General features: G+C 41.7%; 33 protein-coding genes and 1 pseudogene. 21 read left to right on the plus strand and 13 right to left on the minus strand.

The features are described from left to right. Positions 1–188 precede the first annotated feature (188 nt). Positions 189–569: a BlaI/MecI/CopY family transcriptional regulator gene (locus tag M2132_RS07955; protein ID WP_280672827.1), complete on the minus strand. Its 381-nt coding sequence runs from the start codon at positions 567–569 to the stop codon at positions 189–191. A 189-nt stretch (positions 570–758) separates the two neighbouring features. Here M2132_RS07955 and M2132_RS07960 point away from each other — a divergent pair, with 189 nt between their 5' ends. The 5 genes from M2132_RS07960 (at position 759) to M2132_RS07980 (ending at position 3967) form a co-directional block, all read left to right on the plus strand. Then, the gene (locus M2132_RS07960; protein WP_280672828.1) at positions 759–1469 is read left to right on the plus strand and encodes a histidine phosphatase family protein; all 711 of its coding nucleotides are present in this window, start codon (positions 759–761) and stop codon (positions 1467–1469) included. A gap of 31 nt (positions 1470–1500) precedes the next feature. Beyond that, positions 1501–2190 carry an AIM24 family protein gene (locus M2132_RS07965; protein ID WP_280672829.1) on the plus strand — a complete coding sequence of 230 codons (690 nt, stop codon included), beginning with the start codon at positions 1501–1503 and terminating at the stop codon, positions 2188–2190. A gap of 156 nt (positions 2191–2346) precedes the next feature. Next, positions 2347–2892, plus strand: coding sequence for a hypothetical protein (locus tag M2132_RS07970; protein WP_280672830.1), 546 nt, complete (start codon positions 2347–2349; stop codon positions 2890–2892). Between the two features lie 101 nt (positions 2893–2993). Continuing rightward, positions 2994–3296, plus strand: coding sequence for a Dabb family protein (locus M2132_RS07975; RefSeq protein ID WP_280672831.1), 303 nt, complete (start codon positions 2994–2996; stop codon positions 3294–3296). Next, on the plus strand, positions 3293–3967 hold the full coding sequence (locus M2132_RS07980; protein WP_280672832.1) for a DNA alkylation repair protein: 675 nt from the start codon (positions 3293–3295) through the stop codon (positions 3965–3967). The genes M2132_RS07975 and M2132_RS07980 overlap by 4 nt, the downstream gene beginning before the upstream one ends. Positions 3968–4172: 205 nt before the next feature. Here the strand turns inward: M2132_RS07980 and M2132_RS07985 are convergent, their stop codons facing one another. Both M2132_RS07985 and M2132_RS07990 read right to left on the minus strand, forming a co-directional pair. Next, positions 4173–9617 carry a DUF6383 domain-containing protein gene (locus tag M2132_RS07985; RefSeq protein WP_280672833.1) on the minus strand — a complete coding sequence of 1815 codons (5445 nt, stop codon included), beginning with the start codon at positions 9615–9617 and terminating at the stop codon, positions 4173–4175. Positions 9618–9672: 55 nt separating this feature from the next. Continuing rightward, the gene (locus M2132_RS07990) at positions 9673–14895 is read right to left on the minus strand and encodes a T9SS-dependent choice-of-anchor J family protein (protein WP_280672834.1); all 5223 of its coding nucleotides are present in this window, start codon (positions 14893–14895) and stop codon (positions 9673–9675) included. A gap of 568 nt (positions 14896–15463) precedes the next feature. On the opposite strand from M2132_RS07990, the gene M2132_RS07995 reads away from it, so the two are divergent. Further along, complete coding sequence (locus M2132_RS07995; protein WP_280672835.1) at positions 15464–17191, plus strand: tetratricopeptide repeat protein; 1728 nt, start codon at positions 15464–15466, stop codon at positions 17189–17191. Positions 17192–17204: 13 nt separating this feature from the next. Here the strand turns inward: M2132_RS07995 and M2132_RS08000 are convergent, their stop codons facing one another. Then, positions 17205–18353 (minus strand): hypothetical protein, encoded by a 1149-nt coding sequence (locus M2132_RS08000; RefSeq protein WP_280672836.1) that lies wholly within the window; start codon positions 18351–18353, stop codon positions 17205–17207. Positions 18354–18495: 142 nt separating this feature from the next. Here M2132_RS08000 and M2132_RS08005 point away from each other — a divergent pair, with 142 nt between their 5' ends. Continuing rightward, positions 18496–19149, plus strand: a complete 654-nt coding sequence (locus M2132_RS08005; RefSeq protein ID WP_280672837.1) for a rhomboid family intramembrane serine protease — start codon at positions 18496–18498, stop codon at positions 19147–19149. Positions 19150–19152: 3 nt separating this feature from the next. Here M2132_RS08005 and M2132_RS08010 read toward each other — a convergent pair whose 3' ends face one another. Beyond that, the gene (locus tag M2132_RS08010) at positions 19153–19749 is read right to left on the minus strand and encodes a YigZ family protein (RefSeq protein WP_280672838.1); all 597 of its coding nucleotides are present in this window, start codon (positions 19747–19749) and stop codon (positions 19153–19155) included. Positions 19750–19939: 190 nt separating this feature from the next. Between M2132_RS08010 and M2132_RS08015 the strand changes: the two genes are divergently transcribed. Then, entirely contained in the window at positions 19940–21688 is a 1749-nt protein-coding gene (locus tag M2132_RS08015; protein ID WP_280672839.1) for a phospho-sugar mutase, read from the plus strand. 49 nt (positions 21689–21737) lie between these two features. Here M2132_RS08015 and queG read toward each other — a convergent pair whose 3' ends face one another. From queG to M2132_RS08040, 5 genes are all read right to left on the minus strand, one after another. Then, the gene (gene queG, locus M2132_RS08020; RefSeq protein WP_280672840.1) at positions 21738–22691 is read right to left on the minus strand and encodes a tRNA epoxyqueuosine(34) reductase QueG; all 954 of its coding nucleotides are present in this window, start codon (positions 22689–22691) and stop codon (positions 21738–21740) included. Between the two features lie 7 nt (positions 22692–22698). Then, positions 22699–23610, minus strand: coding sequence for a glycosyltransferase (locus tag M2132_RS08025; protein WP_280672841.1), 912 nt, complete (start codon positions 23608–23610; stop codon positions 22699–22701). A gap of 12 nt (positions 23611–23622) precedes the next feature. Continuing rightward, positions 23623–26142, minus strand: a complete 2520-nt coding sequence (locus tag M2132_RS08030; RefSeq protein WP_280672842.1) for a YfhO family protein — start codon at positions 26140–26142, stop codon at positions 23623–23625. Between the two features lie 166 nt (positions 26143–26308). Continuing rightward, complete coding sequence (metG, locus tag M2132_RS08035) at positions 26309–28348, minus strand: methionine--tRNA ligase (protein ID WP_280672843.1); 2040 nt, start codon at positions 28346–28348, stop codon at positions 26309–26311. 163 nt (positions 28349–28511) lie between these two features. Then, the gene (locus M2132_RS08040; protein ID WP_280672844.1) at positions 28512–29018 is read right to left on the minus strand and encodes a DUF4252 domain-containing protein; all 507 of its coding nucleotides are present in this window, start codon (positions 29016–29018) and stop codon (positions 28512–28514) included. A gap of 177 nt (positions 29019–29195) precedes the next feature. Between M2132_RS08040 and M2132_RS08045 the strand changes: the two genes are divergently transcribed. The 9 genes and pseudogenes from M2132_RS08045 to M2132_RS08085 form a co-directional block, all read left to right on the plus strand. Next, positions 29196–29987: an RNA methyltransferase gene (locus M2132_RS08045; protein WP_280672845.1), complete on the plus strand. Its 792-nt coding sequence runs from the start codon at positions 29196–29198 to the stop codon at positions 29985–29987. 230 nt (positions 29988–30217) lie between these two features. Continuing rightward, on the plus strand, positions 30218–32200 hold the full coding sequence (locus M2132_RS08050) for a peptidylprolyl isomerase (RefSeq protein WP_280672846.1): 1983 nt from the start codon (positions 30218–30220) through the stop codon (positions 32198–32200). Between the two features lie 4 nt (positions 32201–32204). Beyond that, positions 32205–33080: a peptidylprolyl isomerase gene (locus M2132_RS08055; RefSeq protein WP_280672847.1), complete on the plus strand. Its 876-nt coding sequence runs from the start codon at positions 32205–32207 to the stop codon at positions 33078–33080. 120 nt (positions 33081–33200) lie between these two features. After that, positions 33201–34577: a peptidylprolyl isomerase gene (locus tag M2132_RS08060; protein WP_280672848.1), complete on the plus strand. Its 1377-nt coding sequence runs from the start codon at positions 33201–33203 to the stop codon at positions 34575–34577. Positions 34578–34625: 48 nt separating this feature from the next. Next, positions 34626–36278: an OstA-like protein gene (locus tag M2132_RS08065; protein WP_280672849.1), complete on the plus strand. Its 1653-nt coding sequence runs from the start codon at positions 34626–34628 to the stop codon at positions 36276–36278. A 20-nt stretch (positions 36279–36298) separates the two neighbouring features. After that, positions 36299–38131: a DNA mismatch repair endonuclease MutL gene (gene mutL, locus M2132_RS08070; protein ID WP_280672850.1), complete on the plus strand. Its 1833-nt coding sequence runs from the start codon at positions 36299–36301 to the stop codon at positions 38129–38131. Positions 38132–38166: 35 nt separating this feature from the next. Then, positions 38167–39309 (plus strand): carboxynorspermidine decarboxylase, encoded by a 1143-nt coding sequence (gene nspC, locus M2132_RS08075; RefSeq protein ID WP_280672851.1) that lies wholly within the window; start codon positions 38167–38169, stop codon positions 39307–39309. A gap of 272 nt (positions 39310–39581) precedes the next feature. Continuing rightward, on the plus strand, positions 39582–43388 hold the full coding sequence (locus tag M2132_RS08080) for a T9SS type A sorting domain-containing protein (protein ID WP_280672852.1): 3807 nt from the start codon (positions 39582–39584) through the stop codon (positions 43386–43388). A gap of 97 nt (positions 43389–43485) precedes the next feature. Beyond that, positions 43486–43617: pseudogene (locus tag M2132_RS08085) on the plus strand (transposase); the annotation flags it as partial. Positions 43618–43797: 180 nt separating this feature from the next. Here the strand turns inward: M2132_RS08085 and M2132_RS08090 are convergent. Genes M2132_RS08090 through M2132_RS08100 form a run of 3 tightly spaced genes read right to left on the minus strand, consistent with a single transcriptional unit; the run spans position 43798 to position 47909 of the window. After that, a complete protein-coding gene (locus tag M2132_RS08090; protein WP_280672853.1) occupies positions 43798–45858 on the minus strand; it encodes an acetate--CoA ligase family protein in 2061 nt (686 codons plus the stop codon). A gap of 35 nt (positions 45859–45893) precedes the next feature. Beyond that, complete coding sequence (gene buk, locus M2132_RS08095; RefSeq protein ID WP_280672854.1) at positions 45894–46955, minus strand: butyrate kinase; 1062 nt, start codon at positions 46953–46955, stop codon at positions 45894–45896. Between the two features lie 42 nt (positions 46956–46997). After that, on the minus strand, positions 46998–47909 hold the full coding sequence (locus tag M2132_RS08100; protein WP_280672855.1) for a phosphate acyltransferase: 912 nt from the start codon (positions 47907–47909) through the stop codon (positions 46998–47000). Between the two features lie 378 nt (positions 47910–48287). Here M2132_RS08100 and ffh point away from each other — a divergent pair, with 378 nt between their 5' ends. From ffh to hemW, 4 genes are all read left to right on the plus strand, one after another. Beyond that, positions 48288–49622, plus strand: coding sequence for a signal recognition particle protein (gene ffh, locus M2132_RS08105; RefSeq protein WP_280672856.1), 1335 nt, complete (start codon positions 48288–48290; stop codon positions 49620–49622). 128 nt (positions 49623–49750) lie between these two features. Further along, positions 49751–51577: a YgiQ family radical SAM protein gene (locus M2132_RS08110; RefSeq protein WP_280672857.1), complete on the plus strand. Its 1827-nt coding sequence runs from the start codon at positions 49751–49753 to the stop codon at positions 51575–51577. A 165-nt stretch (positions 51578–51742) separates the two neighbouring features. Next, positions 51743–53551, plus strand: coding sequence for a long-chain fatty acid--CoA ligase (locus M2132_RS08115; RefSeq protein ID WP_280672858.1), 1809 nt, complete (start codon positions 51743–51745; stop codon positions 53549–53551). A gap of 26 nt (positions 53552–53577) precedes the next feature. Beyond that, the gene (gene hemW, locus M2132_RS08120; RefSeq protein WP_280672859.1) at positions 53578–54705 is read left to right on the plus strand and encodes a radical SAM family heme chaperone HemW; all 1128 of its coding nucleotides are present in this window, start codon (positions 53578–53580) and stop codon (positions 54703–54705) included. Positions 54706–54845 lie beyond the last annotated feature (140 nt).

Consider the following 54845-nt stretch of genomic DNA (forward strand, 5'->3'; position numbering starts at 1 on the left):
AGTAAGGTCCACTGCCGGACTACTCATACATACGATGGGCAAAATTGCCATCGCTTTTATTTATCTAATTTTTTAAATACTGATTCGCATTATTATATAGTTTATTAACTGCTGTTTTTGGATTGGTTAACCCTAACAAAAGGTATTGATAATCTTTGCGGTTACTGGCAGTTGAACGAATAACATAATCATCCGCCAAATATTCGAGATTCCGTCCCTTTTTCAATCATACTAATTATTTCTTCCAGATCTTTTTTCGAAACTTTTTTTTCTTTTGCAAAAAACGATACAAGTTCTTTGTACGAGTTCTCGAAATAACTCTTTACCACGCCCGACATAAAGGTCTTTTTGTACTCGTCTTCCTCCACTTTAGGGCTATATACATAAACATTACCATACTTTTTGGCATTCAGAAAACCTTTTTGTTCCAGATTTTTTACCACCGATGCTATTGTTGTGTAAGGCGGTTTGGGGTCGGGCATTAGTTTTTGTATATCTTTTACTACGCACTCTTTCAGTTGCCAAACATATTGCATCACATTTTCTTCTTGATAACTTAGTTTTTCCATATTACAAATATGCTTATATCGCAAATCTACGAAAATATCGTAGGTGTAAAAACTTTTTCTCCCTTTTTTTCAAGAAAATCTTGTATATACAATTATTTATAATAATTTTGAAAAAAATCTTGCTAATCAATACCCTTTTTTTGTACAAACTGAATATTTGCTAAGGATTTATAGATTTTTCGCTTACGCATGGACAACACAAAACTGACTTTCTACATCACACGCCACGGAAAAACATTGTTGAACACACTCGACCGGGTTCAAGGTTGGTGCGATTCTTTTTTGGCTCCCGAAGGTATTGAAACATCCCGCTGGTTGGGCAAAGGTCTTTCCACAGCTGATATCAGAAGCGTTTATTGCAGCGACTTGCGCCGTACAAGGCAAACAGCCGAAACGATACTTGAAGCCATGGAAAAAGGGGATATTCCTGTTATAGAAATGCAGGGCTTTCGCGAGGCATGCTTCGGTAGTTATGAGTCAGACCACAATTCCCGTCTGTGGATGGATGTGTCTCTGTATAACCATTATACATCACCATCTGAATTAACACAAGGTATCCGCAACAAAGAACTGACCTATCGCGAAGTACTGGATACCATTGCCAAGATAGATAAGGCTAACATTGCTGAAAATTACGACACGGTGTGTCATCGTTCCTTAAAAGCTCTGAACGAAGTAGTGGAACGAGAAAAACTGAAAGGAACCGGGGATATACTGATAGTATCGCACGGTATGACAATCCTTGTTATGATGTGGGCTTTAGGCGCGCACGAGCTGATAACCGACCATCTGCAAAATGCTTCGGTATGCAAAGTCGTTTATCAAAACGAAAAGTTTACAGTAGAATCGGTAGGCGATATGAGCTATCTGGAAAGAGGGAAGACATTTACACAATTATAATTTTTATTAATCAATCTTTTAATTACTAATTATGAATAAATATTCGCTAAAAGCTTTTCTCGAAGAAAGTGCGCAAGACGAAAGAAAACATGATTTCTTTGAACTTGAAAAACAAGAAATGTTGGAAGTAAACCTTAGCAACCAGACCGTAAATATGAAAAAAGGGGCGATGGTTGCTTATGTTGGTGATGTGAAGTTTTCGCGCCAAGGGATACTAAGCCAAGGAATTGGCAATTTGCTGAAAAAAGCTGTTAGCGGCGAAGGTTCGTCTCTTATGACGGCAACCGGAACAGGCCGTGTTTATGTTGCCGACGACAAAAAGAAGATACGCATACTCTATCTCGAAAACGAATCTATTAACGTTAATGGCAACGATATTCTTGCATTCGAATCTACAATAGAGCAAAACATCAAGATGATGAAATCGGTGGCAGGCGTTGTAGGTGGCGGTTTGTTTCAGGTAAACCTAAAAGGAACAGGACATGTGGCTATCACAACCCATGGCGAACCTTTGGCCTTGTTAGTAAAACCGGGCGAACCTGTATATTCTGACCCAAATGCAACCGTGGCATGGTCCGGAAGCCTTACACCAAGCATCAAAACAGATGTATCTATCAAAACTTTGATAGGCCGCGGCAGTGGCGAAAGTATCCAAATGAAGTTTGAAGGAACAGGCTGGGTGCTTATTCAACCTTGCGAAGAAGTATATACTATGCAATAAATAATCCACAGTGATATATGAGGAAGAGAACTGCCCATGACGAGCAGTTCTCTTTTGTTTTATTTGATATTTGCCGAAAAAAAAATTACTTTTGGAGAGTACGAATGTCAAAGGCAGTCTTTTAAGACCAATATCCATAAAAACACGTTGAAGCATATGCTTAAAAAAACATCTATTCTTGTTATCCTTTTTTGTGCCATAGCTTTAGCCGGATGTAAGAAAAACCCGAAAGAACAGATTCAGGGACAAGTGCCCAACGTTGTAGAACAAGACTCTTTGATGCCTCGTTACAGTTCTTATTGCAATGGCAGATACGGTTTTTGTATAAATTACCCGACGGCTATATTTTTCCCTCAAGGTGAATCGGATAGTGGAGACGGACAGATTTTTCTGTCGGAAGATAAATGCAACGAGCTGCGTGTATATCGCGATTCGCGAACAATTGTCAACAACGGAGGCTTTTCCCTTCAAGAAGCATACAACGAAGATATCAACGAAAACTTAACCGGCAGAAAAGTAAAAGATAACAGACTTAGCGACGAATCTTACTTTGTTACGGGTATAGATTCTAACGGAAATCTGTTTTATCAGAAATCAATTCTTTCTGGCAACGAGTTTGTTACAGCCATCCTTTCTTATCAGCCGGGAACCGAACAACAGTACGAAGATCTGATAGTACCAATATTCAGCTCACTGAAATAAAATTACTCCATAACAAAACCGGAAGCCTCGCATTCTTTTTTATGCAATGCAGGCTTCCTTTTTGTATCTTTGCCCCTCAAAACTATAAAATAAGAAACGTTATGGTGAAACACATCGTATTTTGGAAACTGAAGGAAGAGGCACACGGCAATAGTGCTGAAACCAACGCAAAGTTGATAAAGGAAAAACTTGAAGCCCTGAGCGGACAGATTGAAGGGCTCGTGAAAATTGAAGTAGGTATAAATTTTCTTGAATCGGCGGGAAATTACGACTTGGCTCTTTATTCGGAAGTAGCATCGCATGAGGCTCTCGATTATTACCAAAACCATCCGCTTCATCAGGCTGTACTGCCCTTCATCCGCGAAGCCGTAGCCAGCCGTATAGCAGTCGATTACGAATCATGATGACATCACAGGAAATAGACGGCACTCTGCAGGATATACGCCGTCAGTGCCGTTTGGCTATGAATGGAATTGCTTCGTCGAGCATGCGCCAGCATGGCTTAGAGTATAAGCTGAATTTTGGTGTACCTGTACAGAAAATTAAAGATATATCGACAAAATACATTCCCGATGCGGGACTTGCCGAAAGGTTGTGGGCAGAAAACACCCGTGAACTGAAAATTCTGGCAACCTTGCTTTTTCCCATTGGTATGTTTACCCGGGATATTGCCGATAGGTGGTTGGCAGATATAAAAAATCAAGAGATAAGGGAACAGATTTGCCGCAATTTGTATTGCGATCTGCCTTATGCCTCTGCGCTTGTTGGCGAGTGGGGAAACAGTGATTTAACCAATTACCGTACTACTGCTTATTGGTTGTTGGCGTCGTTGTTGATTGCCGATGCTTCTTTTCTGTTCAATTTTAAAGAGTTGAAAAATCTGATAACTGATGCTTCCGATACCGACATGTCTTTGCGAAACGCCGCTCTGTTAGCCTTGAAAAGGCTCGGGCGAAGCAATAAAGATATAGCCTCCTATATTCTGCAAATGACAGAGAACTTGAAAGAATCGGGCAATCCTCTTGAGAGGGAAGTTTACGATAGTCTCTCGTTCGAATTTGAATTTTACAGATAACTTTTACTTAAACAACTAAAAGAAAGACTACCCCGAAAGTAGAACTTCTATTGCGTGCTTAGAAATCCGTTACCTGAAAAATAGGGTAACGATGCCAAAAATAACTCGGGTCAAATACCAGAACGTAAATTCTGATATCTGACCCGAGAGTTTTTGATTAAAAATGAAACGCTATAATGTAGTTGGTTTCATTGACCGTGAAAATTTATTTTACAACTTTATGGCTTGCTTCTCCAAGACGAACCACATAAACTCCATTCGGAACATTTACGTTAAGACGCTCGTTTTCGCTGCCAATAACAGACTGATATAGCGGTTGTCCTTTCACATCGTAAACAGATACAGGTGTTCCTGCAACGGCTCCCGATATGCAAATATTTCCGTCTTTAGCGAAATAAACTTCAACATTGTTTGCTGTTGTACCTTCTATTCCCATTTTTTGCTCTTCCGAAACATTCAGACGTAAATAAAGTGTATGGTCTTTGTCTAACCAAGTCCATTCGGCATTCTTAGTTGTATAATAAGCCGCTATCGACGATATTTCGTTGCTTGTTTTTGCCAGGTAAAGTTCTTCGCCATTAGTTTGTGCCAATGATACGAAATACTTTTCGCCGGCAAGCAATTGAATGTCGTTTCTATCTATTTGTGCCACATAAGTAGCTGCTGTTGCAGGAGTGGTTGTAGTGGCATCGACGGTAGTCAACAGTGTCATATCATCGCCTTCCATTTTGTACACATTCAGTTTAACCGATGTAGCAGTTGTATTTTCTGTCAATCGGAATGCTACCGACCATAGCCATGAGTCTACCGATACTGGGAATACTTGCCCAACCTCGAAGCCCATGCTCGAAGAATATACTCCGCCTGTTACATCACCATTATCCCAAGCATACACGCTATCTGTAAGTACTGTACCTTCGTAGAATCCGGTATTTACTGTTTTAGTATAACCTTCGTCCGAAGTTACTGTTGCAGAATAATAACGTTTGTTGTTTAATAAGCTGAATGCATTATCGGTTGTTGCATAGAATGGAGTTTCCGCTTCCAGAGTGGTTGCGCCAAACTGTTTAGAATAAAGCGATACGTCGTTTGCATCGTATGCGTTTACGGTTATCGAAACATTATTCAAGTTGGTTGTACCTCCGTTTGTTACCGCAACTTTGGCTACGGGCGAAACATCTTTCACTGCAAATTCAGGAACCTGAGTATAAGTTATATCAGGCAACTCGGTAAACTGAACATCCAATACCTGCGAATAGTACTTGAAGTTGTCGATATGCAAGGTATGCTTGTTTTCAGAAATATGTCGCCAAATAACTCTCACTGTTTTTCCCTTATAAGGATTCAGGCTTATGAAACGGTGATTCCAGTCCTTACTTTCTTCTACAACAGAAAGAATGAGGTCTGAATTTTCGACAAGTATTTCAGAAACCGTAGCCAAAGGCGTATTTTCTGTAAATCCGGCTTCCAGTTCCGACAGAATATCGTCTTCTATAACCCTCATTTCATAGCTTTCCAAGAACAGTTCGTGCAACGAACGTGCATCCCACGATACTTCGTAGCTTCCGGTTTCGGGTACAACCAAAGCCGGTGTAAACAACCAGTCGTCGGCGGGAGTTATATTGTCGGGAGTATTGTTTATAAACGTTGATGAGGCCGAAAGAACCTTGTTGCCTTCCATATCGGCAATGCTCTCGTAATTCCAGAACCAGCCTTTCGGATTGCCCGTATAGTGGAACGACAGGGCTTTACCATCCAAGTCGAATGTTTTCCAGGAGCCTATCGAAGCCTGTATCTCAAAATCGTTTCCGTGTATCAACGATTCTCCGTTTTGGCCGGTGAATGGTTGTGTATAATTAACATACACCGGAATCTCTATGGTTTCAACATCTTCGTTCGAGATAACCACAGTATCGGCATATTCGCCCGATTGGTCTTCCGGAACAGTGAATGTCAATTCGAATGGAACAATAGTTCCGCCTGTTACATCGGCTGGAGTAAGCGTCTGTTTTGTCAGCGTAAATACTGATTCGCTTCCACCCTTCAAAGTAATACTTGCATCCGATTTGAGGATACCCGCGACTTTCACAGGAATATTTACCGGAAGTATTTCAGTATCGACAGAGTCGACAGTTCCTACCTGCCTCAAGTAAGGCATACCTGTTATAGACAACGAATCTATGTATAAAGAAGAATTGTATGTGCTTGTACCAAAGTGTGTTTGTATACGAACGTATTTGCTGTCGGCATCGGCCACTTTTTTGTTATAAAGCTCAAAAGAGGTACTATATGATGGTAAAGTAACGTTGTCTATTTCTATCCAGTTTTCACCATCGGCCGAAACCAATACATCAAAACCACCGGTAGCCGTATTGCGATAATAGAATTCTATCTCATTAACACCACCCGATTTTGGAGGAGAAGTTATACTTCCGATTTTTGTTTTGGTGAAATTAAGCGTAAGACCACAAGTTCCTTCTTTCTTAGCCATCATATCTCTCCTGGCAGCAGTCATTACCCATCCATCAAGATTTGTGTTTCCTTCCATTGGAAGCCATCCTTCTTTTTCAAAATCTTGGAACAAATTATCTTGCATCACAACACCGGCCAAAGGCACATACAAAGGTTTCATTAAGCCGTCTCCGTCAATAAGGATAGTGTCGGGATAAAATTTCAGATCGTCGTTTTCGTTAAGAATAAAATCAACCGCAATAGTTTCTGTCTGGATAGTACCATCTGTTTCTATAAGGGTTTTACCTATGTTGAACTTTGTTCCGTCAAGCAAAGACATAGTAACATCCTGCTCTACATTCTCGAAATCCAACTGGAACGATTTACTCTTCGATTCGTTCGGATAAGTATCTATTGTTACTACTTCAGGTATTGTTACAACAGGTATTTTTTTGCCCGAAGCTGTGATAGCAACCTCGTCCATATACAGAGTCACATAATTCGAATGTTTAGGCAAACGTATTTCCACGTATTTCGCATCGGCATCGTCTACAACTTTTTCGTACAAAGCATAAGTTTGCGACGCAGAAGTGCTAAACGAATCTACTTCTTTCGGTTCTTCCGACAGATCTTTGTATGTAAACACTTTTACGTCTATAGCCGATCCGGACCGGTATTGGAAAGAAATGATGCCAACTCCATCCGATTTGGGAACAGACAATAGGTAAGCGCCATTCATGTTGCTTGCCGAAAGCGAAAGCCCTTTTGTTCCATCATAAAGCATACTTGAAGATGTATTTGCTGTTCCGGAGGTTTTCCAACCGCTTATGTTATTTACATTGTTTTCGAATACCCAAGCTCCATTAAAGTCCTGATGAGCATTGCTTCGTAATACATAACCTTCGAGCGGAATATGACGTTTGTACGACAAATCCTTGCCCGAAATAATAAGCGTATCGAGTATATAGCCGTTTGCCTGAGGATTGAATGTTAGTGGCAGGCTATAAGTTTTATTATTAATTGATGCAGCCGGAATAGACGAAATGTCTTTCAGAGAGAATGCTGTTCCCGAAGCTAAGCTTACATTTACGTCTGTGGTAATGTTAGCTCCTTTCAGGTCGATATTCTTTGTCGATTCTTCGTTCTTTTTCGCTTCAAAAACAGGAACTGCCAACTGCTCTACATCAGCTACGCCTGTTCCGTTTTTCATAATCGTAACATTATCTATATAAAAAGTAATATAACTTATATTTGATGTAACTAAAAAACGAACATATTTGGCTGTTGCATCATTTATATTCAATTTGTGTGAAATATAAGTGGAAGAGGAAACAGATATTGTCTCTTTGTCTGTCCACGTGTTTCCGTCTTCCGAGATAGCAACAATAATATCGGCTGTTCCGGATGCCACCTTACCATAGAACTCTATACTACCTATTCCACCCGATTTAGGGGGAGATACAAGAGTACCGTTTTGAGACAAGGAAACCGCTGCCGCACTCTTCAAGGCTGTGTTGGTGCCTGTGGCGCGCGAACCGTTTTTGACAACCCAACCTCCATCTGTTATATAATTTCCAGGATACGATAATCCCCACATCGCGTCAAAGCCTGAAAATATCATGTCGGACAGGTAGTACACCGTAATAGGAACTCTTTGTACAAAAGGTAGGTTACCACCAGATATAACAAGCGTATCCTGAGCAAAGTTACTACCTTCCTGAGGAGTGTATGTCATCGGTATTTGTATTGTTCCTACTGCTTCTATTGCGGGAATAGTGGTTTTTTCTAACCCAAATTGATTTTGTGCTACCGACAGGTTAACATCGTATGCCAATATATTCTCGAACGAAACAGGTACATTGAACGCGTATGGCACAGAAGTGGTTTCGAAACGTGTTGTACCAACCGAAGCTGTTGCCATAGGTCTATTGTTTTCTGTAACAACAAATAGGTCTATAATAAGGGTATGTGACGATGTATTGTTTGTTGTAACCAACTTCACATAGTTAGCATAAGGATCGTTTATCATTTTCCGATAGAGTTGGAAGTCTTCGCTGGTTGCCGTAAAGGTATCTACTTCTATCCAGCTTACTCCGTCGGGTGAGGTATAAATAACACATTCCACTTGGTTGGTAGTTGTTTCGGCTCTATATACAAAAGATATTTCGCCTATACCACCCGCCTTTTTAGGAGATATTACTGATGTGTAGAAACGGAGCGACCCCGAACCTTCGTAGATGGAATTTGTTGAAGAAACCCGGCTACCGTTCGTGATATTCCAACCCATATAATTGAAGGTAGAGGGATAAGTGGGTATTGAGCTGTCGTTAAAATTTTCACCCATGGTGCGCTCTAAAGCGACAGCCTTGATAGGGAACATCATTTCAGGCATGCCGCTACCGGATATTACCAAAGTATCGTGAGCCAGATATTTGCTTCGGGGGATAAACGTAACAGGCAGGTTATACCCTTGATTAGCTTGTGTGCCTGTTACTGTCACTTTGTCCGAAGACAGTGAGAAATATGAATTGGCGGCTTTCAACGAAACTGTCAGGTCGCCCGATACATTTGTACCATTTATGGTTATATGCTTACTATTTGTAACATTAATTTCTCCCTCAGCTCCGTTGAAAGAAATGTTCACATTGGCAGCACTACCTCCGGATACAGCATCCGTGATTACAAACTCGTCGATGTTGATATACGCATCGGTCGAAAGCTGTTTTGCTTCTATCCTTACATGTTTTGCATCGGTTCGGTTTATAACCTTAGAAAAACGGTTGTATGTGGTTGCGTCCGCAGCATTGACCAACACGGTTTCTACTGTTGTGAAGGTAATGTTATCGGCCGAAACCTGAACTTCTAACTCGTAGTTAGCTATACTTGTGGTAGTTCTGTAACTTTTGTACCAGAACGAAACAAGACCCACTCCACCTGTTTTGGCAGGAGATGTCAGGTTTGCTAACAAAGAACCTTCGGTACTCCTTGTGTATAAGGTTACCGCTGCTGTGCCTTCAAAAACATTGGCAGCGTACGTCTCTCTGGCCAGACTCTGATAAGACCAGCCATCGGTCGTGGATGTTGTGTAGCTACTCGAAGCAAAATTATCATTGAAGTTTTGCTTCAGAGCCTCTGCTTTCAAGCTAATGCTTGAAAACAGTGCTAACAACATCAGTGTCATTACTCTGAAATTTTTCATGTTCATACAATTTAACTGAATAAATAAATTTGGTTATTAGATTTAAGACTTATACTTATTTCTGTATTATCACTTTATAGTATTTTGTTTTATCGCCTGTTTTCAGCAACAACAAATAGAATCCGTCAGGAAGGTTTTGTACGTTTATTTTAGAAACACCTACCGCTGAGCCCTGTCTGTTATATACTTCTTTTCCTTCGGCCGAAATCAGCGACAACGAATTATATGTTCCTTTTACATAAAGCTCATCTTTTACCGGATTAGGATAAACCAAAGTAACGCCTTGGTCTTCGTCCATTCCCATAGTGCTGAGCGTTATTCTATTAGATGCTTTCTCTCCGCTTGTTTCATAAATTGCGGTTACGAAATAGTTTCTGGACTCTGACAACGGTTCTGCGTCAACATAGTTGAGTGCCCGAAGCGGAGTATCATTTATCTTCACATCGTTTCGGTAGATGTTATATCCCAGCAGTTTATCGGTTGTTGCATTTGGAGTGAACATTGGCGGTTTATTAGTGGCAGGTTGTAGCTTTTGCCTGTGTTTAGGCATTGGCATCGTTACATTGTCTTTCGCTATTCTGCTGGAAACAGGCGTGGAACGGTACGAATCACCGTCTATTGTACCTCTAAGCTCAACAATAGCAGCGATATTCCAATTGAAGTTATACGCACCACCTTGTGTTGCGAATAGCGAATACCAATTTCTGCCGTCTGTCGAAACCAAATCGCTCTTTCCGGGTGTGGATGGTCCTGCATCGTACGAGAATGGGTACGTTCCTTCGGCAGGATTAGTTGCGTAACCGATTATATATTCCGCTTCGGGTTTAATCATCACCGGAGTATCGAACATGTAGGTTGTGTACTTACCCGATTCTACCTGCATCTCGTCTCCAACTCTTACCAAAGTTCCGTTTTCGAACAAGAAAGGTACAGCATAAGGCACTGGTTCGGCTATATGGAACTGAACTCCGGCAATAGTATATCCCTGGTATGCGTCCAACTCCGAGTTATTCCATTTGATACCTATCAATTGCTCTACATCTTCTTCACTACCTGTACTGCTATACGGTATTCCGTTGTCGTATCTCAATTGGTCTTGCCCTGCCCACAAGGGAGGTGTCCATGTTAATGCGGCGATATTGTCCGAACTGACTTCCCCAGTCAAATCGCGGGGCGGTGTTGCCTCGTGACTATTATTAATAACTAACAAGCCGGTTTGAGCTTTCGATGATGTTCCGTTAGCAAACAGAGCTTCAATTTCGTAAGTATATGTTCCGTCTTCGAGGTTATAATCCATATAGATGTTCGAGTTCAATAAAGCATCATTTACCTTCGTTCCGTTCCGGTAGATATTGTACCCCTTCAAATCGGAATAATATTCAGGATATCCTATATAAATATTATCCAGCATCAGCATGAAGTTGTTCTGGCTTACACAATTTATTGCCACATATTTGGCGTTTGCCGGTATTCGGTATTCGTATCGCCACCAAATATCACCTATGTTAATTGGTACTTCTCCGTTTACAAAAACAAAATCTTCGGGGGCATTGCCAGTCATCGAGTAGCCTATATTTACTTTTTCAGCACCATAGGTAGGTAGGTGCGTTTTGGCCATAAAAGATAGTTCGAAGTCTCTGTCTAAAGACAATTCCGGACTTATCAACCAATCGTTGTTTGCCAGCTTATCTACATTCGACGAGAAACATGCCAGCACTTGATTCTTACCATCGTGAGTCGCTATTGAAGATGCCGGAGCACACTGCTTGGGATTGAATACGATATAGGCCATCTTGTAACCCTGATTAAGGAAAGCCAAGTTGCCGAACATATATGTCCATGAATTATCACCATCAACAAGTTTCCAGTCTCCGATATTATCTATGGCAAAGGCTTTGTAGGTTTCAAAATCGTCAAATATACCATCGCCATATTGTGGTGTTTTCCAGCTCAGTTGTGTATGACGTTGGTTTATAACCTCGGCTTGTAGGTTGTCTACTTTTTGCACGATAGAGGGGTTTTCAACAAAGATTGTCGCTTCGTTCGAATCGTACGACTCGCAGCCAAACTCATAAACAGTTCTTACGGTATATTTTTGCTCTCCCATGCCGGGTGTTGCATCCGTATAGTTTTTTGTTGTTATCAGGTCTTTGTTTATCAAAACACCGTTTCTGTATAACTTATATCCTTTCACTTGCGTTGCTTCCGATGCCAGAGCCCAAGACAGATTTACCTGATAGGATGGGGTTACGGTTGCGTTCAGTCCGCTTGGAGAGAAGCAGTTTTCCTCGCCATCGTTATCAACAATCAGTTTCACCGGTATCTGAACATCCGCTCCATAATAATCGGACTTGATAACAAGAGTACCTTCTCTTTCATCACCATCGTTCAAATTGCCGGTATTTAGTTCAAACACCATATTGTCCGATGAGCCGGGATCCATTTTTCCGTCTTTTTCTTGTAGGGTTATCCAATTTTCGTAAGGGAACATGTTGTATAAGAAATACATCGTTTTTTCTTTCTTCATCGGAGACGAAAAACTCATAGCTCCCCCTATCGTAAAATAGCCCGGTATCAAAGATGTTGTACCAAAGAAGCCCGCAGGCGCGGAAGTTAAAGAACCATCATATCCGGGAACATCCATCGGAGAGTGCGACGTATTGGTAAGTTCGCCTGTTTTTAACGATAACTGTAATAAACTTACAACATCAGTAGATCCTCCGTGGTCGGGCAGCGTTTTTTGGCAGAATAACCAAAGATACGGACCATCCTTGCTGAATGTGTCAAGAACTACCCCTCTGGTCACTGTGCCTACTATGCCATTATAAGTATCTTGTACTTTACCTGCTCTGTTTATTCTATATACAACGTGTTCCGATCCTATATAAAAACCGTCATTCACAGGGTCGTACGTAGCATAAAGTACACGTTCTATCTCGTTATTGTCGGTAACAATTGCATTGGCCTCATCCACCTTTTGGGTTTCAAAATTAATTGGTATCAGTTTAGAAGGAGTTCCGTCGTATAATACAGAGGTTATCTGATACAGTTTGTTGCCATCGCTCACCAATCCTGCAACATTAGCATAAGGTGTGCTGATTGTATAAGCTTCAACCAAAAGCCCATCGGTTGTGTATTTGTTCAATACAAAAGAAGATGGATTATAACTCACAGCGCCAATAGAGTAAATATGGTTCTGATGAAGCGTTATATATGCTTCTGTTGATTTTCCGGTATTGAATGTTTTGGTTGGTTCCCAAGATGGGGCAACAGCTATATTGTTCATACCTATTTCTTTTCCTGTTCCTGTATTGGCATATTCTACAATGGCAGACCATTCTATGGTTTTGTGGCCGGTATTAGACAATGGCAACTCCAGTTGTCGCGTTTTATTCTGGCTCATCAATACCTGTATAGGAGTTGTATCTGTTTCTACGCTCGACTTGGGAACCGTTATCAAGGCGTTGGTATTATCCGCATTTATAACATATTCATCTATCGCAAAATATGGGATATCATCTTTCATGACGATAAGCTTGTAAGTTCCTTTTTCGACACCTGAAAAAGAGAATGTTCCATCAGGCAAGGTCGTTGCTTGGTAAACAGTTCCAGGATCGTCTGCTTTTTCCAACCTCACAGTGGCTCCATCAAAAGGATCGTTAACCATTTTTACTGATCCTCCGTAAACCGCATACTCGGCATTCCATACCCTGATATTATCTAAATACCAATTGTAAGCTCTGCCGCCACCTATACCCGACGCGCGGAAGCGTACCTGAAACTCCTTGCCCTGAACGAGTGATGTTATATCATATTCTTTTGTCTGCCATGCTGAAACAGCCGACGATAAATCGGCCGCAACCGCTTTCCACGCACCATCAACATAAACCTCGGCCGATAGTCTTTCGTTTACAAGACCATTCGGGTTACATGCGATGTCGTAACGCAGTTTCACTGTGCCCGATGCCGGAGCTTTCAGTAGTTTTGATACAAGATATTGATTGTAACTGCCACTTGTATAGGTATATGTTATATAAGGTGTATCTCCGCCCACGCTGGCTGCATCCTCCAAAATAGTCCATGCGGGAGAGGCTGCCCCGGAGGTTACTGTCCAATAATTAGAGAGAAGCCCTTCTTCGGCAGAAAAATCCTCGGTCAAAGGCAGAATATTGGATGCCTCCAACCGCACAGCGAGAGCTTCGCTTGCGGATGATTCTACTCCATTATAGACAGCTTTTGCCGAATACAGATAGTTTGTCTCTTCCTGCAAGCCACTGTCTTCGTAAGAAAATACATCAGGCGATATTAAACCTGAATTGAGCTTAGTTCCGTCTTTATAAACGTTATACCCCTGAAGGTTTGCCAGACTGTTTCGTTTTCCTATTTCGAAAAAACTTACAACCGATCCGGCGGTGATATCTGTTGTATAATAGAATAATGCTATAGCCTTCATCGTTCCGTTGGGGCTTTCCACAAAGCTGAGGTTTATAGCCATTTGACTGTCTGTTATGCCTGCCTGCCCCTCCAGATAGCCCATGTCAAGGATTTTTTCGGTTGGTTTGGTTGTTGCTACATCAAATTCCACAATACCTTTTATCGATCCTGGTAGCTGGCAAAACGCGTAAAGTTTACCATCGTAGTATGCGGTAGAGGTACAAGCTGTGTAATCTGAATAGTTTGGCCCATCAGACAGGTATGTCCCATCCATTTTCAGGTAGTATCCTTTACTGGGATTTCCTGCCTCGAAACCTCCTCTGCCCCCATCTAGTGTGGGTATATAGCAGATATGCATAAGTCTCATCGGTGTTGATATTATTGACACCACTTTCTTGTTGTTGATATCAATCTTATAAATACCGGCTTTATCGTAGGCTACTCCATAAAAATATTTACCATCGTAAGTCATTTTATAAATCTGGGGCAGCCCTTCTATTAATATAGTTTTCAAGAAATTTCCCGACATATCGAATATCAGAAACTCTCCAGCCTTGTTATTTATCGATGTAGAATAAATATACTTCCCATCCGAAATCATCGTCTCTTGTATAGCCAACGAGGCCGAACGTGTGTAAAAATAGGTTTGAGGGATCCACTCTGTCAGGTCGTATAAAGAATATGCCTGATTGCTGTTTGGAGCTTGCCATGCCAATTTTATAGCATCGCGCGATGTCCGTTCATAACTTAGGTTTCTGGGTGATAGAGATTGCGCCTGCAAAAAACAGTGTCCGCAAAAAACCAAACAAAGAACCCAAGTTAGCTTAAGTAAACTTTTCTTCATTTTCTTTAATTTATTTATTATAATTCCAAACTCATTTTTTTAAAGCTGTGTGCAATGAATCTGCACCTCAAAAAGTTTTTTCGTTATCCGAATTACAATGTCGGTATGGCTATTCATATTCCGGCAAGTTTGATATGTCTACAAGCCTAACGAAGGCATAATATAACTATATCAGAATTCTGTGTTTTTCAATTTTGACGACCGTAAAACGGAATAAATTGAATTTTGAAATACGTCAATACACAAATATTGTTATAAATTTTGTATTCTTGCTAATATTATGGCAAATAAAAACTCTACAAAAACTCTACAAGTTGAATTTATTAAATATTAATTCTTTAATTATCATATATATATAAAAAAATTCACTTATTTTATATTCTACAACATTACTTATATTTTAACTCAATAGGTACCTATATCATCCCTTGGGTCATGTATAGTAATTGTTAACAAAATGGATTGTTTGAAAACAATTTTATATATTTGTTTTTTATATTTTGTCAAAAAGATAATGTGCTATCGTACCCTATTGACCTTTAAGAAAAGTTTTTTAATTAAGTTAAATATGATGATTTCCGATAATCGTACACAATCTATAATAAACCTCGGAGGGAGGGCTGCTATTAAAACGAAAACGCTTTTTTTATTCTTATTTTTCTCCGCTTTTACTTCGGTATGTTATGCTTCGCCTATTTTCGGTAATGATGCCGATACATCCGGCATTGTCCGAAACATAAACATAGCAAAATCATTTTGCGAAAAAGATACTCCTGCCTACGATTCTGCTTTGATATACCTGAATGAGGCTTTAGAACTGGCGGAAGATCGTAAAAACCTTGATTTTAAATATGAAATATACGGAAAAATAGCGGAACTTCTATACAGGACACGCAACTATTCTTTTTCGATAGATTATTACTTCAAAATGCTCAATATACTTGACGAAGCAAACGAACAGGATAAAAATATTGATTTATTGAAGAAATACACATCGCTCTATCGTAATATAGGGGTATGTATGACTGTAACAGACATTCAGAAGGCACTTTCGTACTTCAACAGGAGTTTGCAAAAGGCCGAAGAGATTTATAGCAAAGATAAATCGTACAGTTTGATACACGAAAACAGGCTTCTTATCTACAATAATATTGGCGCGGCCTGGATTGATGCCGCAAATTTAGACAGCGCATACTATTATTGTAACAAGGCATTAAACTATCCGGTAAAAATTGACAATCCCGCCTATTATGCTTCCCTGTATAATAATTTGGGGATAATAAACTGGGAGTTAGACAACTTCTCTACTTCTATGGGCTTTTACAGAAAATCGCTTGAGGTACGTTCCAAACTCAACGATTTGTCTGGAATGTCGAGTGTGCATTATAATTTGGGGTTATGCTACTTTCTTAAAAGCGACAAGAATAAAGCCCTTGAAGAACTAAATATGGCGCTCCAAATGAGCCGCGAAGGACAAAACATTCGTATTGAAATGCTATCGACCGAATCTTTGGCCAAGATATATGAACAAGAGGGAGATTTCTACCAATCTATGAAAATGCTACAACTTACCAATGTGCTAAAAGACAGTATTGCCGGTAAGGAAAAAATAAATGAAATAGCAAAAACAGAACTGCAATATTTGCTTGAAAAACAGCTAAGGGAAAACGATCTGAAACAGCGGATACTGATAGCGGAAAAAGAGCAAAGAACGCTCGTTACGGTATTTATAGCTATATTCCTCTTGTTCCTTTTGTTTGTATTTTTTCTTTTGTACCGAAACCAACGTATCAAAAACAAAAAAAACCTGCTGGAACAAGAAAGCCTATCGCTTCAGAACGAAAATCTGGAGTTGAAAAACCAACAGCTAAAACAGTCTCTTGAATATAAGAATAACGAACTGGACACGCACATGATGTATCTTCTGAAGAAAAATGAGTTTGTCACTTCTATTATTGAAGATGTATCGGAATTGAAAGGGACTGATTCGGGGCAACTGAAATCAGCTATCAAAGAAATGAAGTTGAATATAGAAGACTCTGTTTGGAACGAGTTTAATGTTCTGTTTCAGGATATGCACAAAGATTTTTACACGCGTTTGTTGAATAAGCATCCAAACCTAAGCCCGAACGAGAAAAAGTTGTGTGCGTTGATCCATCTGAATATGTCGTCAAAAGAGATATCGTCCATCACATTCCAATCCGTAAAAAGCATTGAAATAGCCCGAAGCAGGTTGCGGAAAAAAATGAACCTGAGCCGGGAAGAAAACCTAAGCCTGTATTTACAGCAGTTCTAAAAAAAATAAAGGGTTATTGTTCTTTATTGTCTTCTCCTTCATCAGATTGAGCAGGTTCGTCGTTTTTGAGTGGCTGGTATTCGATTGATGTATAGCTGATGTCGCTACTCTGAAAATCGGCCATTTGTTTTATCTCGTCTCGCTCCAGAAGTATATTTTTTTGTATCTCCGCCCATTTATTGGTTGGCAGATACACCTCTGTTTCGCCTCTCATGCGGGCATCGCTCAGAATAGAGATAAGCTCTAAATCGACCATAGCACCGCGCGAAAGGGTTTCAACCTGATCGACCGAAACTTTAATCTTATCCGTAATCTCTTCCTTCTGGCTGGCTCTACGTTTCATTTCTTCTTCCAGATCCCATTCTTGTTCGTTCGGCAAAGAGGGTTTGGGTATATCTGTGTTTGAAGGAGCGATATCAGCAGGGGCTTCTTTGGCATAACTTGCCTGTTCTTCTTGTTTCTGTTCGATCACAGGTTCACAAACAGCAGGTTGCGGTACTGCTTTGGGTTGTGGTGTAACCGGTTGTTGAGGTTTCGATTCTTGTTGTTTGGGTTCTACCGTTGTTTGTGGCGGGCGTTTTTTTGCTTTTTCGTTTTCGCGCAGTATAAAATCTAACCATTGGCATATTTGCTTCACCACGGTCATCTCTTCGGCATAAATCATCTTTATTTTCAATTCATTGTATATCGGGTTGTTTTGCCTTGTGGTCAGATGGTTTATATCGAAGCATTCCAGAGTTGTTGTTTTATTGTTGGTAGTCTTTATGTCGATTGCAACATAGGGATGTATACCCAAAGCCTGACTGTCTTTATAATCAGCGTTTTCTGATATAACTTCGTACGAAAGGATATCTCCGAAAGGAATCATATATGCTTTTAGGTCATCGCATACAAAGGCTATTTTTCCGGCTTTTTCGTCGGCGGCAAAAACATAGAAATCGCTTTTGCTTATCATTATCTGTTTTGGATTAAATCCTTTCAGGCTTTTCAGTACTTCTATTTGCTTGTGGGTACCGGCATTGTGAGGCGAGTTGTTCGCTTGGCCTGCAGCCGAAGTGTGTTCTTGATTCTTTTTTTGTTGGTTTTGTATAGCTTTCTTGTTTGCGGTATTGATAAAGTATATGAACCCTACGGCAATGAGCATTATAATCCAAAAATCCATATTGTTTTATTTTTTTTGAAGTTACAACTACAAATAAAGCGAATATTTTTTAACAAACATAATCCCTATACGCCAAAAAACGGACTTTTGTAATAAGTCTTTTTGGCAAAAGATGTACTTTTGTACAAATTCAAAAAAAACGATGAATAATATAGCACCCATAACTTTGGGAATAATAGCGGTAACCACCATAGTAAGCCTGATAGGGTTCAGCAATCAGGCTCTTTTCGACAGAATGAAGTTTAATGTGGGAGCCATATTGCACGATAAGCAATGGGACAGGGTGATGTCGTCGGCTCTGCTTCATGGAGACATGATGCACCTTATTTTCAATATGCTTACCCTCTATTTCTTTGCCAAAGTGCTGATAGCTTTTGTAGGAACAGTTTATTTTGTGGCTGTTTATCTGGCGGCAATATTGTGTGGGGGCTTATTGAGTCTTTACTTTCATCGGAAAAACTCTCATTACAGTGCCATTGGCGCATCGGGTGGAGTGACGGGTGTTTTGTTTGCTACAATAGCCTTATACCCCGAAATTGGTATAGCTTTCTTCTTCATACCGATTCCTATACCGGGATGGATTTTCGCAATACTCTATCTTGCGTTTTCTATCTATGCCATGAAAGGCCAGTTGGGCAATATCGGGCACGAGGCTCATTTGGGTGGGGCGGTTATAGGCTTGGTGCTTGCCCTGATTATGGTTCCGGAGGCTATATATGTGAATGCCGTTTACATTGCAATTATGTTTGTGCCTATTCTTGTTCTGGCATATATGGTATATAAGGAAAGGAAGTGATGTTTAGTCCGGGAAGCTTAAACTTTCAACTTTCTTTAGCCTATTCTGGAGTGTTTCGAAATCAGCTTTTCTTATCCGTAAGTCCATAGTACAATCTGTGTTATATTCTTGCTTAAGGATTGTGGCGTCCATATCTTTTACAATTTTCATTACATCGTTCATGAAAGGATATTCGAAACGGAAGGATATATCGCAATCGACCGTCCGTTCCACTATCTCGGCTTGGCCGATGGCTTCGGCAGCGGCGGCTTTGTAGGCGGTAATGAGTCCGCTTGTTCCCAGTTTTATTCCTCCAAAGTAACGTACCACCAGAACAAGTATGTTGGTCAATTCGTTCGAGTTTATTTGCCCCAATATCGGTTTGCCGGCTGTTCCGGAAGGTTCGCCATCGTCGTTTGCCCTAAACTCTTTACGGTCGGCTCCCAACATGTATGCCCAACATACGTGACGCGAGTCGTAATATTCTTTTCTGTATTTTTCCAATATGGGTTTAACCTCATCAACCCGATTGATAGGGATAGCATATGATATGAATTTGCTTTTTTGTTCCGTAAAAATAGCTTTCGAGGTCTCTTTTATTGTTTTGTAGGTATCGTCCATTTATATGTAATTTACCAAGATACAGCCAAAGGTGATAAACAAAGGTAAATATTTAATCAATACGGAAAAGGCAAAAAGAATCAGTTTCATTAAAAATGAAAAATTAACATAAACAAATCTTCCTTAGCAGGAAATATACTATATTTGTTTCATGTTAACCTGAAAAATTAAATATCAAAATAATAGCCTAATGGAAAATAGCGAATTATTGACCCAAGTAGTAGAAAAAGCCAAGATTTGGCTGACCGGAAACTATGACGAGGAAACAAAAAAAGAGGTACAGAGTATGCTCGACAACGAAGATAAAACGGAGTTGATCGACGCTTTTTACCGGGAATTGGAATTCGGAACAGGAGGCATGCGTGGCATTATGGGCGCAGGCACAAACCGGATTAATAAATACACGATTGGTAGTGCAACTCAAGGCTTGGCAAATTATTTGCTGAAAGAATTTTCGACATTAGACCAAATAAAAGTTGTAATCGGGTACGATTGCCGGAACAACAGCAAGAAGTATGCACATATTGTTGCCGATATTTTTTCGGCTAACGGCATAAAGGCTTATATTTTTGAAGACTTGAGGCCAACCCCCGAAGTGTCGTATGCCATCCGCAAGTTGGGATGCCAAAGTGGTGTGATAATAACAGCATCGCACAACCCGAAGGAGTATAATGGTTATAAAGCTTATTGGAATGATGGTGCGCAGGTGGTTCCTCCGCACGATAAAAATATTATAGGTGAGGTGAACCGGATTAATTCGGTCGATGCAATCAGGTTTGAAGGCAATCCGGCACTTGTAGAAGTTATAGGCGAAGCAATAGACAATTCGTTTGTTGAAGATATAAAGGCTGTGCTTCTGTCTACCGACTCCATTGCCCGCCACAAGGACACCAAGATTGTATATACACCTATCCATGGAACGGGAACAATGATTGTACCCAAGGCACTCAGGACATGTGGCTTTACTGATATTATAGATGTGCCCGAACAGTCGGTTGTTGATGGAAATTTCCCAACAGTAGTGTCTCCAAACCCCGAAGAACCTGCTGCTATGGCTATGGCAATAGAACGGGCTATTGAAACAGGAGCAGAATTGGTATTTGCCACCGACCCCGACTCCGACCGCTTTGGTGCTGGTATCCGTGACAATAATGGTAATTTTGTTCTGTTGAACGGTAACCAGACAATGATTATTCTGATTTATTACATCGTTACACGTTGGAAAGAATCGGGACGCCTCACAGGCAACGAATACACCGTGCGTACAATTGTAACCAGCGCGCTTACTCAAACAATATCAGAAAAGAACGGAGTAGAAATGTTTGAATGCTACACCGGCTTCAAGTGGATTGCCGCAATCATGCAAGAGCTTGAAGGCAAACGCACATATATTGGCGGTGGCGAAGAAAGCTACGGCTTCCTGGCCGAAGACTTTGTTCGCGACAAGGATGCTGTTTCGGCAGCCATATTGTTTGCCGAAATTGCCGCATGGTGCAAAGATAAAGGACGTACGCTCTACGAAATGTTGCAAGATATTTATGTTGAGTATGGGTTCTCTAAAGAAAAAGGCGTATCGGTAGTGAAAAAAGGAAAATCGGGAGCCGAAGAAATAGAGCAAATGATGAAGGATTACCGCAACAACCCAATAAAGGAGATTGCCGGTTCGAAAGTAATCCTTATGAAGGATTTTGCTACACTAAAGGCACACGATTACACCATTAACGAAACTTATACCTTAGAGATGCCCACAACATCTAATGTGTTGCAATATTTTACGGAAGATAAAACAAAGGTTTCTATCCGCCCTTCGGGTACTGAGCCTAAAATCAAGTTTTATATCGAGACACAGTCTAAATTGCCATCGAGAGCCGATTATGATGCGGTAAACGTAGCGGCCGACGAAAAAATAAAGGCTATCTGTAAGGATTTAGGTATTTGAGAAACACCAGATTTTTCTGACAAAAAATAATTAAGAAAAAGGATTCGGATTAATGTTCGAATCCTTTTTTTGCTTTATATATGCCTTCCAAGTTACGGCGCAAACCTTGGTATTTGGCTCTTTTAACTGCCGATTTACGGAAAATTTCTTGATATTCTTCCACGCTCATGTTTTCCAGTTGGGCAAAAGATAGGTTTCTGAATTTTTCGTTGGGGATGAATTCGTTAACCTCATGTGGATGCGCGCACCTGTTCCACGGACAGGCTTGCTGGCAGGCATCGCATCCGTAAATACGGTTTCCTAAGAAGGGGATTACGGAACTGTCTATTTCGCCTTTGTTTTCGATGGTTTGATATGATATACATTTGCAGGCATTCAACAGATAAGGCTTTTCTATGGCTTTGGTAGGGCATGCTTCCATGCAGCGGGTACATGTGCCGCATAGGTTTTTAGTGACGGGGGCATCGTATTCCAGTTCTTTGTCAATAATTATTTCGCCCAAAAAGTAATAAGAGCCTTTCCCGGGGATAATAAGCATTGTGTTTTTCCCGATAAAGCCCAGTCCGGCTTTGGCAGCCCAGTGCCGTTCCAGAAGGGGAGCTGTGTCGCAAAACACACACCCACGGGTGTCGGGTATTAAGTCTTGTATTTGCGTTAACAGGCTCTGCATACGGCTTTTCATCACATCGTGGTAATCTTTGCCGTAGGCATAGTAAGCAAATTGGGGTGCATCTTGGGGTTGTAAGTGCGGAGGGTAATAGTTTAAGGCAAGGCAGATAATGGATTTGGCATTGTCTACCAAAAGAGTGGGGTCGCAACGTTTTTCGAGGTTACGCTCCATGTAGTCCATCGTTGCCTGATTGCCCACCTTGAGCCACGATTCCATCAACAGCCGGGCTTCCGTTCCCACGGGTTCGGCCTTACAGATACCGCAGGCATCGAATCCCGAAGCGAGGGCTAAATTCTTTATCGTTTGAGAATAAGTTGTAGCTAACTCTGCCATACAACCTTTATTTGCCCATCAACCCACGGCTTACGTTCCACCTGAATTGTAGTAGTTTATAGCCTTTTTGTGGCGAAAAGGTCAATGTATAAGCTACAAAAAGCACAAGGGAGGCTACCCATTTCTTATACTCGGCACGGACGCGTTTTTTATATTCATCGTCCGAAATACCTTTTGTACGTATCCTTTCACTCTTGCCGATAGAGTATGTGAGTTCCTTAAAATGTTCGCCAGTAAGTTTTTTTGCCGATATATAATGGTGAATACCCATCTGGGGCAGGTAGTAAAACGAAACGCCGTTTTTGCGCAAACGGTCGTACAGGTCTTTTTCTTCGGCTCCTATCAGGCCTGTGCCTTTACGTCCGAGGTCGACATTAAAAAGTCCGTACTTGTCGAAAATCTCTTTACGGTATGCCGAATTACCTCCTCCGGGAAATTTCCCGTTGCGGAAGGGTTTTATTTTCGTCCCCTTATAAAGCCTGCCGCCTATCAGCTCTTCGGTAAAGTGGGAAAGCCATCCGGGTTTGTCGGCCTCATATACCGGAATTATAGGACCTCCACAAGCGCCTGCATCGGGATATTGAGCGAAAAAATCGTCAATCGACGAAAGGTACGTATGCTCGAATGCTGTGGCATCGTCGTCAACAAAAACTACAATTTCGCCCAGGCTTTCTTCAATCCCTCTGTTCCGGGCATACGAAAGCCCTTGGTTCGATTCTTCGAAATAACGTATGTCCGCAAATTTAAAATCGAGCTGGGCTTGCTTACACAAACTGCCTGTACGGTCAGTGCTGTTATTATTTATGAGCAGGATTTCGTATTTGTTGTGGTCATAATTCTGATCTACAATGCTTTTTATAGCTTTATAGATATATTTTTCCCTGTTGTAGGTGCAGAATATGACCGAAATCCTTTTCATAAAACATCCGGTTTACTCTTTTCTTTTTCTGAATATACCTAAGCCAACCGAGCCTAACAGAGCCAACACCAATATGGCCGAACTGGCTGTTGTAATGGTTCTGCAAAGCAGGTAGTCGTGAGGTTCGAACGCGAATACAATCTCGTGTTCTCCGGCCGGAACCCTCATGGCTCTGAGTGTCCAGTCGGCACGGAAATGGGGTGCTTCCTTGCCATCTATGTATGCTTGCCAGCCATTAGCATAGTAAACTTCCGAAAAAATGGCAAGCTGTTCACTATTGGCTTTCGACTTATAGACGAGCTTATTGGGTTTATACGTTGTCAGAGTGATTGTAGCCGCAGAGTCGGCACTGAACTTGAAGCCCGCCAAATCTTTCTCGAACCGTTTATCAACAACGGCTATCGTTGCAGGATTGAGCGTGTTTAATGCTGCTATTTCGGCATCGGCGTTATCTACAAAATTAAAACCGGAAACAAACCATGCATTACCCAAAGCATATGGGTTTTGCAAAGGAGGCTGTTCGGGACTGTAGATAATATATTTTGCATTAAGCATATTCAATGACGGGGTTTTACCGAACGACCCCAAAATACTGTCAACGTTATTTGTACGGAACGAATTTATTATCGTGTTGATTTCGTTTGTCAGATGGTAGTCGATAAGCTCCTGATAACGCTTCAATTTAGCAGCGTGATAGCCTCCAATCGATTTGTGATAGTAAGACGTGGCCGATTCGTTGAAAGGATTATTGAGGTTCAGCACACGGTACGATGGTTGTTTGTCTTGCAAAATAGCTTCGTCGGCAACCGATCTTGGGAATTGCTGTGCAATGTAAGAAGCTTTGTTCTGAAAATGGTCGTCGTTCAGATAACGGCGGTCAATAGCCCATAAGTCGGCAAGTATCAAAACGGCAAGTATTGCGGGGAATATCATTTCCGCCTGTTTCGATTTTATATTCAGACTACCCCAAAGAACTATGGTAGCCAGTACAACAAATACAAGTGAGCGCAGAGCGTCTGCCGAAAGCAAGTCTTTGCGGTCTTGATGCAGTGCTTGGCTGAACCAAGTCCAACCTTCGGCTCCGAACATCTGATGGATTTGTGTTTGCATTTGTACGTCGTTTTTCGATGCGAAATCGAAAAATAAACCAGGCATCAAAGCAAAAAGCAGGCATATGAATGCGGTTATTCCGCCCGATATAAACAAGGCGATTTTCAGTTTCGATTTATCTGCATTTCCGCTAAAGAAGTCGTTCACTGCCCAAACGGCAACAACAAGCATCGTAATGGCTGGAATAACCAAGGCCATCGACACGGTTCGAAACTTGTTGTAGAATGGGAAATTGTAGAAGAACCAACTGTTGAATCCGTCAAAGTTATATCCCCACGACAAGAAAATGAAAAATATCGTAGCTATAAACAGTACCCACTTAAGTTTATTTTTGATAATAAACATACCCAACACAAACAAGAAACAGACGATGGCTCCGAAATATACAGGCCCCGATGTGAATGGCTGATCGCCCCAATACGAGAAAGCCGCCGGTAACTGAAGTCCGTGTGCAGCCGTTGCTTTGTACAGGTTAGAACTTGGGTTTACCTTGCCTCCTGTTGCTCCGCCATGAATATTGGGTATAAGCAAAGACAAGGTTTCGCCTTTTCCGTAACTCCACGCAAAGGCGTAATCTTTGTCGAGCCCGGACGATTTCTTTTCGCTTTCGGTTGGTGTTGTCAGTTCCGATTGCCCGCGCGTACTTTCGCGCGTCATTTCGTAATTGGAGTACAATCCGCCTATGTTGCAGGCAACAGCAAGGGCAACAGCTATCAACGAAAACCCTATGACTTTGGGTAAGGCTTTATACTTTTTGTTTATTATTTCTATTACAATGTAGCCAACATAGAGCATTATGCAAAGCAAGCCCGTATAGAAAGTGACTTGCAGGTGATTGCTCTTTACTTGGAGGGCAATACCTAAAGCCAGCAGTAAGCTTCCCCATAAATATTTGTTGCGGAACAGCCCCGCCACCCCGGCCAGAATAAGGGGAATGTAGGCAATAGCCCACGCTTTGGTAACGTGGCCGGCATCGATGATAATTATATTGTACGACGAAAGCCCGTAAGCAACCGCGCCAAGCACAGCTGTTATAGGTTTGAAGCCCATAAGACAGAACAGTATATAAGCCATCAGCATCGAAGCGAACAGAGGACCAGCCGTACCTGCCCCGAGGGCTTTCAAGGGCGCGTCGAGATAGTCGAGAAAGTTGGGGCTGCCTCCCCAAATACCTATCTGATAAGCAGGCATACCCGAAAACATAGAGTTTGTCCATGCCGTAGATTCTCCTTCATTGTTATAATAATCGACAATCTCCTGTGCCGAACCTTCAAATTGCTGAACATCGCCCTGAGGCAGAACTTTTCCCTGAAAAACGGGGCTGAAATACACCACCGATATAAGTAGAAAACAAACGACGGCTATTGCATGAGGCAGAATCCGTTTCCAAACGGGTTGTTGTTCATTCTTTAGTTCTTCCATAATTTTTTTTGAAGGCTATTATTATATTTTATCTATCTTGTAAATATGGGTTTAAATCCGGACAAAAGTAACTAAAAATGTTGATTGCAATCAGAGTAACTCTTTAAATTTTAATCAATAAAGTAGTTTTACTTTGTTATTCGTACTGTTTTGCCAAGTGTATCTGTTACCCTACCTGACTGCCGGGCACAACAGGTGCGGATGGCTGAATGAGCGACAGGCTTCCGTCGGGATTTTCGGCCGAGAGGATCATCCCTTCGGATACGATACCTTTCAGTTTACGGGGTTCCAGATTTGCAATGAAGCATACCTGTTTGCCTACCAGTTCTTCGGGTTTATACCATTTAGCAATACCTGATACAATGGTACGTTTCTTCATGCCATCGTCTATCAGGAATTGAAGAAGCTTATCGGCTTTAGGTACTTTCACACATTCAAGAACAGTCCCTACGCGGATGTCGACTTTCGTGAAATCGTCGAAAGCAACGTTCTCCTTTTGCGGGGCTGTTTTGTGTTCGCTCAGCTCGTTGGCCTTTTTGGCATCGAGCAATCTCTGTATTTGTTTTTCTACGGCTTCGTCCTCTATTTTCTCGAACAGCAAATCAGATGGATTCAGTTGATGTCCTTCTGCCAGCAAATGGCTGCTTCCCAGTTGCTCCCATTTCAAATCGTTCTTATTGATGAACTGTTTAATTTTAGCGGAGCTGAAAGGTAGGAATGGTTCGAAAGCGATAGCCAGATTTGCGGTTATCTGCAATGCTATGTTGAGTATCGTTTTTGTGCGGGTTTCGTCGGTCTTGATAACTTTCCAAGGTTCCATGTCGGCAAGGTATTTGTTGCCGATGCGTGCCAAGGTCATAGCTTCTTTCAGTGCATCGCGGAAACGGAATGTTTCGAGGTATTCTTCGAGCGATTTTTTTACCGATGCAAACTCTTCGAGTGTTTGCTTGTCGTAATCGGTTAAAGCATCTAAGGCAGGTACTTTGTTGTCGAAATACTTCTGGGTGAGCACCAATGCACGGTTAACGAAGTTACCCAGAATGGCAACCAACTCATTGTTGTTGCGTGCTTGGAAATCTTTCCAAGTGAAGTCGTTATCTTTTGTTTCAGGGGCATTGGCTGTGAGTACGTAACGCAACACGTCTTGCTTCCCGGGGAAATCTTCGAGGTATTCGTGCAGCCAGACTGCCCAATTGCGCGAGGTCGAAATCTTATCTCCTTCGAGATTCAGGAACTCGTTTGCCGGAACATTTTCGGGTAGGATGAACGACCCTTCGGCCTTTAGCATGGCAGGGAAAACGATACAGTGGAAAACGATATTATCTTTGCCAATGAAGTGTATCAGTTTAGTATCTTCCGACTTCCACCACTCTTCCCATGTGTCGGGCAACAATTCTTTGGTGTTCGATATATATCCTATCGGCGCATCGAACCAAACATACAGAACCTTTCCTTCGGCGCCTTCTACGGGCACGGGCACACCCCAATCGAGGTCGCGGCTCACGGCACGGGGCTGCAAGCCCATATCCAGCCACGATTTGCACTGGCCATAAACATTATGTTTCCATTCTTTGTGATCGCCAAGAATCCATTGCCGTAGCCATGCTTCGTGTTTATTGAGAGGTAGATACCAGTGTTTTGTTTCCTTCATCACAGGCGGGTTTCCGGTAAGGGTAGACCTCGGGTTGATGAGGTCGGTAGGGCTTAGCGATGTTCCGCAAGCTTCGCACTGGTCGCCGTAGGCATTCGGGTTGCCACAATGGGGACATTCGCCCATGATGTAACGGTCGGCCAGAAACATTTTGGCTTCTTCGTCATAATATTGCTCGCTTGTTTTTTCTTCAAATTCACCTTTGTTATAGAGTTTAAGGAAAAATTCGGAAGCCGTTTCTTTGTGCGTCTGCGAACTTGTACGCGAGTAAATGTCGAACGAAATACCCAACTCTTCGAACGATTTTTTGATGATGAAGTGGTATTTATCGACTATATCCTGAGGCGTAACCCCCTCTTTCTTGGCACGAATGGTAATGGGTACTCCATGCTCGTCCGAGCCACCTATATAAAGAACTTCTTTGCCTTTCAGACGAAGGTATCTCACATAAATATCGGCAGGGATATATACTCCCGCCAAGTGGCCGATGTGTACAGGCCCGTTTGCGTAGGGCAGAGCTGTTGTAACCAATGTACGCTTAAAATTCTTGCTCATATATATTTTTTCTGTTGTTATTTTATTTTTCAGGATGTGCAAAGATAAAAACTTAAGCAGATATTTTGAGAAAATATACGCCGGAAAATAAAGCATACAAAAAAAGTCCGGTCGTGCTGTTGTTTAGTGACCGGACTCTGAACTATTGTGTTATGGGTTAATGTCAATATAGAGAATCAATCAGTTTTTTGTCTTTCAATATTTCATCGAAGTCTTCGTCGCTCATATGCCCAGTTATTCTGATGCCTATTGTTTCTTCATCGTCGATAACGAATATATAGAGATCTCTTGTTCCGTCTTCATTTGCTGTGTCTTTTTTTATTATGTACACATTGTCTCCTTCATCGCTGATTTTTACCAAAGTGGTGAAGCCATTTCCCTCTTCTGTTTCGGTTAGTTTTTTTTCTATACTGGCTGTATAGTCAGCTTTGCAGTCGGATGCCAAAACGGCTTGTATGTTGTTTACTTTTCTGAAGAATTGGGCTTCAATGTTGTCTTCGTCACTCTCTTCATCCAGTTTCATTTTTAATAGATCCATTGTCTCCGAATCAATCGTTTCAGTCTTTGCATTTTCGTTTTGAGATAATTCGAAAAACAATTCATCCGCTTGTTGGGCATTGATAGCGGTTACAATAAGGATTGTAAAAAGGGAGAATACTAATTTTTTCATGGTTATATAAATTTTAGAGGGTTGAATATTTAAATCTATAATTCGCCTTTATGGGGCACGTTCAATAAATTAAGACGAGAGCCCTTGTGTTTTGTTACACAAAATAACTCAAAAAAATCAATACATTGCAAAAACAGGCTCTTTATGTATCTTTGCAGTTAGGTAAAAGAAACAGATATGGAACAAATAACGAGTTTACAAAACCCTAAGATAAAAAACCTGCAAAAGTTGGCAAAAAACAAGGAGCGCAGACTGCAGAATGTAGCCCTGTTTGAAGGCGCCCGCGAGTTGATGCTGGCGCAAAGGGCGGGTTACGATATTTGCTCTGTTTATATTTGTCCCGAACTGTTTGCCAAAACCCGGTATCCCGATGTGTTGCACAATATTCCGGAAAGTAAAATGACAGAGGTAAGTGCAGCCGTATTCGAGAAAATAGCTTACCGCGAAGGTTCGGACGGATTGCTTACCCTTTCCAAACCTAAGTCGCATACATTAAGTGAATTACAGTTAACGGAGAATCCCTTCGTGATAATTCTGGAGGCAATAGAAAAGCCCGGCAATCTGGGCGCAATTCTGCGTACGGCCGATGCCGCAAAAGCCGATGCGGTTATTGTTTGCGACCCGTTGGCCGATGTTTATAATCCTAATGTGGTGCGGTCGAGTGTTGGGTGTTTGTTTACCGTTCAAACGGCTATCTGCACCTCGGCCGATGCTTTGAAGTGGCTGCAGGACAATAATATCACGGTTTATGCGGCGGAGCTACAAGCCTCGCAATGGTATCACGAAACCGACTTCACAAAACCGGCGGCCATAGTGATGGGTACGGAAGCCGATGGGCTAACCCGTTTTTGGCTTGACAATGCCCATAAGCGGATAAAAATACCAATGCGTGGGGAAATAGATTCGCTCAATGTATCGGTATCAACAGCCATACTTACATTCGAGGCCATGCGCCAGCGGGGGTTTTAGCCCCTGTTTTACTAATGAGGTTTTGCTTTTGGATTCAGGAAGTAGGTTGTAACCCAACAAGTGAATAATCCGAAGTTCGGTTCAGCGGCATGAAATCATAAAATAAATGAATAAACTAACGTTTATTTGAATAAAAATAGGCTGATAGAAAATATTTTAAATAGTTTCTTAATATATTTGCATCGCAAGAATTCTAAGATTTATCGAAATATAAAGTTTTAAGAAAAATTATGAACAGTAAATTTTTTGTTTTTCTGGGTGCTTTGTTGTTAGTGTTGGTACTTAATGCCCAAACCACAAGCAATCCTGTTGTTATGACTATTAATAATGTACCAATCACTAAACAGGATTTTGAGTATGTTTATAACAAAAACAATGCAAACACAGGAGCCACTAAAAAAGATTTGAATGAATACAAAAACTTGTTTGTTGATTTTAAACTAAAGATCGAAGAGGCTAAGGCACAGGGTTTAGACTCAACCCGGCAGTTTATCCGCGAATTTAATAACTACAAGAAACAACTGATTGACCCTTATTTGGTTGATTCCTTATCAGAGATATCGGTTGCCAAACAAGAGTTTGACCGTCAGAAAGAAAATATTGAAGTGAGCCATATCTTGGTGCGTTTCTCTAAACCTCAGAATATATTGCCATCCGATACCCTCGAAGCATATAATAAAGCGATGGAGATAAGGAAGCGTTTGGTTGGTAAAAAAGCCGAAGATTTTGGTAAGGTTGCAGCCGAAGTGTCGGAAGATGGCTCTGCAAAAAGAGTTGACAATCCGGGATATCTGGGCTGGGCTACATCGTTGATGTTTATCGCTCCGTTCGAAGACGCTATGTATTCGACTAAGGTAGGAGAAATAAGCCAGCCTGTCCGTTCTATCTTTGGTTATCATCTGATTAAGGTATTGAACAAACGCCCCGATCCGGGAATGGCAAAGGTTTCGCACATTATGTTCGGTTTTGGGGGGCCAAACCCAACACAGCAAGTTCAAGACAGTTTGTGTTTGGAGGCCGAAAAAATATATGAACGTTTGCAGAATGGCGAGGATTTTGTAACTCTCTGCAAAGAGTATTCGTACGACCGTCAATCGGCTGCGAATGGTGGCCTTCTTGGTTGGATTACGTCCGATGTAACACTCCCAGAGAGCTTCAAAACAGCAGCCTTTGCTCTGACTAAAGGCGGAGAGATATCACCTATCGTAAAAACGGAATATGGTTACCATATTATACGCTTGGAAGAGAAAAAACCACGCGAAAGCTGGGATGCTGTTAAACCCACTTTTATGAAACGTGTCTTGCAGAGCGACAGGCAAGAAGATATACTTCGCGAAAAAACAAAGAAACTGGCTAAAGCATACGATTTTAATCTGAATAAGCCAGTTTACGATGAATTGAAAGCTGCCGTAAATACATCTTATCCTTTCGACTCTGTTTTTGTTGCCAAGTACGAAAATAATAACGAGGCACTGTTTACCATTGCCGGAAAACCATATACAGTAAAAAACTTTGTTGAAGACCGTTCAAAAAGAAAGAAACAATCAACAGGAAAAGTATCGACCGAGTATCTGGACGATGTGCTAACCGGTTCGGCTTTCTCTAAGCTGCAAGACCATCAGAAAGAAGTTTTGATTTCTGAAAACGCAGATGTGAGAAACCTTATACAAGAGTATCATGACGGAATTCTTCTTTTTGATGTTATGAACAAAGAAGTCTGGGAAAAAGCTTCGACCGATACATTAGGGCTTCAAGAATTTTTCAAGAAAAACCAAAAGAAATATAATACATGGGAGGGTGCTAAATTTAAAGGCTTTATAGTACATTGCAAAACAGAGGACGCGATGGCTAAAGTCAAAAAGGTAATTGCAAGCAGTCCCAAATCGGCTAATTTGGTTGCTAATCTGAAAGAAGCCTTTGCTTCCGACTCAATTCCGTCTATCCGTATAGAAAGAGGTTTGTGGACAAACGGAGAGAATGCCTATGTCGATTATTCGCATTACAAGAGTGGCGACAAACCCGCTCCGGTCAATAATTTCGGATTCTTCTTTGTTCATGGAAAAGAAATCAAGGCTCCGGAAGATTATACCGATGTGAAAGGCCTTGTAGTGGCCGATTATCAGGATTTGCTGGAAGAAGCTTGGTTGAAAGAATTGCGCGCTAAATATCCGGTGAAAGTCAACGAAGATGTTTTGAAAACCATAGAAAGATAAGATAATGATGCTAAAGCCTGTTCATGTTTTAGGACTGCTGTTAACCTTTGGTTGTGCCGTATCGTGTACTTCCGGGTCGGATGGAGCGGCATCGTCCGATCCGCAGGAGCAGGCTTTGGTTTCGGTAAACGGGCGAACTCTGAGCCGGGCAGAGCTGTCGGAGATAATTCCCGCAGAGCTCGAAGCTGCCGATAGCGCCAAAGCTACCGAAGAGTATATAAGGCTTTGGGTAAACAACGAACTGATGTACGAAAAGGCACAGCAGAACGTAGCCGACAAAGACCGTATAAAAGAACTTGTGGAGAACTACCGTCGCTCGCTTATGGTATATACCTACCAAGAGCAGTTGCTCAAAGAAACTTTCTGGAAGGACGTGAAAGAGGCCGACCTGAAAGCGTTTTATGAGGAGAATAAAGATAAATTCCGGCTCGAATCGAATATCATGAAAGGGCTTTTCTTGAAGATACCCGTATCGTCTCCGTTATTGAACAACTTTAGGGAGTGGTATAAGGCAGGCACGCCGGCTTCGCTCGAAAAAATAGAGAAAAATTACTTGCAGAACGCGGTAACTTATACTTACTTTTACGATGTGTGGAAAAACTTTGACGACATTATGTCGAAGATTCCTTATACACTGATAAAATCGGAAGATTTTTTGAGAACGAACCGGAATCTGGAAGTCAACGATTCGTCTTTCGTATATTTGCTCAACATAAAACAGTATGCCCTTACGGGAACAGCAGCTCCTTACGAATATGTGAAACCACAGATACAGGAAATGTTGTTGAACCAACAGAAAGAGCGGTTTATGAAAAAAGTTGAAGACGATTTGCTGAAGAAAGCCATACAAAACAATAAGATAAATTATTTTTATAAATAGCCCAAAAGGTTAAAGAATGTTGAATACAGCCTTCCGGCCAATCAATGGAAAGATAACCTAATATCAATATTGCTATATTTACGCACGAATCTGAAAAAAATAATATAATATAAAAAACGAATGATTAAGTTTTTCTTTAAAATCTCTCTTGCTTTACTCATATTTGGAGGCAATATACCTGCTGTTTCGGCTCAGGATAATGTGATAGACCAGATTATATGGGTGGTGGGCGACGAAGCTATATTCAAATCGGATGTAGAAGGTATGAAATTGCAAATGCAGAGAGACAGAGAACACTTCGATGGTGACCCTGATTGCTTTATACCCGAACAGTTGGCCATGCGGAAACTATATCTACATCAAGCCAAGCTTGACAGTATAGATGTACCGGCAAGTGCTGTTACGAAAGAAGCCAATAGACAGTTGGGCGATTGGATAACGATGGCCGGATCGAAAGAAAAACTTGAAGAATATCAGGGTAAACCGATAGTTGAAATCAGGGAAGAACTTAAAACAGTGATAAGGGAAAGAGAAATAATTAAAAACGCGCAGAGAAAGCTTGTGGGGGCAGTAACCCTCACGCCATCCGAAGTTCGCCGTTATTATGATGATCTTCCTAAAGATAGCTTGCCTTATATACCTACCACCGTTGAGGTGCAGATAGTAACGCTGGAACCTAAAATACCCCAATCGGATGTAGATGAGGTTAAAAATAGGTTGCGCTCTTTTACCGAGCAGATAAATAAAGGCGAAACAACCTTCAGTACCTTGGCTTTGATATATTCGGAAGATACGGAATCGGCCAAGAAGGGCGGTGAACTTGGATTTAGCGGACGTGCCGAGCTTGTTCCCGAATTTGCTAATGCAGCCTTTGCCTTGACCGACCCCACTAAGGTGTCTAATATTGTAGAAACGGAGTATGGTTACCACATAATGCAACTGATAGAAAGACGAGGCGACAGGGTGAATGTACGCCATATCTTATTGAAACCAAAAGTACCACAGGAAGAAATAAATAAAAGTTTGGCTCGTATGGATACTGTCTTAACGGACATAAACGCAGGAAAAGCCACTTTCGAAGAAGCTGCCTTTTTTGTATCGCAAGACAAGACTACCTACAACAACAAAGGTTTGATGGTGAATCAGGATCATTATGATGCAATAAATGGCGGAACGGCTAAATTTACAATGGACGCGCTTCCTCCCGAAATAGCCAAAGAGGTGAACAATATGAAGGTTGGCGAGGTATCAAAACCTTTTGCTATGCTCAATAAAAACGGAAGAAGTATAGTAGCCATGATAAAACTTCGTCAACGCACAGAAGGGCATAAGGCAAACATATCGGACGACTATCAGATGATGAAAATGATTGTCGAAAACCGTAAAAGAGATGAAATACTGCAAAAATGGCTGCAAAATAAAATTAAAGATACCTATATCTGGATTAGCGAAGATTGGCGTAACTGCGATTTTCAGTTTGATGGATGGGTTAAATAATTATTTTTTTAGATACACAGGCAAAATAAATTACCTCGAAAACAAATAATGTTGAAACAACAGTATAAAGGTCTTAATAAGAGGCACAGGTTTCGTATTTTAGGATTCCTGTGCCTGCTTATTCTTTGTGTTTCTATACAGGCTCTGATTCAGACCAGCCCGCAAATTCCGATAAAACCTGTTGCACCCGTCGCTCCGGCCAATAAAAAACTGATAAAACATAAGGCCGATTCGTTGTTGTTGCGCGAAGGTTTCCCTCCCATTATATTGCTCTACAACGTGGTTTTGGCGCACGAGGGGGTTGTAATGAATTGCGATAGCGCTTACTTAGACAGAGAAAATAATACATTCGAGGCATTTGGCGATATCAAGGCAACACAAGGAGATACTCTTTTTATGTACGGAAAGTATTTGCATTACGATGCTAATACGCAACTGCTGAAGATAAGGCGTGATGTACGTCTGGAAAACGCACGCGATTTGGTGTTGATGACCGACAGTTTGAATTACGACCGTCTGGCAAATTTTTGTTATTATTTTGATGGCGGGGTTGTTGTTGACTCGGTAAACGAATTGACTTCTTTTTGGGGGCAGTACGAACCAGCGCTTCATCTGATAACCTTCAACGATAGTGTGAGGCTTACAAATCCGAGGTTTGTATTGAGATCCGATACTTTAATGTACCATACCGAAACCAAGATTGCCACTATTATGGGGCCATCGGTTATAGAATCGGATAGTGGAACCATTTATACAAACAGGGGGTGGTATAACACCATCACCGACGAATCGTTGTTGCTGGGACGTTCGCTTATCGTTAACAAGGAAGGGAATATGACCCTGACGGGCGATTCCATCTTTTACAACAAGCGCGAAGGTTTTGGCGAGGTTTTTGGCAATGTGTTTATGCAGGATACCACCAAACGGGTTATACTTGGCGGAGATTATGTTTTTTATAATGAACTGACCGATTTCGCTTTTGCAACCGATTCGGCCTATTGTATAGAATATTCGCAGGGCGACAGCTTGTATCTGCATGGCGATACATTGAAGTTAGTGACAGACTCTGTTTACCGGAAAATGCACGCTTACAACAATGTGCGTTTTTTCCGTTCGGATATACAGGGCGTGTGCGACTCCATGTTTTTCAGTACAAAAGATTCTGTTCTGTATTTGTATGACGATCCTGTTTTGTGGAACGAGAGCTTCCAACTTTCGGGCGATACGGTTGAGGTGTATATGAACGACAGCACAATAAGGAAAGCCTTGGTGAAAGAGTCGTGTTTCGGTATAGAACAGATTGATTCGCTGCATTTCAATCAGCTGAAAGGAAATCTTATCACCGTCAATTTTGACGAAGGCAATATACATGATATATTGGTTGAAGGAAATGCCGAGTCTATATATTTCACGAAAGAGAAATCGGGCTCTTTGCTCCGAAACCGAACGGAAAGTAGTTTCTTGCTGCTCGAATTTAAAGAAAAGAAATTTGACCGGGGTCGGGCTTGGGGAGGCGACTCTAATGGCGAAATAGGCCCTCTGCATTTATTTGACTCATCAGCTTTCAGGCTGAGGAATTTTCAATGGTTCGATTACCTGCGTCCACTCAACAAAGACGATATATTCAGGAGAGTAAGAAAAAAATCGGGAAGCGAACAGCCCCGTATTTCAGGCAAATTCAGAGATACAGACAACGATTAAACGGTTAAAAATGCTCCGCGATGAGTGATATAATACATTTATTACCCGATTCAATAGCCAATCAGATTGCGGCAGGTGAAGTTGTGCAACGACCTGCTTCGGTGGTGAAGGAGTTGGTCGAAAATTCGATCGATGCAGGAGCTACATCTATACAGATACTAATAAAAAATGCAGGGCGTACCTCTATTCAGGTGATAGACAACGGAAAGGGTATGTCCGGAACAGATGCCCGCATGGCGTTTGAACGACATGCCACATCAAAGATAAGCAGGGCCGAAGATTTATTCGCATTGCATACGATGGGCTTTCGGGGCGAGGCTCTTGCCTCGATAGCAGCCGTGGCGCATGTTGAAGTACGTACCCGGCGGGGGGAGGACGAGATAGGCACTTGCATTTCGGTGGTAGGCTCGAAGGTCGAATCGCAAGAAACTATCGCATGCTCTTCCGGTACGGTTTTTTCGGTGAAGAACCTGTTTTTTAATGTTCCGGCACGCCGTAAGTTTCTGAAATCGAACGAAACAGAGAAACGCCATATCCTTACAGAGTTAGAGCGTATTGCTCTTGTGAATCCGGAGATAGAATTCCTGTTTGTAGACAATGATATTGAAGCATTCCGCTATCCGGCTTCGAACCTGAAACAGCGGATAATAAATGTTATAGGCAAAGGGCAAAACCAACATCTTATACCTATCGAAATAGAGACATCGCTGGTTAAGATTTATGGTTTTGTGGGTAAACCCGAATCGGCCCGTAAGTCTAAAGCTTTGCAATATTTCTTTGTAAACGGACGCTATATGCGCCACCCCTATTTTGGCAAAGCTGTAACAACGGCTTTCGAACACTTGATTTCGGTGGGTGAGAACCCAAATTACTTTATTTATCTTGAGGTCGATCCGCAGACCATAGATGTAAATATACATCCCACAAAAACCGAAATCAAGTTCGAGAACGAGCAGCCTATCTGGCAAATCTTACAAGCCACCATAAAAGAAGCTTTGGGTAAGTCGAACGAGGTTCCCAGCATAGACTTCAATACGAGCGATGCGATAGACATCCCCGTGCACGACCCTTCGCGGTATGCACCTCCTCCCAGAGTGAATGTAGACAGGTCTTACAATCCGTTTAAACCTTCGGCTGCCGGGCAAGCTTCTTATCGGCGTCCGGATTTGGATTGGAATACATTTTACCGGGGTTTGGAAAAAAATGAAGAAGCGAATGCTTCGGACGAAACCTTTCCGTCTGACAATATATTTCAAAAACAAAATACCGCCGATAATGTACAGCAGGAGGGGCAGGCGATACATTACCAATACAAAAACCGTTATATACTGACTTCCATCAAGTCGGGACTGATGCTTATAGATCAGCACCGGGCTCATGTAAGGATTTTGTTCGAGCTGTTCCTGATGAACATCCGACAAAACAGGGGAGTTTCGCAAAGGGTATTGTTTCCTGAAATTGTGGAGTTTTCGCCGTCAGAATCGGCTATGATTCCTTATCTGATGGACGATTTTGAAGCCGTAGGCTTCGATTTAAGCAATATGGGAAATAATGCGTATGCCATAAACGGGATACCTTCCGAATTTAAGAGTGTGAATGCTACGGATTTGCTACACCGGATGATAACCAGTAGTATCGAAACCGGCAGCGATGCGAAGGACGAAATACAGGAATCATTAGCTCTATCTATGGCCTATGCAGCGGCTATTCCTTATGGCCAGCGGTTGGCACAAGAAGAAATGTCGGATATCGTGGACAGATTATTCGCTTCGGCTATATACAAACATACCCCCGACGGAAAAACGATAATAACAACCCTTGCTGACGATTATATAGATAAACTATTCAGATAACTATTTGCTGATACTCACCTTTTTACAAGAAAAGAATGATAGAAGTTGATAAAATACCATCTCCCTGTTACGTAATGGAAGAAGAGTTGCTCAGAAGCAACCTTTCCCTTATAAAACATGTAAAAGAAGCAGCCGGTGTAAATATTATATTGGCTTTCAAAGCTTTTGCTTTGTGGAAGTCGTTCCCCATAATAAAGGAATATATTTCCTGTTCAACAGCCAGTTCGGTATTTGAGGCACAATTGGCTTACGAAGAAATGGGGAATCCGGCGCATACCTTTTCGCCGGGATATACTGCCGATAATTTTCCTGTATTTATGAAATACAGTAGCCACATAACATTCAATTCGCTAAGTCAACTGCAACGGTTTTACCCGATGGTTGCGGAATCGGGCAAAAAAATATCGTGCGGGCTGAGAATTAATCCTGAGTTTTCGGAAGTAGAAACCGATTTGTATAACCCATGCGCTCCCGGTTCGCGGTTCGGTGTGATTGCCGACCAATTGGGCGATATTTTGCCCGAAGGGGTGGAGGGGCTGCATTTTCATACTCTATGCGAATCTACCTCATACAACCTTGAAAAGACTTTGACGGCAGTAGAGGAACGCTTTGGACATCTGCTCAAGCAAGCCAAATGGCTTAACATGGGAGGGGGGCATTTAATGACCCGGAGCGACTACGAAGTAAACCACCTGATTTCGTTGCTTAAAGGTTTCAGGCAAAGGTATCCTAATCTGGAAGTGATAATGGAGCCCGGTAGTGCTTTTGTTTGGCAAACAGGGACGCTTGTTTCGACGGTTATTGATATCGTGGAAAACCGGAGTATAAAAACCGCGATTGTAGACGTGTCGTTTGCTTGTCATATGCCCGATTGTTTGGAAATGCCATACAAGCCACGTATACGGGGGGCGTATCAAGAGCCTGTTTGCAATAAGCCGACTTACCGCATAGGAGGTAATAGTTGTTTGAGTGGCGATTTTGTGGGGGAATGGTCGTTCGACGAACCATTACTGATAGGCGATAAAATTATTTTTGAAGACATGATACATTACACAACAGTAAAGACAACCATGTTTAATGGTATTTCGCATCCTGCCATTGCCCTGTGGACAAAAGAGAATAAACTGGAAATATACCGCAAATTCGGGTACGAAGATTACAAAAACCGTATGTGCTGATTTTAATTTGCAGATACGTGTATTTGTTTGTACAAGCCATTTTTGCAAATTAAGAAATCGCTAATTCAAGAATTCATAACTTAAAAATTAGAGTGCTTTTAGTTTTTTTTGTACTTTGCGTTCTGAAACTATATAAATTTTAATCCGGATATTAATACTATTTCAAAATTTGTTAAAGACAAATTGTATACACTAATCCTCTAATGTGTAAAGAACACAGATACTAAATTTTTTGTAGAACACTATCTATATATTTTCTAATTAATTTTTATATGAAAAAACTATTACTAAATTTTTTGATGCTATTTTGCGGAGTCTTGGTAGCATCAGCGCAGAGTCCCCTTCTCTCCTTTACCACGGAAGCTGAAGGTGAGATTAGTGTGACCATAAAAGGGTCGGGTGGAATAAAGATTGATCCGGGTGATGGAACATTGTCAGAAGAGATAAGATTGCCTTCTGGGTTTGGTGGTCCTGCTACACCAATCAAAATTACTCCTGTGGGAACGAAACAAGTAACGATTCATGCTGTGGATCTTGTTGCAGATCCTATTTCAATGTCAACTATTAACATAAGTGACGCACAACTTACGTCAATAGATTTGTCAAAAATTCCGGCAAATATCGCAGCCAATATAATTGATCTAACAGTTAAATCGAATCCTAAATTGACATCTCTTGATGTAAGTAATTTGACAGAACTGTGGTATTTAACCTGTGATGATAATGCGCTAACAACTCTTGATGTCTCTAAGCACAAAGGAGGATTGACTACTCTTTCTTGTAGCAATAATCAGTTAACATCATTGATTTTTGATGTTGAACCTTATGAATATTTAAACAAAGTAGTATGCAGTGGTAACAATCTTAAATTTAGTACATTGCATCCAAAAGCTACAAGCTGGACTACTTATACTTATCAACCACAGAATGATGTTGTGATAGCAGAAAAGGCTAATAAGGTAGATTTGAGTTCTGAAGCTGTTGTTTCGAGCGTGAACACAGTTTACTCATGGTTTCTAGAAAATGGTACGGCTCTTGTAGAGGATACAGATTACAAGGTAGCAGGTGGTATCACTACTTTCCTTAAAGAGCAAAGCAGTAAAGTATATTGCCAGATGACAAACACTGCATTCGGCGACCTTACATTGAAAACAACGTTGACAGAAGCGGAAGCAGAGGCTCCTCTTGGCGATCCTGTTCTTACTTTTACCACAGAGTCGGATGCTGCTATATCAATAAGCACAAGCGTACTTTCAAAAGGATTTGTGAAGATTGACGCCGGTGATGGTAATGTATATGACAAGGAGCTTAAAACATCAATGATGGGCAATACATTTACTGTAACTCCAGTAGGTACAAAAGAAGTGAAATTCTACTCGGATACAACAAAAATAATTTCACTTACTTTGAGTAATGTGCAACTTACTTCGGCTGATATATCAGGATTGACAGAGTTAACAACATTAACAATACGCTTGAATCCAAAACTGACTAGTTTGGATATGTCAAACCAGGCAAAACTGAAATATTTATTTGTTAATGGTAATGGATTGACAGAACTTGACCTTACCAATAATGTAGCCCTAGAGAATATGACAGTGAACGATAATAAATTGACTTCTATTATTTTGGGTGGCGATGCTTATCCTGGTTTGTGGAAACTGGTTGGTGGAAACAACGAATTATCATCGTTGGATTTCACTAAATTAGGAGCATTGACAAATGTAGATCTTTCAAACAATAAGTTTAAGTTCAGTACTCTTCCTGTAAAAGGGTCAGCATGGACAAACTACGTTTATCAGCCACAGGCAGTAGTTGGAATAGCAGAAAGCGGAAGTAAAGTTGACTTAAGCTCAGAAGCTGTTGTTTCGAGCGTGAACACAGTTTACTCATGGTTTCTAGAAAATGGTACGGCTCTTGTAGAGGATACAGATTACAAGGTAGCAGGTGGTATCACTACTTTCCTTAAAGAGCAAAGCAGTAAAGTATATTGCCAGATGACAAACACTGCATTCGGCGACCTTACATTGAAAACAACGTTGACAGAAGCGGAAGCAGAGGCTCCTCTTGGCGATCCTGTTCTTACTTTTACCACAGAGTCGGATGCTGCTATATCAATAAGCACAAGCGTACTTTCAAAAGGATTTGTGAAGATTGACGCCGGTGATGGTAATGTATATGACAAGGAGCTTAAAACATCAATGATGGGCAATACATTTACTGTAACTCCAGTAGGTACAAAAGAAGTGAAATTCTACTCGGATACAACAAAAATAATTTCACTTACTTTGAGTAATGTGCAACTTACTTCGGCTGATATATCAGGATTGACAGAGTTAACAACATTAACAATACGCTTGAATCCAAAACTGACTAGTTTGGATATGTCAAACCAGGCAAAACTGAAATATTTATTTGTTAATGGTAATGGATTGACAGAACTTGACCTTACCAATAATGTAGCCCTAGAGAATATGACAGTGAACGATAATAAATTGACTTCTATTATTTTGGGTGGCGATGCTTATCCTGGTTTGTGGAAACTGGTTGGTGGAAACAACGAATTATCATCGTTGGATTTCACTAAATTAGGAGCATTGACAAATGTAGATCTTTCAAACAATAAGTTTAAGTTCAGTACTCTTCCTGTAAAAGGGTCAGCATGGACAAACTACGTTTATCAGCCACAGGCAGTAGTTGGAATAGCAGAAAGCGGAAGTAAAGTTGACTTAAGCTCAGAAGCTGTTGTTTCGGATGTGAACACAGTTTACTCATGGTTCTTGAAAGATGGTACAGCATTAACTGCAGATACAGATTATAAGGTAGCAGGTGGTATCACTACTTTCCTTACCGCGCAGACAGACAGTGTATACTGCCAGATGACAAACACAGCATTCGGCGATCTTACATTGAAAACAACGTTGACAGAAGCGGAAGCAGAGGCTCCTCTTGGCGATCCTATCTTTGCCTTTACCACAGAATCGGATGCTGCTGTATCAATAATCACAAGCGTACTTTCAAGTGGATTTGTGAAGATTGATGCCGGTGACGGAAATGTATATGAAAAAGAGCTTAAAGCATCATTCCAAGGTAATACATTTACTGTAACTCCAGTAGGTACAAAAGAAGTGAAATTCTACTCGGATACAACAAAAATAATTTCACTCACAATGGATAATGCACAGCTTACATCGGTTGATATATCAGGCTTGACAGAGTTGACAACATTAATGTTGCGTTCTAATCCTAAATTGACAAGTTTGGATGTATCAAATCAAGCAAAACTGAAGATGTTTATGGTTAATGGTAATGGATTGACAGAACTTGACCTTACCAATAATGTAGCCCTTGAGAATATAACAGTAAACGATAACAAGTTAACCTCTATTACTTTGGGTGGCGATGCTTATCCTGGTTTGTGGAAAGTCGCTTGTGGAAACAACGAGTTGTCATCGTTCGATTTCAGTAAGTTGAGCGCAACTGCACCGGCAAATGTAGATCTTTCGAACAATAAGTTCAAATTTAGTACTTTGCCATTGTCTAAAGAATCATGGGTAAATTATGCGTATGCTCCTCAAGCTGAAGTGGAAATTGCTACGGAAGTATCTAAAGCAATAGATCTCAGCAGTGAAGCTACAATAGATGGACAAGCTACAACATACAAATGGATAACTAAGGGAGGTGTAACTCTTACTGAAGGTACTGACTATTCTGTTGAAAATGGTGTAACATCATTCTATACAACCCAAACAGATAGTGTATATTGTGAAATGACTAATACTACTTTCCCATTACTTTCAGGTGCTGATGTATTAAAAACTACTATGACTTATATCAGTGAGACAGATGGTATTTTTGAAACAGGTCAGTCGGGTGTTGTAGTATATGCTATAAACAACAATATATGTGTGGATGTTGAATCATCTTCGTCTGTTGAAGTTTATGATGCATCCGGAGTATTAGTGAAACGTGCGGAATTGGCCGAAGGACACAATGAAATCAGTGCTCCAAAAGGTTTGTTTATTGTGAAGGTAACAAGCAATAATACAGCCGCAAGCTATAAAGTACTTGTAAAATAATTAGAGCTTTATTTACTAATTAGATAATAATATTACAGAGGCTGTCCCAAAAGTGGATAGCCTCTGTTGTATTTGGTCGATTCGTTGTACACTGTCCTATGCCATCCGTTTGTGGCGCAATAATTGGGATGAATAGACCTTATTCTATGACTTTCCCCTTGAAATCCGTAAGATTATTTACACCACTAATCTGATTGAGAATCTGAACGGAAAGATGAGGCCGTTAACCATCGTGTTGAAGTAAAATTTCACGGAGTCGACATACATTTTAAATATAGCAACATTTGGAGCTGCAGTGAAGTTTGATGATTCCTATATTAGTCATCCCAAAGGCGAAGGACCTATTTATAGGAAAAGAGACCATCTCATCATTGTGAGACAGCCTCGTTTAATTGATATAAAGAAGTGTTTATTTTTCTATTCTGATACGTGCGTCTACGGCAATCACTTTCTTGTCGTTTGCCAAAAGCGGATTGATATCCATTTCTTTAATTTCAACCGCATGGCGAAGCATGATTGAAAAGCGAACTATAATTTCGGTAAATAATTCTTCGTTCAGTCCTTTCTGTCCGCGTACGCCTTCGATGATTTTGTAAGCCCGCAACGATTTTATCATAGACGATGCTTCGGCAAAACTCAAAGGAGCAAGGCCTGACGATACGTCTTTCAGCACTTCAACAAAGATACCACCCAAACCACAAAGAATAACGTGTCCGAAGGTAGGTTCGTAAGTAGCACCGATAAATAACTCTGTGCCCGATAGCATAGGCTGAACCATAACCGAAGTAGCATCTTTAATCTGCATCAACCGGTCGAACTCAGCACCAAGTTGCTCGCGCGAGTTAATGTTTAGAACCACGCCACCTACGTCCGATTTATGAACAGGACCCACGCATTTTGCAACGACAGGGAATCCGGCTTGTTCGGCAAAGTTGAGAACAGCCTCTTTGTTGTCCGATACAAATTCTTCTACATTGGGTATTCCCGCAGCTTTCAGCAATCGGCGTACGTCTTCCGGCGAAATATATCCGTCGCCTTCAATCGAATCAATGATTTGTCTGATAGCAGGAACATCAACATCCAAGTTCTCGATTTGGCTTGTTGCCGGAGCCGGACATGCTACAATTCTGCCCAAGGCATCAGCAAGGTTGCATTCGTCAACAAAGGTTACGTGCCCCTTATCTACAAAGTCTTTTATCTCCTGTGCCGCCGTATGAACTGACGGTAGGATAGGGTAGATGGGGATAGGGCTCGTTTCTATTTTCTTACTAAGCACATTGTATGCTTCCGCAACATCGGTCACGCCAGAGTTTCCGTAAATCACGGCTATTCCGTCGATTTCCTTAAAATGCTCTATGCAGTGGTCGATAGCTATTTCCAGATGACGGCCTGCCGCAGTTCCTAATATGTCGATAGGATTCATCACAGCACTACCGGGTAGCAATTGTGGTTTAAGCAAGGCTGCCGCTTCTTTGGGCATTTCGGGTACATCTATGTTTACTTTCGACAGGGCATCAGTCAATATTACCGCCGGGCCTCCTGCGTGCGAAATTATAGCTATCTTCTTGCCTTTCAATTGAGGCAATGTAAGAGCTGCCGCTACGTTTGCCAATTCATCGCGCGAATAGCAACGGATAACTCCCGCTTTGCGAAGCAGTGCATCGACAGCCGAATCGGAACTGGTGATTGCTCCGGTGTGCGACGATGCGGCACGGCTGCCCGATTCGGTAGTACCCGATTTAATGGCAACCACTTGGCATCCTTTTTGTCTTAGAGACGAAACGTGTTTCAGGAAGCGGTCGGGTGCTTTTAGTGTTTCGGCATATACAAGTTTTACCTTCGAACTTGTTTCTGGGTCGAAGCCTTCGTCCCAGTATTGAAGAACGTCTTCTATTCCTATCTGCGCGGTATTACCTACCGACCAAACGGAGTTGAAGCGTAACCCTACACGGGAGGCCGACTCGAAAATAAATGTTGCTGTTGCCCCCGAACTCGAAACCATGTCAACCCCATTTACATTCATTTCCGGCACGGGGCGGGTAAACATGCTTTGGTGGTGAACATTGATAACTCCGCTGCAATTTGGCCCTACCAACGATACTCCGGCTTTGTTTACAATATCGAGCAATTGTTTTTCGAGTTCTGCTCCTTCGGGAGTTTCTTCGCTGAAACCCGCCGAAAAAACAATCACAGCCTTAACACCCTTTTTGTTTACAAGCGTGTCTATTACCGGCAAGCAGACTTTCGCAGGGATAGATATCACTGCCATATCGACGTTTGGCAAGTCGTCTACCGAACGGTAGCTTTTTACTCCTTGCACAAGGTCTTCTTTGGCATTGACTACATACAGATCGCCACTGAAAGTGCCTTTAAGTATATTATCCAGAGAGCTGCCTCCGGCTTTAAGTATGTTGTTAGACCCGCCAACAACGACGATGCTCTTCGGGTTTATCAGTTCTTTGTTTATCATAGTTCTCGGAAGGCTTAACTGTGTGTATATGTTTATTATTTATATTCTTTGATAGACAGGCTGCCGTTGAGCGCACCTTCGGCATTCGATGCCAAGGCTTCCAATTCGTCTTCGCCCGGATAAACTTTAACGGGAGCGATAAACGAAACGGCATCCGTAACACGCGGAACGATAAAGTCGGAGTAGGCAGCCCCTCCGGTAAGGATGATTGCGTCTACTTTACCTTTCAGAACAACCGAAGCCGCCCCGATGCTTTTTGCAATGTTGTACGACATTGCGTCCATAACTTCTTCGGCTTTTTTGTCGCCGTTTTCTATATTTTTTTCTATTTCTATCAAGTCGTTTAATCCCAAGTGTGCCATCAGGCCACCGTTGCCAACTATCATTTTCTTCACCTGATCGTGTGTGTATTTTCCGCTGAAACACAAATCGGCTAATGCCTGAACAGGTAATGTGCCTGAACGTTCGGGCGAGAATGGACCTTCGCCATCAAGAGCGTTGTTTACGTCAATCACCCGGCCTTTGGCATGTACTCCGGTAGAGATACCGCCGCCCATGTGGCACACAATAAGGTCGAGGTCTTCGTACTTTTTGTTTATATCCGAAGCGTAACGACGGGCAATAGCTTTTTGGTTCAAAGCATGGAATATCGAAACCTTTGGCAAAAGGGGTGAACCCGATATGCGTGCAATATCATTCAGTTCGTCAACAACAACCGGATCGGCAATGAAAGCCCTGCAATTGGGCAACATTTTAGCCATTTCAGAAGCTATCAGGCAGCCCAAGTTGCTGGCGTGATGTCTTTCGGTGTTTTTTATATCACGAATCATAGCATCATTTACTTCGTATACACCTCCGGGGATTGGTTTAAACAAGCCGCCACGACCTATTATAGCATCAAATTCGAAAGGAACATTTCCTTCTTTCAACTGATTTATAATTAAATCCTTGCGGAACGAGTATTGGTCTATAACCGTATTGAAGGGCGCAAGCTCTTCACCGCTATGGCGCAGGGTAGCTTTAAATACTACCTTCATGTTGTCGAATACAGCTATTTTGGTGGATGTAGATCCCGGATTGATTGCTAAGATTTTCATGTTATATTTTTAAATGATATTTAGTTTAGATATAATACTTACTTATTTGTTAGAATTCAGGCAGGCAAGGGCTATACTGTAATATTTAGACAACCCGTGGTCGCTTCTTGAAGGAAGAACTATGGGGCAAGAAGGTCCTTGCAGGATTCCGGCCATTTCGCCTTTGGCAAACCGTGTCATCGATTTATAGAAGGTGTTGCCCGATTCGATGTTAGGGAACATCAGTATGTCGGCTTGTCCGTTAATAGGAGAGGCTATACCTTTGATGTCGCCGCTTTCGCTGTCGCAAGCTGTTTTTACGTCCATCGGTCCGTCCATTATCACTTTGCCGAAGTCGCCGGCCTTTGCCATTTCTTTCAGTGTTTCGTAATCGAGAGTGAAAGGGAATTTAGGATTCACTTTTTCTGTGCAGTGCGTCAACGCAACTTTAGGTTCTTCAATACCGAACTGGTTACAAGCGGTTACTGCATATTTAATCATCTCGATACGTTGTTCCAGTGTAGGGTAGGGGATTACGGCAGCATCGAGGAAGAATAATAGCTTGTCGTATGCCGGTATTTCCATTACCGCAAGGTGAGTAAGTACTTTACCTTTGGGTAGGATTCCTTTTTCTTTGTTGAGGATGGCACGTAACAGGTTGTCGGTGTTGATGATACCTTTCATCAGAATTTCCACCTCATTGTCGCGAACCATGCGTACGGCTTCGGCAGCGGCTTCGTCCGAATCTTTAATGTCAACAACGGTAACATACTGCGCGTGTTTTTTCAGAAGAGGATAGTCTTTTGTTTTGTCGGCATCGCCAAGGAGAACTATTTCAGCTATATTTTCGTCCAAAGCACGGCTTACGGCATATTCTGTATGTTCGTCATAAGCACATACTACGGCTATTTTTTTTCTTGTTTTTAACGATTTTAGGTGAGCTGTAAGCTCATCGAATGTTCTTATTTCTTTCATTGGTGTATAGAATATTAATTTAGCCCCCAAAGTTCTTAATTTTTTGTCAAATAACCAATGTTTGTGCTTCTAAAAAAGATATGTTATTAAGAAGTTATAAATTAAGGGTGATGGATGGTGGTTTAGTAGTCAAAATGTCAAAAAAAGAAGGAAGGCTTTCGGTAAAAGTGTGTCGATATTTACCCGTAGTGCATTTGAGGCGTTCGACCCTTTTTGTGGTTTATACAAAGTTGTTTTGGGTACATATTCTTGAAAAATGTATTCAAAGGATTTTTTCTTGTACATACAAAGCTCAGCGATTCCCGAAATTCTACCGAATTTATTATCTTTGCGGTCATATTTAAGTAACTACGATAAAATAAAGATACCGAAACGATTATGTTTGAGAATTTAAGCGACAGATTAGACCGCTCATTTAAACTGCTGAAAGGTGAAGGCAAAATCACCGAGATAAACGTAGCCGAAACATTGAAAGACGTTCGCCGTGCCCTCTTGGATGCCGACGTAAACTTTAAGACAGCCAAACAGTTTACCGAAACTGTTAAGGAAAAGGCTCTCGGTCAGGATGTACTCACAGCCGTAAAACCAGCCCAGTTGATGGTGAAAATCGTTCACGACGAGCTGGCTCTTTTGATGGGAGGGACAACTGTTGAAATAGACCTGAAAAACAATCCGACTATTATTTTGATGTCGGGCTTGCAGGGTTCGGGTAAAACTACATTCTCCGGCAAATTGGCTAATTTGCTGAAAACCAAAAAAAATAAAAAACCGCTTCTCGTTGCCGACGATATTTACCGTCCGGCAGCTATCGAACAGCTAAAAGTGCTGGGCGAACAAATAAATGTTCCGGTTTACTCCGAAGAGGGGAATAAAAATCCGGTAGAAATAGCTCAAAATGCCATTCGCAAAGCCAAACAAGATGGCAACGATGTGGTTATTATCGACACGGCGGGTCGTTTGGCTATCGACGAACAGATGATGAACGAGATTGCGGCAATAAAAGATGCTGTGAAACCGGATGAAATCTTGTTTGTGGTAGACTCAATGACCGGGCAGGATGCTGTGAATACGGCAAAAGAATTTAACGACCGCCTTAACTTCGACGGGGTTGTGCTTACCAAACTTGATGGTGATACCCGTGGTGGTGCTGCTCTTTCAATCCGTTCGGTGGTAAACAAGCCTATCAAGTTTGTAGGTACGGGCGAAAAAATGGAAGCCCTCGATGTGTTCCACCCCGAACGTATGGCCGACCGTATTTTGGGTATGGGCGATATCGTGTCGCTTGTGGAGCGTGCGCAAGAGCAGTACGACGAGGAAGAAGCACGCCGCTTGCAAAAGAAAATAGCGAAAAACCAATTCGATTTCAACGATTTTCTTGCACAGATTCACCAGATTAAAAAAATGGGTAACCTTAAGGATTTAGCTTCGATGATTCCCGGTGTTGGCAAAGCGATCAAGGATATGGATATTGACGATGACGCCTTCAAAGGAATTGAGGCAATTATCTATTCGATGACTCCCGAAGAAAGAACCCGCCCCGAAATATTAAACGGAGCACGCCGCCAACGCATTGCCAAGGGTAGTGGAACCACCATTCAGGAAGTAAACAAACTGATGAAACAGTTTGATGATACCCGCAAAATGATGAAGATGATGACTCAAATGAAGGGAGCAGGCAAGTTAGCGGGCAAGATGCCTAAAATGAGGAGATAAAAATAAGTACTATCAATTATGTATTATAGTGTAGGGTAGCTTCGCCGAGGGGGAGCTACCCTTATATTTTGTGAAGAAATGAAATGATGCTGAAAAAAGCTGTACCTTTGCAGCCTATTGCCTGATTGATGAAAGAATATAGATTAACGGATTGGTTGCCAACCACGAAGAAAGAGATTGAGTTGAGAGGATGGGACGAACTGGATGTTATCCTGTTTTCGGGCGATGCCTATGTTGACCATCCCTCGTTTGGGGCTGCTGTTATCGGGCGTATGCTCGAAGCCGAAGGGCTCAGAGTAGCCATTGTGCCTCAACCTAATTGGCGAGACGATTTGCGTGACTTCCGTAAACTTGGCAAACCGCGCCTGTTTTTTGGTGTGACGGCAGGGGCTATGGATTCGATGATAAACCATTACACAGCCAATAAGCGATTGCGGTCGGACGATGCTTATACTCCCGACAGCCGTGCGGATATGAGGCCAGACCGTCCATCGGTAGTTTACACCAACATATTGAAAGACATCTATCCCGATGTTCCTGTTGTGTTGGGCGGAATTGAAGCTTCGCTACGCCGTGTAACGCACTACGACTATTGGGAAGATAAACTCTTGAAATCTATCCTTGTAAACTCTAAGGCCGATCTTCTGGTTTATGGCATGGGTGAAAAACCGCTGAAAGCCATTGTCGATTCGTTAAGGGCAGGAACCGCTTTCTCTCAATTGAGGAGCATTCCGCAAACCTCTTATCTGACTACAAAGCAAGATATTGCACCCTATGGCGAAAACGAAAAAGATATATTACTATATCCGCACGAAGAATGTTTGACCGATAAGGTTAAACAAGCAAAAAACTTCCGGGTGGTAGAAGAGCAGTCTAATATGTTGTTGGCGCAGCGTATCGTACAAGAGTGCGATGGCAAGCTGGTTGTTATCAACCCACCTTACCGGCCAATGACGGAGAAGGAAATAGATGCCTCTTTCGACCTTCCTTATACCCGCCTTCCGCATCCTAAATATAAAGGCAAGCATATTCCTGCATTCGAGATGATTAAGTTCTCGGTCAATATGCACCGTGGATGCTTTGGCGGATGCGCCTTCTGCACTATATCGGCCCATCAGGGCAAGTTTATAGCTTCGCGTTCTAAACGCTCGATTCTGAACGAAGTGAAGCAGATAACCCACATGCCCGACTTTAAGGGCTATCTGAGCGATTTGGGCGGACCATCGGCAAACATGTATGCTATGCGGGGAAAAGACGAGGCGGTTTGTATGAAATGCCGCCGTCCGTCGTGTATCCATCCCTCAATATGCCGGAACTTGAATGTAGACCATTCCAGTCTACTTGACGTCTACAAGTCGGTAGACGCTTTGCCCGGAATTAAAAAATCGTTCGTTGGCAGCGGTATTCGCTACGATATGATGCTGCACCGGAACGAAGACGAAAAGTTAAATAAAGCGTCGGCTGCCTATACCACCGAGTTAATAAAAAATCATGTGTCGGGACGGTTGAAGGTTGCACCTGAGCATACATCGGCCAAGGTTCTTGACTATATGCGTAAGCCTGTCTTCGAACAATTCTACCAGTTTAAACGTATTTTTGACGATGTGAATAAGAAAAATGGGTTGCGGCAACAGCTTATACCTTACTTTATTTCGTCGCATCCGGGCTGTACCGAAGCCGATATGGCCGAGTTGGCAGCCATAACCAAAGGTATGGGTTTCAACTTGGAGCAAGTGCAAGACTTCACCCCGTCGCCAATGACCCTTGCCACCGAAATTTATTATACAGGCATTCATCCCTACACCCTCAAAAAAGTTTATACTGCTCGTACTAAGGAACAAAAACTGGCTCAACGGCAGTTTTTCTTCTGGCATAAGAAGGAAAACAAGCAGCAAATCATCAAAACTTTGCGAAAAATAAAGCGCGAAGACCTGATAAAGAAACTCTACGGATAAAAAGTTAAATAATACGCATTTTATAGTACGCCCCATTTGTATAATGGCGCTTATTTGTTGTGCAAACCAGTGTTTAGGCAACTATAAAACTTCTTCTGAAATTATGCTTTCACAATTTTTAAACATACATTTGTATAGCTACTCACCACATATAGGAAAATAGAAATGACATATCACCATTTAGCTCAACTGATTCATAAGCAAGGCCGCCGGTATGGCTCTAAAACGGCCATGAAGTACCGCGACTTTAAAGAGAAACGATGGAAAACCCTCTCGTGGGAAAAATTCTCGGATAAGGTAATGAAAACCGCATGGGCATTGGCCGAGATAGGGGTGAAGCCCCAAGACCGCATAGGTATTTATTCGCAAAACCTGTATCAGTATCTGGTAACGGATTTCGGAACGTATGCCAACCGTGCTATCACTGTTCCCATCTATGCCACATCGTCGCTTGCACAGGCCGAGTATATTATCAATGATGCACAGATTGAAGTCCTTTTTGTTGGTGAGCAATTCCAGTACAATAATGCGTTTAAGATACAACAAAAATCAAGTTGCCTCAGGCAATTGGTGATTTTTGACAAGAACGTTACCCTGCACCCGGAAGATACTACTTCGGTGGTGTTCGATACGTTTATAGCTTCGGGCGAAAACACGAACGCCGAAGTAACCGTTAGCGTCCGCATGAAAGAGATAAGCGAAAAAGATATAGCTTGTATCATTTATACATCGGGCACAACGGGCGAACCAAAAGGCGTTATACTTGAACATTCTTCTTTTTTGGAGGTGTTCCGTATACACGACATTCGTCTTCCTTTCCTTTCGGACAAAGATATATCAATGAACTTTTTGCCTTTGGCGCATATTTTTGAAAAAGCATGGACTTACTATTGCTTCCATAAAGGGATAATGGTGGCAGTGAATCAGGATGCTAAGGGAATACAAAAATCAATAAAGCAGATTCACCCTACGCTGATGTGCAGTGTGCCTCGCTTTTGGGAAAAAGTTTACGATGGAGTGCGCAGCAAAATAGATTCGTCGGGCAAGGTTATGCAGTGGATATACCGCGATGCTATAAGGACAGGGCGCAGACACAACCTCGACTACAAGAATAATGGCTTAAAGGGGCCTATCGGCAACCGCATTAAGTTTGCTATTTATAGCAAAACCATTTATTTTGCCTTGAAGTATGTTTTGGGGATAGAAAAAGGTAAGATGTTCCCCTGTGCGGGAGCGGCTCTTTCGGATGCCATCAATGAGTTTTTGCAGTCGGTCGATATCCCTCTGATAATCGGTTACGGGCTTACCGAAACCAATGCAACGGTTACATGCTATCCGCAAAAACACTTTGTGTTGAACTCCGTAGGAACGGTTATGCCCGATTTGGAAGTTAAGATAGACCCCCACAACGAAGAGATTTTGGTGAAGGGAAAAACTCTTATGAAGGGATATTATAAGAAACCCGAAGAAACCGCAGCTGCGTTTACCGAAGATGGATTTTTCCGCACAGGCGATTCGGGCGAATTGTCCCCGACGGGAGTACTGATGCTGAAAGACCGTATCAAAGACCTCTTTAAAACGGCCAATGGTAAGTATATAGCCCCTCAGGCCATAGAAACCAAGATGAGCGAAGACCACTTCATCGAAATGATAGCTGTTATAGGCAACGAGCGGAAGTTTGTAAGTGCTCTGATAGTGCCCAATTACGATGCTGTGGAAAAATGGGCGGACGAAAACAAGATTGAATATACAGGGGTGGAAGACTTGCTCGAAAAACGAGAAGTGAAGGCAATGTTTGCAGCCCATATAGAGCTGTTGCAAGCCAATTTTGCGTCGTACGAAAAAATTAAACGCTTCACTCTGCTCCCCGAGCCTTTTTCTATCGAGAATGGTGATCTGACAAATACCTTGAAAATAAAACGCAAACAAGTATCAGAAAAGTACAAAGACTTGATAGATAAGATGTACGAATAACTGATATAGAAGCAAGGAGGCAACCGATGGCAGGTATTTACATTCATGTTCCTTTCTGCAAAACGAGGTGCATATATTGCGATTTTTTCTCTCAGACCGATATGGGAGTACGCAGGCAGTATGTCGATGCCGTTTGCCGTGAAGCAGAATTACGTAAAGATTACATGAAAAATGAACCGGTAGAAACTATCTATTTTGGAGGGGGAACGCCTTCGCAACTGAACGTTAACGAAATAGGTGATATTCTGAAAGCAATAAAATCCCAGTTCGATTTAACCGCGTTGCCGGAGATAACGATAGAGGCTAATCCCGATGACTTGAATCCAGATTACCTGTCGGCAATCAAAAATTTGGGCATAAATCGTATTAGTATAGGTATCCAGTCTTTTAACGACAAGGAACTTTCTTTCCTTAATCGCCGCCATTCGGCACAGCAAGCCATCAAAGCTGTTGAACAGAGCAAAGAGGCAGGATTCAGTAATATAAGTATCGACCTGATATATGGGCTTCCTAATCAGACGTTAGACATCTGGAAAGCCAATTTGGAGCAAGCTGTTGAACTGAACGTCCGGCACATTTCGGCCTACCATCTTATTTATGAAGAAGGTACTGCTCTTCACGATTTGCAACAAGCAGGTAAAATAACATCGGTTGACGAAGAAACCAGCGTACAGATGTTTTCCGTAATGATAGACCGTTTGCGGGAGGCAGGTTACATGCATTACGAAATATCGAACTTTGCCAAGCCCGATTTTTATTCCCGTCACAACAGTTCGTACTGGCAAGGTACAGCGTATCTGGGTTTAGGTTCTGCCGCACATTCTTTCAATGGCGAGAACCGTAGTTTTAACGTGGCGTCAATAGCCCGATACCTGCAAGGTATTGACGAAGGAAAACCATACGTTGAGGTAGAATCCCTTGATAGGGATACGCGCTATAACGAATTTATTCTGACAGGCTTGCGCACGATGTGGGGTGTTGACCTGAATGAATTGGTGAAACGATTCGGAGCGGAACGCCGCGATTACTGTTTGGTTAATGCCGAAGCCTATCTGCAAAGTAATATGTTGAGGCTGGAAAACGATAGGTTGTACCTCACGCAAAACGGTATTTTCTTGTCCGACCGTATTATGAGCGATTTGATGTGGGTGTAATACATAAAAAAAGATAACCATAAAATAGGTTATCTTTTTTTCATAAGAGTTTATATTTAATAGTTTATTAAAGCGTTCTTTTACATACCTTTGTGATTTACTAATCACAAATGAAATACGACAAGATTCGAAAAAATCCG

The organism is Dysgonomonas sp. PH5-45, assembly GCF_029893235.1.
Classification (GTDB): domain Bacteria; phylum Bacteroidota; class Bacteroidia; order Bacteroidales; family Dysgonomonadaceae; genus UBA1309.

Bases quoted from the DNA above. Each gene is read 5' to 3' on its own strand.
- M2132_RS07955 (WP_280672827.1), bottom strand. From the start codon at position 569: ATGGAAAAACTAAGTTATCAAGAAGAAAATGTGATGCAATATGTTTGG.
- M2132_RS07960 (WP_280672828.1), top strand. From the start codon at position 759: ATGGACAACACAAAACTGACTTTCTACATCACACGCCACGGAAAAACA.
- M2132_RS07965 (WP_280672829.1), top strand. From the start codon at position 1,501: ATGAATAAATATTCGCTAAAAGCTTTTCTCGAAGAAAGTGCGCAAGAC.
- M2132_RS07970 (WP_280672830.1), top strand. From the start codon at position 2,347: ATGCTTAAAAAAACATCTATTCTTGTTATCCTTTTTTGTGCCATAGCT.
- M2132_RS07975 (WP_280672831.1), top strand. From the start codon at position 2,994: ATGGTGAAACACATCGTATTTTGGAAACTGAAGGAAGAGGCACACGGC.
- M2132_RS07980 (WP_280672832.1), top strand. From the start codon at position 3,293: ATGATGACATCACAGGAAATAGACGGCACTCTGCAGGATATACGCCGT.
- M2132_RS07985 (WP_280672833.1), bottom strand. From the start codon at position 9,617: ATGAAAAATTTCAGAGTAATGACACTGATGTTGTTAGCACTGTTTTCA.
- M2132_RS07990 (WP_280672834.1), bottom strand. From the start codon at position 14,895: ATGAAGAAAAGTTTACTTAAGCTAACTTGGGTTCTTTGTTTGGTTTTT.
- M2132_RS07995 (WP_280672835.1), top strand. From the start codon at position 15,464: ATGATGATTTCCGATAATCGTACACAATCTATAATAAACCTCGGAGGG.
- M2132_RS08000 (WP_280672836.1), bottom strand. From the start codon at position 18,353: ATGGATTTTTGGATTATAATGCTCATTGCCGTAGGGTTCATATACTTT.
- M2132_RS08005 (WP_280672837.1), top strand. From the start codon at position 18,496: ATGAATAATATAGCACCCATAACTTTGGGAATAATAGCGGTAACCACC.
- M2132_RS08010 (WP_280672838.1), bottom strand. From the start codon at position 19,749: ATGGACGATACCTACAAAACAATAAAAGAGACCTCGAAAGCTATTTTT.
- M2132_RS08015 (WP_280672839.1), top strand. From the start codon at position 19,940: ATGGAAAATAGCGAATTATTGACCCAAGTAGTAGAAAAAGCCAAGATT.
- queG (WP_280672840.1), bottom strand. From the start codon at position 22,691: ATGGCAGAGTTAGCTACAACTTATTCTCAAACGATAAAGAATTTAGCC.
- M2132_RS08025 (WP_280672841.1), bottom strand. From the start codon at position 23,610: ATGAAAAGGATTTCGGTCATATTCTGCACCTACAACAGGGAAAAATAT.
- M2132_RS08030 (WP_280672842.1), bottom strand. From the start codon at position 26,142: ATGGAAGAACTAAAGAATGAACAACAACCCGTTTGGAAACGGATTCTG.
- metG (WP_280672843.1), bottom strand. From the start codon at position 28,348: ATGAGCAAGAATTTTAAGCGTACATTGGTTACAACAGCTCTGCCCTAC.
- M2132_RS08040 (WP_280672844.1), bottom strand. From the start codon at position 29,018: ATGAAAAAATTAGTATTCTCCCTTTTTACAATCCTTATTGTAACCGCT.
- M2132_RS08045 (WP_280672845.1), top strand. From the start codon at position 29,196: ATGGAACAAATAACGAGTTTACAAAACCCTAAGATAAAAAACCTGCAA.
- M2132_RS08050 (WP_280672846.1), top strand. From the start codon at position 30,218: ATGAACAGTAAATTTTTTGTTTTTCTGGGTGCTTTGTTGTTAGTGTTG.
- M2132_RS08055 (WP_280672847.1), top strand. From the start codon at position 32,205: ATGATGCTAAAGCCTGTTCATGTTTTAGGACTGCTGTTAACCTTTGGT.
- M2132_RS08060 (WP_280672848.1), top strand. From the start codon at position 33,201: ATGATTAAGTTTTTCTTTAAAATCTCTCTTGCTTTACTCATATTTGGA.
- M2132_RS08065 (WP_280672849.1), top strand. From the start codon at position 34,626: ATGTTGAAACAACAGTATAAAGGTCTTAATAAGAGGCACAGGTTTCGT.
- mutL (WP_280672850.1), top strand. From the start codon at position 36,299: ATGAGTGATATAATACATTTATTACCCGATTCAATAGCCAATCAGATT.
- nspC (WP_280672851.1), top strand. From the start codon at position 38,167: ATGATAGAAGTTGATAAAATACCATCTCCCTGTTACGTAATGGAAGAA.
- M2132_RS08080 (WP_280672852.1), top strand. From the start codon at position 39,582: ATGAAAAAACTATTACTAAATTTTTTGATGCTATTTTGCGGAGTCTTG.
- M2132_RS08090 (WP_280672853.1), bottom strand. From the start codon at position 45,858: ATGATAAACAAAGAACTGATAAACCCGAAGAGCATCGTCGTTGTTGGC.
- buk (WP_280672854.1), bottom strand. From the start codon at position 46,955: ATGAAAATCTTAGCAATCAATCCGGGATCTACATCCACCAAAATAGCT.
- M2132_RS08100 (WP_280672855.1), bottom strand. From the start codon at position 47,909: ATGAAAGAAATAAGAACATTCGATGAGCTTACAGCTCACCTAAAATCG.
- ffh (WP_280672856.1), top strand. From the start codon at position 48,288: ATGTTTGAGAATTTAAGCGACAGATTAGACCGCTCATTTAAACTGCTG.
- M2132_RS08110 (WP_280672857.1), top strand. From the start codon at position 49,751: ATGAAAGAATATAGATTAACGGATTGGTTGCCAACCACGAAGAAAGAG.
- M2132_RS08115 (WP_280672858.1), top strand. From the start codon at position 51,743: ATGACATATCACCATTTAGCTCAACTGATTCATAAGCAAGGCCGCCGG.
- hemW (WP_280672859.1), top strand. From the start codon at position 53,578: ATGGCAGGTATTTACATTCATGTTCCTTTCTGCAAAACGAGGTGCATA.